General features: G+C 38.9%; 39 protein-coding genes (1 of these 39 running past the window's edge). 20 read left to right on the forward strand and 19 right to left on the reverse strand.

The window, feature by feature from the left end; genetic code table 11:
• The 7 genes from lpxK to IPZ59_RS10305 all read left to right on the forward strand — a co-directional run.
• Window positions 1–639, forward strand: the 3' portion of a protein-coding gene (gene lpxK, locus IPZ59_RS10275; protein ID WP_236135956.1) for a tetraacyldisaccharide 4'-kinase. It extends 429 nt beyond the left edge of the window; only the last 639 of its 1,068 coding nucleotides appear in the window; its start codon lies off the left edge, out of view; the stop codon is at window positions 637–639.
• Window positions 623–2,590 carry a putative porin gene (locus IPZ59_RS10280; protein WP_236135957.1) on the forward strand — a complete coding sequence of 656 codons (1,968 nt, stop codon included), beginning with the start codon at window positions 623–625 and terminating at the stop codon, window positions 2,588–2,590. Before lpxK ends, IPZ59_RS10280 begins: the two co-directional genes overlap by 17 nt.
• Before the next feature lie 33 nt (window positions 2,591–2,623).
• On the forward strand, window positions 2,624–3,205 hold the full coding sequence (gene miaE / locus IPZ59_RS10285; RefSeq protein ID WP_236135958.1) for a tRNA-(ms[2]io[6]A)-hydroxylase: 582 nt from the start codon (window positions 2,624–2,626) through the stop codon (window positions 3,203–3,205).
• Window positions 3,206–3,316: 111 nt separating this feature from the next.
• On the forward strand, window positions 3,317–4,561 hold the full coding sequence (locus IPZ59_RS10290) for an ABC transporter permease (protein WP_236135959.1): 1,245 nt from the start codon (window positions 3,317–3,319) through the stop codon (window positions 4,559–4,561).
• Window position 4,562: 1 nt separating this feature from the next.
• Entirely contained in the window at window positions 4,563–6,251 is a 1,689-nt protein-coding gene (locus tag IPZ59_RS10295) for a GMC oxidoreductase (protein ID WP_236135960.1), read from the forward strand.
• 104 nt (window positions 6,252–6,355) lie between these two features.
• The gene (locus IPZ59_RS10300) at window positions 6,356–8,404 is read left to right on the forward strand and encodes a DUF3857 and transglutaminase domain-containing protein (RefSeq protein WP_236135961.1); all 2,049 of its coding nucleotides are present in this window, start codon (window positions 6,356–6,358) and stop codon (window positions 8,402–8,404) included.
• Window positions 8,394–10,289 (forward strand): DUF3857 domain-containing protein, encoded by a 1,896-nt coding sequence (locus IPZ59_RS10305; protein ID WP_236135962.1) that lies wholly within the window; start codon window positions 8,394–8,396, stop codon window positions 10,287–10,289. The genes IPZ59_RS10300 and IPZ59_RS10305 overlap by 11 nt, the downstream gene beginning before the upstream one ends.
• A gap of 14 nt (window positions 10,290–10,303) precedes the next feature.
• Here IPZ59_RS10305 and mtaB read toward each other — a convergent pair whose 3' ends face one another.
• Window positions 10,304–11,626 (reverse strand): tRNA (N(6)-L-threonylcarbamoyladenosine(37)-C(2))-methylthiotransferase MtaB, encoded by a 1,323-nt coding sequence (gene mtaB / locus IPZ59_RS10310; RefSeq protein WP_236135963.1) that lies wholly within the window; start codon window positions 11,624–11,626, stop codon window positions 10,304–10,306.
• Between the two features lie 232 nt (window positions 11,627–11,858).
• Here mtaB and IPZ59_RS10315 point away from each other — a divergent pair, with 232 nt between their 5' ends.
• From IPZ59_RS10315 to IPZ59_RS10340, 6 genes are all read left to right on the forward strand, one after another.
• Window positions 11,859–14,021: a glutamine synthetase III family protein gene (locus IPZ59_RS10315; RefSeq protein ID WP_236135964.1), complete on the forward strand. Its 2,163-nt coding sequence runs from the start codon at window positions 11,859–11,861 to the stop codon at window positions 14,019–14,021.
• Between the two features lie 474 nt (window positions 14,022–14,495).
• Window positions 14,496–17,624, forward strand: a complete 3,129-nt coding sequence (locus IPZ59_RS10320) for a SusC/RagA family TonB-linked outer membrane protein (protein WP_236135965.1) — start codon at window positions 14,496–14,498, stop codon at window positions 17,622–17,624.
• 29 nt (window positions 17,625–17,653) lie between these two features.
• Window positions 17,654–19,228, forward strand: a complete 1,575-nt coding sequence (locus IPZ59_RS10325; protein ID WP_236135966.1) for a SusD/RagB family nutrient-binding outer membrane lipoprotein — start codon at window positions 17,654–17,656, stop codon at window positions 19,226–19,228.
• A 70-nt stretch (window positions 19,229–19,298) separates the two neighbouring features.
• Window positions 19,299–20,426: a glycoside hydrolase family 18 protein gene (locus IPZ59_RS10330; RefSeq protein WP_236135967.1), complete on the forward strand. Its 1,128-nt coding sequence runs from the start codon at window positions 19,299–19,301 to the stop codon at window positions 20,424–20,426.
• Window positions 20,426–21,313 carry an ROK family protein gene (locus tag IPZ59_RS10335; protein ID WP_236135968.1) on the forward strand — a complete coding sequence of 296 codons (888 nt, stop codon included), beginning with the start codon at window positions 20,426–20,428 and terminating at the stop codon, window positions 21,311–21,313. The genes IPZ59_RS10330 and IPZ59_RS10335 overlap by 1 nt, the downstream gene beginning before the upstream one ends.
• On the forward strand, window positions 21,306–23,162 hold the full coding sequence (locus IPZ59_RS10340) for an FAD-dependent oxidoreductase (RefSeq protein ID WP_236135969.1): 1,857 nt from the start codon (window positions 21,306–21,308) through the stop codon (window positions 23,160–23,162). Before IPZ59_RS10335 ends, IPZ59_RS10340 begins: the two co-directional genes overlap by 8 nt.
• Here the strand turns inward: IPZ59_RS10340 and IPZ59_RS10345 are convergent.
• The 3 genes from IPZ59_RS10345 to IPZ59_RS10355 are packed head-to-tail and all read right to left on the reverse strand — an operon-like array spanning window position 23,125 to window position 29,043.
• Window positions 23,125–24,507: a vanadium-dependent haloperoxidase gene (locus IPZ59_RS10345; RefSeq protein WP_236135970.1), complete on the reverse strand. Its 1,383-nt coding sequence runs from the start codon at window positions 24,505–24,507 to the stop codon at window positions 23,125–23,127. The two genes, IPZ59_RS10340 and IPZ59_RS10345, sit on opposite strands and share 38 nt — an antisense overlap.
• The gene (locus tag IPZ59_RS10350) at window positions 24,494–27,781 is read right to left on the reverse strand and encodes a VCBS repeat-containing protein (protein WP_236135971.1); all 3,288 of its coding nucleotides are present in this window, start codon (window positions 27,779–27,781) and stop codon (window positions 24,494–24,496) included. Before IPZ59_RS10350 ends, IPZ59_RS10345 begins: the two co-directional genes overlap by 14 nt.
• Window positions 27,782–27,804: 23 nt before the next feature.
• Window positions 27,805–29,043 (reverse strand): ROK family protein, encoded by a 1,239-nt coding sequence (locus IPZ59_RS10355; RefSeq protein WP_236135972.1) that lies wholly within the window; start codon window positions 29,041–29,043, stop codon window positions 27,805–27,807.
• A 279-nt stretch (window positions 29,044–29,322) separates the two neighbouring features.
• Here IPZ59_RS10355 and IPZ59_RS10360 point away from each other — a divergent pair, with 279 nt between their 5' ends.
• On the forward strand, window positions 29,323–29,847 hold the full coding sequence (locus IPZ59_RS10360) for a cupin domain-containing protein (protein ID WP_236135973.1): 525 nt from the start codon (window positions 29,323–29,325) through the stop codon (window positions 29,845–29,847).
• A gap of 55 nt (window positions 29,848–29,902) precedes the next feature.
• On the opposite strand, the gene IPZ59_RS10365 is transcribed toward IPZ59_RS10360, so the two are convergent.
• From IPZ59_RS10365 to IPZ59_RS10400, 8 genes are all read right to left on the reverse strand, one after another.
• Window positions 29,903–31,369 (reverse strand): DUF6600 domain-containing protein, encoded by a 1,467-nt coding sequence (locus tag IPZ59_RS10365; protein WP_236135974.1) that lies wholly within the window; start codon window positions 31,367–31,369, stop codon window positions 29,903–29,905.
• Window positions 31,370–31,657: 288 nt separating this feature from the next.
• The gene (locus IPZ59_RS10370) at window positions 31,658–31,825 is read right to left on the reverse strand and encodes a Lacal_2735 family protein (protein WP_236135975.1); all 168 of its coding nucleotides are present in this window, start codon (window positions 31,823–31,825) and stop codon (window positions 31,658–31,660) included.
• A 64-nt stretch (window positions 31,826–31,889) separates the two neighbouring features.
• Window positions 31,890–33,455 carry a toxin-antitoxin system YwqK family antitoxin gene (locus IPZ59_RS10375; protein ID WP_236135976.1) on the reverse strand — a complete coding sequence of 522 codons (1,566 nt, stop codon included), beginning with the start codon at window positions 33,453–33,455 and terminating at the stop codon, window positions 31,890–31,892.
• A gap of 88 nt (window positions 33,456–33,543) precedes the next feature.
• Entirely contained in the window at window positions 33,544–34,080 is a 537-nt protein-coding gene (locus IPZ59_RS10380; RefSeq protein ID WP_236135977.1) for a hypothetical protein, read from the reverse strand.
• Window position 34,081: 1 nt separating this feature from the next.
• Window positions 34,082–35,080, reverse strand: a complete 999-nt coding sequence (locus IPZ59_RS10385) for a 3-oxoacyl-ACP synthase III family protein (RefSeq protein WP_236135978.1) — start codon at window positions 35,078–35,080, stop codon at window positions 34,082–34,084.
• Window positions 35,081–35,191: 111 nt separating this feature from the next.
• On the reverse strand, window positions 35,192–36,091 hold the full coding sequence (locus IPZ59_RS10390; protein ID WP_236135979.1) for an MBL fold metallo-hydrolase: 900 nt from the start codon (window positions 36,089–36,091) through the stop codon (window positions 35,192–35,194).
• Entirely contained in the window at window positions 36,091–36,789 is a 699-nt protein-coding gene (locus tag IPZ59_RS10395; RefSeq protein ID WP_236135980.1) for an SOS response-associated peptidase, read from the reverse strand. The genes IPZ59_RS10390 and IPZ59_RS10395 overlap by 1 nt, the downstream gene beginning before the upstream one ends.
• A gap of 20 nt (window positions 36,790–36,809) precedes the next feature.
• A complete protein-coding gene (locus IPZ59_RS10400; RefSeq protein WP_236135981.1) occupies window positions 36,810–37,769 on the reverse strand; it encodes a YheT family hydrolase in 960 nt (319 codons plus the stop codon).
• A 123-nt stretch (window positions 37,770–37,892) separates the two neighbouring features.
• On the opposite strand from IPZ59_RS10400, the gene IPZ59_RS10405 reads away from it, so the two are divergent.
• Together IPZ59_RS10405 and hslV are read left to right on the forward strand one after the other, a co-directional pair.
• Window positions 37,893–39,545 (forward strand): pyruvate dehydrogenase complex dihydrolipoamide acetyltransferase, encoded by a 1,653-nt coding sequence (locus IPZ59_RS10405; RefSeq protein ID WP_236135982.1) that lies wholly within the window; start codon window positions 37,893–37,895, stop codon window positions 39,543–39,545.
• A 255-nt stretch (window positions 39,546–39,800) separates the two neighbouring features.
• Window positions 39,801–40,343 carry an ATP-dependent protease subunit HslV gene (gene hslV / locus IPZ59_RS10410; RefSeq protein ID WP_236135983.1) on the forward strand — a complete coding sequence of 181 codons (543 nt, stop codon included), beginning with the start codon at window positions 39,801–39,803 and terminating at the stop codon, window positions 40,341–40,343.
• 132 nt (window positions 40,344–40,475) lie between these two features.
• Here hslV and IPZ59_RS10415 read toward each other — a convergent pair whose 3' ends face one another.
• Together IPZ59_RS10415 and IPZ59_RS10420 are read right to left on the reverse strand one after the other, a co-directional pair.
• Window positions 40,476–41,216 (reverse strand): TlpA family protein disulfide reductase, encoded by a 741-nt coding sequence (locus IPZ59_RS10415; RefSeq protein ID WP_236135984.1) that lies wholly within the window; start codon window positions 41,214–41,216, stop codon window positions 40,476–40,478.
• A gap of 343 nt (window positions 41,217–41,559) precedes the next feature.
• A complete protein-coding gene (locus tag IPZ59_RS10420; RefSeq protein ID WP_236135985.1) occupies window positions 41,560–42,468 on the reverse strand; it encodes a hypothetical protein in 909 nt (302 codons plus the stop codon).
• 197 nt (window positions 42,469–42,665) lie between these two features.
• On the opposite strand from IPZ59_RS10420, the gene IPZ59_RS10425 reads away from it, so the two are divergent.
• Complete coding sequence (locus IPZ59_RS10425) at window positions 42,666–43,844, forward strand: DUF4221 family protein (protein ID WP_236135986.1); 1,179 nt, start codon at window positions 42,666–42,668, stop codon at window positions 43,842–43,844.
• Window positions 43,845–44,303: 459 nt separating this feature from the next.
• Here IPZ59_RS10425 and typA read toward each other — a convergent pair whose 3' ends face one another.
• Window positions 44,304–46,109 (reverse strand): translational GTPase TypA, encoded by a 1,806-nt coding sequence (gene typA / locus IPZ59_RS10430; RefSeq protein WP_236135987.1) that lies wholly within the window; start codon window positions 46,107–46,109, stop codon window positions 44,304–44,306.
• A 353-nt stretch (window positions 46,110–46,462) separates the two neighbouring features.
• Here typA and IPZ59_RS10435 point away from each other — a divergent pair, with 353 nt between their 5' ends.
• The 3 genes from IPZ59_RS10435 (at window position 46,463) to IPZ59_RS10445 (ending at window position 50,487) form a co-directional block, all read left to right on the forward strand.
• On the forward strand, window positions 46,463–46,600 hold the full coding sequence (locus tag IPZ59_RS10435) for a hypothetical protein (RefSeq protein ID WP_236135988.1): 138 nt from the start codon (window positions 46,463–46,465) through the stop codon (window positions 46,598–46,600).
• 65 nt (window positions 46,601–46,665) lie between these two features.
• Window positions 46,666–49,215: a TonB-dependent receptor plug domain-containing protein gene (locus IPZ59_RS10440; protein ID WP_236135989.1), complete on the forward strand. Its 2,550-nt coding sequence runs from the start codon at window positions 46,666–46,668 to the stop codon at window positions 49,213–49,215.
• A 78-nt stretch (window positions 49,216–49,293) separates the two neighbouring features.
• A complete protein-coding gene (locus tag IPZ59_RS10445) occupies window positions 49,294–50,487 on the forward strand; it encodes a 6-bladed beta-propeller (RefSeq protein WP_236135990.1) in 1,194 nt (397 codons plus the stop codon).
• A gap of 227 nt (window positions 50,488–50,714) precedes the next feature.
• On the opposite strand, the gene IPZ59_RS10450 is transcribed toward IPZ59_RS10445, so the two are convergent.
• The 4 genes from IPZ59_RS10450 to IPZ59_RS10465 all read right to left on the reverse strand — a co-directional run bounded on the left by IPZ59_RS10450 (window position 50,715) and on the right by IPZ59_RS10465 (window position 57,601).
• Entirely contained in the window at window positions 50,715–52,937 is a 2,223-nt protein-coding gene (locus IPZ59_RS10450) for a S41 family peptidase (RefSeq protein WP_236135991.1), read from the reverse strand.
• A 74-nt stretch (window positions 52,938–53,011) separates the two neighbouring features.
• Entirely contained in the window at window positions 53,012–53,839 is an 828-nt protein-coding gene (locus tag IPZ59_RS10455) for an OmpA family protein (RefSeq protein ID WP_236135992.1), read from the reverse strand.
• A gap of 163 nt (window positions 53,840–54,002) precedes the next feature.
• Window positions 54,003–54,230, reverse strand: coding sequence for a hypothetical protein (locus IPZ59_RS10460; protein ID WP_236135993.1), 228 nt, complete (start codon window positions 54,228–54,230; stop codon window positions 54,003–54,005).
• A gap of 158 nt (window positions 54,231–54,388) precedes the next feature.
• The gene (locus IPZ59_RS10465; RefSeq protein ID WP_236135994.1) at window positions 54,389–57,601 is read right to left on the reverse strand and encodes a S41 family peptidase; all 3,213 of its coding nucleotides are present in this window, start codon (window positions 57,599–57,601) and stop codon (window positions 54,389–54,391) included.
• Window positions 57,602–57,671 lie beyond the last annotated feature (70 nt).

Below are 57,671 nucleotides of genomic sequence, written 5' to 3' on the forward strand. Positions count from 1 at the left end.
CACCGATATGTCAAGGCTGATTTTTACATTTTGTTGACCACTTTTCAAAAACCGTTTTTTGAAGATCATGTGATACCTTTAGGTACTTTACGTGAAAATCGCTCAGGAGCAAAAAGAGCTGATTTGATCGTGGTGACTAAATGTCCCTTAACACTTAATTCTGATCAGAAAAATGCGTACAAAAAAAATATAGTAAGGTATACAGAAGGTAAACAAGTCCCCATAGTATTTAGTACCTTGAAGTATGGCAGTCCTTACCCAGTATCCAAGGCTGCTAGAGAATGGACTGGTCAGGTGTTATTGGTGTCAGGAATTGCAGATGATACAGTACTAAAAAAAGAAGTAGAGAAACGATATTCATTACAAGAAGTAATCACCTTCGGAGATCATCATCGATACACATCAAAAGATCTTCAGCTGATGCTAGAAAAGATTAAAAAAAATAAGGACTGGGTAGTTTTAACGACCGAAAAAGATATAACGAAACTTAATGTAGCCGCATTTAGTGGATTTTTGGAAGAAATTCCGATTTTTGCCTTGCCAATGATGATGACATTTGATGCAACCGACCAACAATTTGTAAAAGAATGTTTGCAAACAGTGGTTGAGGACAAATTAAGGAATGGAGAAGCGATTTAAGTACTTATTTTTCTTGCTATGCTGTATGCTGTTTGCGTTAGACATGCATGCACAACGACCGCTTCCCGGACAGACAGGTGGTCAGGGGTTTCCTCCTAATCAAGGGCAGCAGCGGGAATTGAAAGATCCTAACCAAGAACAAGGTGAACAAGGAGGTCGAAAAAAATTGATTGATGATTCGACTCAGATGGTCTATGGGCCTAAAACGACTCTTTATTTTTTGGAAAAAGATATCAAACGGAATAGAGTTCAGAAATTTGAAGTAGATACCTTGTTGAATAATTTCCACTACTACGAGCCAAATGCTAAAAGTGGATGGAAGTATCAGGATTTGGGAAATGTGGGCAGTGCTGCCAAACCTTTATTTTATCAAGCGCCTGAAATGATCGGGACGACAAGTGGTTTCCATGCCTATGATTTGTATTACAATTCGACAGATAGCATGAAGTATTACGACACCAAGTCTCCTTACACCTCGATGAATGCATTTTACGGAGGTGGTAATCGGAATTTACTTGATGTCGTATTTGCGAGGAATGTAAACCCACGTTGGAATGTGGGTTTTAATTTCAGTACTATAAGAGCAAGAAAGACATTGAATCCTAATCGGAGAGATGATAATTTGGCAGAACAAAATGCCTACTCTGTACATACTTCCTACAAATCAGAAAATGGGAAGTATTTATTGCTGGCTAATTTTTCACGGATGCTTCACAAAGTCAATGAACAAGGTGGGATTATCTCACCAAGTATTGATGAGAATTCCCTCCTGTTTGCTTATGAAGATGCCAAGGTTTGGTTGAGAAACTCAAAAGCCTCGGACCTAAGGCAAGACATTCACTTGTATCAGGAGTATGAAGTAATCAAAGGCTGGCAAGTATATCATGTGTTTGATCGAAGAAAGCAGGAGGTAACATTTCGGACGAATTTAAATTCTCCTGATTCAGCATTTTTCAATCGTTTCAATCCAGAGCGCTTCAATACCATCGATAGCACTTTCAATAACAATCATTTTTCCGAGTGGAGAAATGAATTTGGCTTTAAGGGAGATATTGGCCCTATTTATTATAATGCATTTTTGAAGTATCGGACAGGCCGCATGAAGAGCCCTTTCTTCGTCGCCAATAATGGATTTAATGAATTGTCTATCGGAGGAGCTTTACGTGGAGATATTTCTGAAAAGTGGAGATTTGAAGCAGAAGGAGAGTATTTGTTTCCGGACGCTTTCCGTATTAAAGGACTGTTTGTGTCGCCTTGGTTGGAAGCGTCCTACACCAAGGCATTATATCGCCCTACCTCCTTTCAAATGCTTGCCCGAGGGAATCATCACCGCTGGAGCAATCGATTTGCAAATACTGGTTTAGATCAGATTCAGGCGATGCTGAAAGTAGATGTGAATTCTTTTTCATTGAGGCCCAATTTGACATTGAATAGAGTCAATAATTATGTATTTTTTAATCAAGAGCAGCAGGCGACTCAATCAACAGCTGAAGCATTTATGATTATACCTGGTATTCGATCCAGTGTGAATCTCAGAAAAAAATTATTTTGGGAAAGTGAAGTATATTATACCTTGATAGAAGGAGAAGGTGCCTCTAACTTTAGAATCCCATCTTGGTTTATAAATTCTAGAATTTACTATGAGTCCCCTATGTTTGATGACAATCTATATATCCAAATAGGATTAGACGGTCGATTTAGAAGTGATTTTCTTGCAGAAGATTATAATCCTGCGATGCAGCAGTTTTTCTTGCAGGATGAGTTCAATGTGTTTGCCTACCCGGTTGTAGACTTTTTTATCAATGCAAGAATCAACCGAACCAGAATATTATTCCGGTTCAATCATTTGAATATCAATACACTTCAACAGCCTGGATATTTTGTCACTCCTTATTACACGGGGTTGCGTCGAGTATTTGATATTGGGATTAGTTGGCCTTTATTTGATTAGATGATGAGCTGGGAAGAGAATACCAAGCAAAAAATGTTGCATTTGAAACTGCCTACAGATCCCCGATGGGTGAATATAGCAGAGATGAATTTGGAAGATATTTTGGTGGACCATGCCTACTGTGAGCAAAAAGCAGCCTCCTCCTGTATTTCGTTGATTGTAAATTTTTCTGATTTTCCTGAATTGGTAGATCTACTTACCCCTGTTGTAGCAGAGGAGTGGGGGCATTTTGAGCGAGTCCTAGAACACCTCAAAAAGCGGGGCATGGAACTGGGTAAGCCACGAAAAGATGAGTATGTAGTGAAGTTATCGCAGTTTGTCAAAAAAGGAGGCAGCAGAGCGCAGCAATTGACGGAATATCTATTGATGAATGCTTTGATTGAAGCAAGGAGTTGTGAACGTTTTAAGCTCTTGTATCAGCATATCCAAGATGAGGAATTGAAAAAATTTTACTACGAACTGATGATTTCCGAAGCAGGCCATTTCGTTAATTTTATTGAGTTAGCGAGAGATATTTTTGATACTGAAAAAGTCAATATCCGTTGGAAGGAGTGGTTGGAATATGAGGCAGAAGTGATTCGTAATTTAGAAATCAGGGGAGATCGCATGCATTGAAGAGTTGGTTTTTTCTTTTTTAAAAAAATCTGCGCTGATTTTGGCTAATATTCCTTAATATTAAGTTCTATTTAGAAGAAATTTTTAATTCTGTTCAAATCCGAACATTCTATGAATTTGATTGAAAATATTAAAGAAGCCTTACGGTCAGTTAAATCAAACTTGCTACGAACCATCCTTACAGGGACAATTATTGCGATTGGTATCACCGCCTTGGTAGGAATGCTGACTGCTATTGATGGAATCAAAGCACAAATTGAAGATAGCTTTTCTGGCTTAGGGGCCAGTAATTTTGATGTTCGATCCAAAGGCTTCTCTGGTGGTTCTTCTGTGCAAGACGGGAAGGTTGAGAAATCTTTTCCTCTGGTAAAATACCGTGAGCTGAAAGCATTTCAAATAGATTTCAATAACACGGCTCCATCGACCATCTTTACTACTGTTTCTGGTGCTGCTGAAGTGAAAAGAGGATCTAAAAAGACCAATCCAAATGTTCGTGTGACAGCCGTAGATGATTTGTATTTTAAAATAAAGGCATTGAAAATAGAGATTGGAAGAAATTTCAGTGCTACAGAATTGCAGTATGGTACTAACGTTTGTGTGATTGGACAAGATGTTATAGAGACCTTATTTGACAAAAATGAGGATCCCATAAATCAGTATATTACGGTTTTCGGTAATCGATATACGATTGTGGGGATTTTGGAAAAGCAAGGAAATGTAGGTGGCGGACCAGGTGCTGATCGAGCAATTTTTATTCCCATTGAAAATGGAGCAAGATTAGATACAAGAGGAAGTTTACGCTACACCCTAACAGTCAATGGATCAGATCCATTGCAATTGGATTACGAAATGGGGCAAGCTACAGGATTGATGCGAAAAGTTCGACAAGATAGAGTTGGAGAAGAAGATTCCTTTGAAATTGCTAAAAGTAGATCTGTTGGTGAAAGCTTAGAAGAAGTCGCTGGATACTTAAGGATTGGAGGGTTTGGAATTGGTTTTATCACCTTGTTGGGTGCAGCCATAGGCTTGATGAATATTATGATGGTATCAGTAACAGAGCGTACAAGAGAAATCGGTATTCGTAAAGCTTTGGGCGCTACACCGCTCAGAATTCGTCAGCAGTTTTTGATTGAGGCAATTGTGATTTGTATCCTCGGAGGAATTTTGGGAGTATTTTTGGGGATTGGTATTGGCAATATTGTAGCCAATGCGATTGGTCCTGGTGGATTTCTGATTCCATGGACTTGGATTATTGTAGCTTTCTTAATTTGTATTTTTGTTGGGTTGGCATCAGGCTATTTTCCAGCACGCAAAGCAAGTCGATTGGATCCTATTGAATCTTTACGTTACGAATAGCATGAAGACAGAGATCTATGATGCAATTGTAGTAGGGTCAGGGATAAGCGGAGGATGGGCCGCTAAAGAGTTTTGCGAAAAAGGTTTCAAGACCCTAGTCTTGGAGAGAGGCAGGATGGTTGAGCATAAGACGGACTATCCTACAAGCCTTTCCAATCCATGGGAAATGCCGCATCGCAATAAAATTATTTTAGCAGAAAAAGAAGCCAATCCTGTGGTTAATCGCTGTTATGCCTATGCAGAAGATACGCAGCACTTTTTTGTCAAAGATCAAGAGCATCCTTATCAACAAGAGAAGCCATTTGATTGGATCAGAGGGTATCAGGTTGGAGGAAAATCACTGACGTGGGCCAGGCAGACGCAACGCTGGAGTAAGTATGACTTTGAAGGCCCTGCCCGTGATGGTTTTGCGGTAGATTGGCCAATTAGGTATGAGGATATAGCTCCTTGGTACAGTTATGTTGAGCGGTTTGTTGGAATTAGTGGAAATAGAGATGGAGTGGATACGCTTCCGGATGGGGAGTTTCTCCCGTCATGGACTATGAACTGTGTTGAAAAAGATATCCGCGACAGAATTGTAGAAAATTATTCCGATCGGAACGTTCTCATTGGAAGGTGTGCACACTTAACCAAACCTCAGGAACACCACTTGAACATGGGTAGGGGGCAGTGCATGGCACGAAATCAATGTTATCGGGGATGCCCTTATGGGGCATACTTCAGTTCCAATTCCGCAACCTTACCAGCGGCTATGGCAACCGGAAATTTAACTATTAGGCCTGATTCGGTTGCACATTCGCTGATTTATGACGATCGGTTGGAGAAAGTAACAGGAGTACGGGTGGTAGACGCTGAGTCTAAGGATTTAAAGGAGTATTATGCTAAGGTGATATTTTTAAATGCAGCCTGTTTGAATACGAATTTAATTTTACTCAACAGTACTTCCAATCGTTTTCCAGAAGGACTCGGGAATGACCATGGCTTATTGGGGAAATATATAGCCTTCCACAATTACAGAGGAAATATTCTTGCGGATGTGCAAGGATATGAGGATAAGTATTATTTCGGTAGAAGGCCAACTTCAGTTATGATGCCGAATTTTAGAAATGTACACCGACAAGAAATGGATTTCCTCCGAGGATATATGACTTTTTATACGGCAGGAAGAGGCGGTTGGGGAGGTGTTAGAGATGCGCCTTTTGGGGAGCAGTTTAAAGAACTCAATTCAGAACCAGGTCCTTGGCATGTGTATATGATGATGCAAGGAGAGACTATACCAAAAGCTGCCAATCATGTTCGGTTAAGTAAGGAATTGGTAGATCCTTGGGGAATACCTCAGTTGGTTGTTTCGGTAGATTACGATGACAATGACGAGAAGATTTTACAAGATTTTTTCTCCCAAGGTTCGGACATGCTTTCTGCAGCGGGCTGTTCCAATATCCGAACTATTGATACCAAGCAAGCTCCCGGGCTGGATATTCACGAAATGGGAGGGGTACGTATGGGAAGAGACCGTAAAACCTCCATGCTCAATGGCTACAATCAAATGCATGCGTGCAAAAATGTGTTTGTTACTGATGGAGCATGTATGACATCTACTGGTACACAAAACCCTTCGATTACGTATATGGCATTGACAGCAAGAGCTGTCGACTATGCTGTAAGCCAACTTAAAAAAGGGAACATCTGAAAATTAACTTTCAGAAAAATAGGTGAATCAAAAAAAAATAGAACGATATTCATTGTATTAGTTTTCAATTTTTTTTAAATTTATTGGAGTTAGTTCCAATATTTATGAAAAGTTCATTTTTGAAATCCTTTGGGGGATTTCTACTCATCAGTTGCCTCACTTTTAGTCAGGCGTTTGCACAAGCAGATTTGAAATTTGGTAAACTTCCAAATGATTTAATCACCAAAAAGTATCAAGAGTCTTACCCGGATGATCCTGCGGTGGTTTTGCATGCCAGTTCTCATGCTGAGATTCAATATCAGCAAAATAATGGTTTTGTGATTAAATATAGGGTATACAGGGTGATAAAAGTTCTGAATAAGGATGGATTAGCACATGCTGATTTAGAAATCCCGTATTATAAATTCACAGGTAGGATGGATGGTATTAATTCCTTGAAAGGATTCGTACATTATGAGGATAATGGGAAGCTGGTTAAACAAAAAATTGATAAAGAGAATATTTTTGATGAGGCAGTATCCAAAACCTATGCCATCAAAAAAGTCACACCTCCATCAGTCCGAGAAGGAGCAGTTGTAGAAATTTATTATGAACTGACCTCCGATTTATTCAATTATGTCAGAGAATGGTTCTTTCAGGAAGAGATTCCAACTGTATGGAGTGAATATAGCTTTGAGTACCCAGAATACTTTACTTATGCTCAAACTACCCAAGGTCACTTAAGATTTGCCAAAAATGAGCAGACAACCGGTTCAGGTGTGGCAAGTTGGATGGAAACTGAAAGAGTGAGTAATCGAGTTGCTACAGCCTCACAATCTTCTTCACAACGAGTAGATTATAGTACTCGGAAAATTGCATTGGCTGTCAAAAATGCACCTGGATTAAAGACCGAACCATATATAGATAATCCATTCAGTTATGCCTCTCGCGTAGATTTACAACTAAAGTCGGTACAATTCCCCAACAGTCAGCCTCAACAAATTACAGGTACCTGGCAGGAAGTTGCTGAGTCGTTATTAAAAGATGAAGATTTTGGTAAATATCTGTCCAAGGGCAAGTTTTCAAAAGAACTGGCTGCTCAGATTACAGATGGATTGGAAACTCCAGAGGAAAAAGTAGTGGCTGTATATAATCATATAACTTCTCATGTGGCATGGGATGGCGTCCGGGGTATTTATCCAAGAAAATCTTTGGATAAGGTGTATAAAGAAGGGAAAGGGTCTATTGCAGAAATCAATTTGCTTCAAACACTTCTATTGATTGAGTTGGGTTTTGACGCTTATGCTGTAGTCAGTACGAGTAGAGATAAAGGATTTTTAAATCCTGCTAATCCAGTGATGCATAAATTGAATTATGTTACTACTCTTGTTCAGATAGAAGATCAGCAATTGTTATTGGATGCTTCTGATGCCTCTTTACCATTTGGCTATCTTCCTACGAGGGCCATCAATAATTCTGGATTGATTGTGGTTTCTGGAGGTTCAAAGTGGGCTAATTTGAAAAACTCCAAAGTAAACTCGTATACCTCACTCATTAATGTGAGCTTCACAGAACAGGGACAAATACAAGAAGTTCAACGCAACTCATTTGGTTATCAGTCCTCTTTAATTCGTAAACGTATTCAAAGTGAAGGAAAAGATAAATATGTAGCAGACATTCATGCCCAAAGTAAATCTTGGACCATTCGTGATTATGCCATGGAGAATGAGTCGGAAAGGGATTTACCATTTGTTGAAAAGCTAACCTTGTTTTCTGTTGATGGATCTTCTAGTTTACCGCCTTTGATTTACATCGCACCTTTTGAAGAAGGTATTTTGGCGGATAATCCATTCAATCAAGAGAAAAGAGATTTTCCCATTGACTTTATTTATCCAACCAAAAGGCAATTAGTCTATGTGCTAGACATTCCTGAAGGGTATGTAGTTGATGAAATGCCTAAACCTCAATTATTGAATTTCCAGGATAAGAAAATTGTCTACAGTTACAGAATATCTCAAATTGCCGCTAATAAACTTCAGGTGATGGTCAGTTACCAGTTGAATGAGACCATGTACACACCTAAGGAATATCTAGAAGTTAAAACCTTCTTCCAAGAGGTGTCAAAAAAACAAAAGGAGGTGATTGTTCTAAAAAAGGCTTCGAATGCGATTTAGTATTTTCTTCTTACTTTACTACTGTCTGATCCTTCCTGTTATTGCACAGCAGATACAGTTGCCTGAAGATTGGAAAAATGCTCCAGCTGTCATCCATGAGAGTATAGAGGAAGTTACCGTCGATGCATCAGGGAAGTTTACTGTTCGAAAAAAGCTAAAAGCAACTATTCTAAAAACAGATGCTAATTCTCTTGCTGTTTTATCGGTGCCCTATTCTAAAAGCATCAAGGTGAAGAATATTACCGGTGAGGCTACCGATCTGCAGGGTAAAATCATATATAAATTTAAAAAGTCAGATATTCAAGACTATAGTAATTTCAGTTCTTTTTCTGTGTATGAGGATAACCGAGTGAAAGTATTAGATATTCAGCAACATCGATTGCCTTATACGGTAAGTTTCGATTACGAATTGGAGTATCCAAATTTGTATTACATTCCTTCATGGATACCTCAGCCTTACACCAAAATTCCAGTTCAGAAAGCTAGTATTCGGTACAGTATTCCTTCTGATAAAACAATTCGATTTTTCTCCAAAACGATTTCTGATGATTTTAAGTCTGAAAAAAAAGAGGGTGACAAAATTGTATATGCATGGGAAATGCAGGATTTAAATCCAGTGAAAGTAGAGCCTTTAGCATCTAGAGATAGTCAGTCTTACCATCATCTATTAGTATCTCCTGCTGAATTTGTTTATGATGGATTTGCAGGAACGCTCAATTCTTGGGAAGAAATGGGAGTTTGGTTTTATAAACTCAATCAAGGAAAAAGAGAGCTACCACAGAAAACTATGGATGATGTCAAGCAGATTATATCGGGGTTGGATAGCGATTTGGAGAAAATTCAAGCGCTCTACCAGTATATGCAAAATAAAACTCGCTATGTAAGTATTCAACTTGGTTTGGGTGGTTTGATGCCTTTCGATGCCATGAATGTAGAAAAAAATGGATTTGGAGACTGTAAAGCACTTTCCAATTATATGGGTGCTTTGTTAGATGTGGCCGGTATCGAAAATTACTATACTTTGATACATGGGGGAGGTGCTCCTCGAAAAGTTTATCCCGAATTTACAGCGGATTACTTTAATCATGTCATATTAGCAGTCCCTCAAAAAGATGGAGATTATCTGTTTTTAGAATGTACAGATCAAAATAATCCATTTGGATATTTATCAGACTTCACTTCTGATAGATATGCCTTATTGATTACCCCAGAAGGGGGAAAACTTGTACGTACACCCAAATATGGATATGCGCAAAATATACAAATTCATAAGTTTAACTTTAATCTTTCTGAATCAGGTGATGTGCAAGGTACTATACAGCTGGTAGCAAAGGCACTACAAGCAGAGAATAATCGCTTATTGGGTATGGGAAGAGCAGGCGAACAGGATAGAAAAAAATGGGTACAGAGCATGTATAAACTGCCATCAATGACTATTCTAACGTATTCATTCGATGTTTTTCCTGCCCCGATTCCAGAGGCAACATTTGAAGCATCGATACAGGCTAAATATTTTGGTAGTTTGACAGGTAATCGCTTGTTTTTTCAACCTAATCAATTTAATACCCTGAGAAGTTCGCTTACAAGTGCTGAAAATCGCATGACAGATTTTGAAATTGTCATGGGCTTTATAGATGAAGATGAATTTAATTTTTCCTTTCCTCAAGGATACAGTGTGGAGAATTTGCCTAAATCTATAAGCGTTGAAACTAGTTTTGGGTATTTTAAAAATGAGTATCAGCTACACGATACAGGTATGGTTCTACATCGAAAGGTTGAAATGAGGGATGGGGTATACGAGGGTGCGCTTTTTAAAGAGTATGTAGGTTTTCTTTCTCTTGTAGAGCAAGCAGATAAAGCAAAAATAGTATTAAAAAGGAACTAGCTGCTAGTTCCTTTTTAATCATGCTTTTCATAAACCATCTCTGGCTCTACCACTTCCACATTTCCACGCTCATTGATACTTGTCAAAGTGACCGTTTTGAGTTCATTGATCAACAAAGGGTCATATTTGGCAGCCACTCGGATGTAATTTTCAGTAAATCCATGCATCTGACCATTTTCCACATCTTCTTCAAAAAGCACGGTAAAGGTTTTGCCTAGATTATCCTCATAGAATTTTCTACGCTTTTTCTCAGAAAGGATCCTGAGCATTTTGGAACGTTCATTTCGCTTTTTCATTGGTACTACACCATCCATCTCAACTGCCCGTGTATTGGCTCGCTCAGAGTAGGTAAATACGTGAAGATAGGAAATGTCCAGTTCATTAAGGAAATTGTAAGTTTCTAGGAAAAGCTCATCCGTTTCGCCAGGAAAACCTACGATGACATCCACCCCAATGCAGCAGTGCGGCATCAAGCTTTTGATTTTTGTGACTCTATCTTCGTATAGTTCTCGAAGATATCTTCTACCCATTTTTCGAAGTATTGTGTTGCTTCCTGATTGAAGGGGTATGTGGAAGTGCGGAACAAAATGCATGGAAGTAGAGACAAACTCTATACACTCATTGGTCAAAAGGTTAGGTTCAATAGAAGATATCCGAAATCGGTTGATACCCTCTACTTCATCCAAAGCGCGAATTAAATCAATAAATCGTTCTTCTCTTTTACCTTCTTGGATCCCAAAGTCACCGATATTGACACCTGTCAATACAACCTCTTTGATGTCGGTTTGTGCAATTTCCCTTGCTGATTGAAGGATATTTGCGATGCTATCGCTTCTACTTTTCCCTCGAGCTAGGGGTATGGTACAAAAAGCACATCCATAATTACAGCCATCCTGAACTTTCAAAAAAGTACGGGTACGGTCATGTATAGAATAAGCATTATTAAATAACTTAGCTTCTTGTATCTCTGAAGCGAGTACTTTGGTCTCCTGCTCTTTGGCAAAGCCATCCAGGAGCTCGATTAGTCTAAACTTTTCAGCAGCACCCAAGACAGCATCTACACCATCGATTTCAGCAATTTCCTGAGGTTTCAATTGTGCATAGCATCCAATAATAGTCACGTAAGAATCCGGGGATATCTTTTTAGCCTCTTTAACAATTTTCTTACACTTCTTGTCCGCATTTTCAGTAACCGAACAAGTATTGATGATGAAAATATCTGGAGTTTGATCAAATTCAACCTTTTGATAGCCCTTCTGCTCAAACATCCTGCCTATGGTGGAGGTCTCTGAATAGTTTAACTTACAACCTAAGGTGTAGAATGCAACTTTTTTCACGTGACATGCTTATTTACAGCTTGCAAAGGTAGGAAATAACTGTAAGTTTTCAATTTTCTATTTTTTTACCCTAAAATGAATAATTTTTAGCTGATTTCGGCTCAAAAGGTGGTGATTTTTTAAAAAATGTGTAAAAATTTGATAAAACAGGTTAAAAAATCAGTCTTTTGATTTTAAATACATATATTTTTTTAAATTTGTGGGTATAAATTCAAACCACATATTGTAGAAAATGGCAACTTTAAGACAAAGAGCGTTACTAATTGCGCAAGGGAGACCGAAAATATCTGTGACTCCACCATCCACTAAGATTTCTGATTTTTATGGAAGTCATGTATTTGGGATTAAGCAAATGAAGGAGTCTTTAGCACCTTCTGTTTACAAAAAAGTAGCCGAAGCGATTGATAAAGGGGCCAAAATTGACCCAGCAACAGCAGAGGAAATTGCATCAGCGGTAAAAGTTTGGGCTTTATCCAAAGGTGTGACTCACTATACCCACTGGTTTCAACCCCTCACAGGATCTACTGCAGAAAAACATGATGCGTTTTTTGATGCGCATGCGGGAATAGAAAGATTCAAAGGTTCATCCTTGGTACAGCAGGAGCCTGATGCTTCCTCTTTCCCTAATGGAGGTATCCGTTCAACGTTTGAAGCTAGAGGATATACGGCATGGGATCCATCATCGCCAATTTTTATTTTTGACAAGACCTTGTGTGTCCCAACAATCTTCGTTTCCTATACTGGAGAGGCGTTGGATTACAAAACACCTTTGTTAAAATCTATGGAAGCAGTGAATGATGCTGCTGTGCAGATCTGTCAGTTATTTGATAGAAATGTACGAAAGGTAATTCCTTCGTTGGGTGTGGAGCAAGAATATTTTGTCATTGACAGAGCCTTGTTTGCTACGAGACCTGATCTAGTCATGGCTGGTAGAACGGTGTTTGGTCATAATCCTGCAAGGGGTCAGCAATTAGAGGATCACTACTTTGGTTCTATTCCTAACCGAGTAAAGGACTTCATGATGGATTTTGAAATTGAGGCTCATAAGTTGGGTATTCCAGTTTCTACCCGTCACAACGAAGTAGCTCCAGGGCAGTTTGAAGTTGCGCCTGTTTTTGAAGAAATTAATAAGGCCATCGATCACAATCAGCTATTGATGGATTTGATGGAGAAAGTGGCTGAAAAGCACAGCTTAAAAGTATTGTTTCATGAGAAGCCATTTGCAGGAGTCAATGGTTCAGGAAAGCATAATAACTGGTCTTTGATTACAGATACAGGTGTTAACTTATTCCAGCCAAGCAATTCTGCTCGAGAAAATTTACAGTTTTTGACTTTTGTAGTTGCTACTGTAAAGGCTGTCTACGATAATGCTGATTTGTTGAGAGCAAGTATCGCATCAGCTAGTAATGATTTCCGATTGGGGGCCAATGAAGCACCTCCGGCAATTATGTCTGTATTCCTTGGATCCACACTTACATCTGTCTTAGATGAATTGGAGAAAAACGGGAATGTGAAAATTGAAAAAGGGGATAACATGTATATGAAATTAGGCATTTCTAAAATACCTGAAATCATATTAGATAATACTGATAGAAACAGAACTTCTCCATTTGCTTTCACAGGAAATAAGTTTGAGTTCAGAGCAGTGGGGTCAAGTGCCAACTCTGCAGGTCCAATGACTGTATTGAATGTGATAGTTTCTGAGGTCCTCAAAGCTATGGCCAAAGATATTGAAAAAGAAATGGCAGCTGGAAAAGAGAAGAAGATTGCGATTGTTAATGTATTGAGGAAGTACATCAAGGATAGTAAGAAAATTCGCTTTGAAGGTGATGGTTACTCAGAGGAGTGGGCTCAAGAGGCTGAAAAAAGAGGGTTGTCCAACCTGAAGAGTACACCGTTTGCATTGGATGCATATCGCGATAAAAAGGTGATTGCTCTATTCGAAAAGCATGGTGTATTGAATGAACTGGAAGTGCATGCACGTCATGAAATCATGTTGGAAAACTACATCAAAAAGGTTCAAATTGAATCCCGAGTCATGGGAGATTTGGCTTTAAATCATGTGATTCCAACAGCTATTCAGTATCAGAATAAACTGATTGAAAATGCTACGGGTCTTAAAGCACTCGGTTTAGAGAATAAGGCTGCGATTGAGACAATTCAGCAGATTACTGGATATTTAGAATCCTTGAAGCAAAATGTCAATGAAATGATTGATGCCCGTCGTCGATTGAATAAAGAGGACGATATCGTATTGAGAGCAAAAGGCTATTGCGTCGATGTCAAAGAAGCCTATTTTGATAAAATCAGATATGCTGCTGATAAGTTGGAATTAATTGTCGACGATGAGTTTTGGCCATTGGTGAAATACAGGGAGATGCTGTTTATCAAATAAATCATTAATAGATCACTTGTTTAGCCCGACTTTAAAGTCGGGCTTTTTTTATGTCTAATTTTTTATTTTAGATTTTTAAATAATTGTGAAAAAGTAACAGCATGTTATTTTAAAAAATAAAAAAAAAGGGATTTAAGAGCCTCTTATACGTCAAATATTTTTTACAAGTGCGTGTTTTAATATTAAAATATAACATATCTATATAATACTTAAAAAAAAAATTAATAAAAGTTTTTCAAAATAATTTTTTTTGATACATTTACATATATTAAATTATGAGTATCTCTAATTCATGTCTGATTTCATAGATGTTTTAATGTTTTTGTAAAATTAGATTTTATAAAGTTCGCAAATATCATAATTACTATAGTTTGTAGTGTCCTTCTTTAATGTTGGAAGTGTCTTTGGTTTGGTATATATAAGATTGAAAAATAGTTCCTACCCAAAATAAATGAATAACCTTAATTTTATCTTATGAGCAGATTATTACTATTAGTGTTTACGCTGATCATAAGTCTTACCTTTAGTTTAGAGACTTATGCACAGACGAGAGTGCTTACTGGAACAGTTGTAGATTCTTCCGGTGAGCCTATTCCAGGAGTAAACATCTTGGAAAAACGATCAAATTCGGGTACTACCACTGATTTGGATGGTAAGTATTCGATTTCGGTGACCAACAATACAGTGTTGGTATTTTCCTTTATTGGTTTTTCCGTACAAGAAGTTTTGATTGGAAATCGCTCTACTTTAGACGTCACCTTGAGTGAGGATTTATCTGAATTATCGGAGGTAGTGGTAACTTCTTTTGGTATGGAAAAGGATAAAAAAGCATTAGGGTTTTCTGTCACTCAAATAGGAGGGGAGAAATTCACCGAATCAAGAGCCATCAACTTAGGGAATGCTTTGACAGGGAAAATTGCTGGTGTCAATGTGTCTCCACCAGCTTCTGGTGCAGCAGGTTCTACCCGTGTGGTTATCCGTGGGGGATCTTCCTTGACAGGAAATGATCAGCCACTTTATGTGGTTAACGGGATGCCAATCGAGACCGGTAATTTAGGTAGTGCAGGTATGTGGGGAGGAAATGATGGAGGTGATGGCTTGGCTTCTATCAATCCTGATGATATAGAAAGTATTTCTGTGTTGAAAGGGAATGCCGCAGCTGCTCTTTATGGTGCACGTGCTGCCAATGGCGTGGTACTAATTACAACCAAATCAGGAAAAGCTAGAAAAGGTATTGGTGTTTCATTAAACAGTAATATCACATTTGATAGAGCTTGGGATCTAACAGATTATCAGCGTGAATTTGGACCTGGTAGAGATGGTGTTAGGCCACTGACAGCTGATGAAGCCATTGAAATAGGACAAGGACATTGGGGTCCAAGGTATGATGGAGTCCCATCCTTACAGTTTGATGGAGTGTCGAGACCTTTTTCTCATACAGGGGAGGGAATCAATGATTTCTACAGAACAGGAATGACTATTAACAATTCTGTTGCTTTAAGTGGAGGAAATGAAAAAGCTACTTATCGATTTGCATATTCAGATTTGCATAATCAGGATGTTATGCCGAACTCGGGTTTTAAAAGAAGAGTTTTGAATGTGAATATCAACAGTAAGTTAGGGGAAAAATTGACCTTGGATTTTAGTGGTCAATATTCCAATCAGGATGCTCAAAATAGACCTCGATTGTCGGATTCTCCAGGAAACGCAAACTTCTCTGTTTTTAATAGACCTGGAAATGTTCCTTTTTCTGCTTTAAGAGGTCCTGGAGATAAATTAGGAGCTAATGAAGACTTACTTGAATTAAGATATCAGCAAAATGTATTCCAAACGAACCCGTATTGGGCGGCACATCAGTTTTCAAGATCTGATGTTACCGATAGGGTATTGGGTCAGGTAACGTTGAAGTATGACATTACTGACTGGTTGTATATCATGGGTAGAGCAGGTACAGATTACCAAGCAAGAACGGACAACGCTTACGAACCTTGGGGAACTGCTTATAGGCCAAGAGGTAGTTACAATTTAACAAAACTGACATTAAGAGAAGATAATTTGGATTTGTTTATTGGTGGGCAAAAGGATTTTGGAAACTTTTCTGTAGATGCTATGGTGGGAGCCAACAGAATGAGAAGATCTACCGAAGCGTTGAGTGGGGGTGGAAATGATCTAGTAGTTCCTTTTTTCCATAGTGTTCGAAATGTTGCAGAACCAGTCGTTGGGTATAATTTCTCAGAGTGGGGTATTAACTCTATTTTTGGATCAGCTAACTTTGGTTACAAAAACTTTTTGTTTTTGAATTTGACGGCTCGTCAGGATCAATTTTCGACTTTAGCTCCTGAAAACAGTAAGTTATTTTACCCATCAGTGGGGACTAGCTTTGTATTGAGCGATGTAATCGATATGCCTAAGGCGATTACTTTTACAAAGTTTCGAGCATCTTGGGGACAAACCGGTGGTGGAGCTCCGATGCCTTATGCCTTAAATCTAAATTATGGATTAGTAGGTGCTGGACATCTTGGGGGTAGTCTTGGACAAATCAATAATGGTTCCATTCCAAATAATGCCCTCCAACCTTATTTATCTACAGAATATGAAATAGGTGGAGATTTTAGATTTTTAGATAATAGAATTGGGTTGGATTTTGCTTTTTATAATAGAAATACTACCAATGATATATTGGCAACGGGTATTTCTGCAACCTCTGGATTTAATTCCACTATCGTCAACATTGGGGAGTTAAGAAATCGTGGTGTTGAATTATTATTGAACATTACAGCCATAAGAAATAAAGATTTCCAATGGGATTTCTCTCTCAACTATGCCAATAATCAGAGTATGGTCCTCAGCTTAGGGAATGATGCCGAAGGCGATCCAATAGAATTTATTAACCTAGATGAATCTAGACTAAGAAGAGAAAGAATTCGACACATAGTTGGGCAACCGCTTGGGATGATTGCTGGGTTTAAACATCAGACCATCAATGGACAAAAAGTATATGACGATGATGGATTACCTGTTTGGACAGATGGTTTAGAAACCATTGCAGAAGCACGTCATCCCGTTTCTGCGGGTTTGGCCAATAACTTCTCCTACAAAGGGTTTAGGCTGATGGTATTACTTGACATGCGATACGGGGGTAGTTTAGTTTCTGGAACTAACTTCTTTGCATATTCCAATGGATTGCATCAGGAGACACTAGTAGGACGTGACGGAGGCTTGACTGTCTCAGGTGTAGACAGAAATGGAGAAGCAAGAACGTGGGAAATACCTGCTGTAACAGGTGATCCTAATAATTATTGGTTGAATAATTATTATACCCGTTATGCACAAGTTACCGAAAATATTGTGTACGATGCTTCTTTTATTCAGTTGAGAGAATTGTCTTTTGGGTATACAATCCCAAGGAATCTACTTGCGAAAACCCCGTTTGAATCAGCTTCAATTTCGTTAGTTGGTAGGAATTTAGCCTTGCTTTGGTCTAATGTTCCTAATATACATCCAGAGTCGGCATATACGGTGTCAGGTAATGCACAAGGGTTAGAGTTTTTTGCAATGCCAGTGGCTAGAAACTTTGGGTTTAATATTAATGTGAATTTCTAAAGACACTGAAGACTAAAATTGAAAGAATTATGAAGACGATATATAAAATAACAGGCATATTATTGGCATTTACGCTCATATTTTCATCCTGCGATGAGCAAGAGCTGATTGATCTCAATGTGGATCCTAATGCCGTGACGGATATGGATATGCAGTTTTTGTTTTCTCTTGCTACGCTAAGGATAGCTGGCGAATACGAAAATACTAGAGCAAATGTATTATACGCTGCGCCCATGATACAGCATATAGCTTCTTTAGCAGGCTATTTTAGTGGGGATAAGTATTTCTATAACCCGCAGTATAGCGGAGCGTATATGGAACGACATTATACAGATGTAATACGATTATATTCTCATGTGATCAACAGAACTCAAGATGACCCAGCTGAAGCTAATGTCAACGCAGCAGCAACGGTTATGCGGGTTTTTGACCTCCACAGAATGACAGATATCTATGGAGATGTTCCTTACTTTCAAGCCGGAAGAGGTCTTGAAGGGGCTGAGAACTGGTTTCCTGTATATGACAGTCAGCAGGAAATTTATGAGGATATGATATCCTCCTTAAGAGAAGCAAGAGGGAAATTTTCTCCATCAGCTCGTGGACTGGGCAATCAGGATTTCATGTATAGGGGTGACTTAAATCAGTGGAGAAAGTTCACCAACTCCCTTTTGATGCGAATTGCTATGCGAATGAGTGAGGTTAACCCTACGCGGGCTAGAGAGGTATTTATAGAAGCAAATAGCAGTGGTGCTTTTGAATCTATAGCAGATAATGGGTACATTCACTTCACAACAGGCCCTATTGGTGTAAATAGAAATGGATTGAATGATGGCCTTTGGAATACATATAAGTATTCAAGAGATTGTAAAATTAGTAAAACATTCATGGATTGGATGATTGAAAATAATGACCCACGATTGATGATTGTATCAGGTGGTTTGGGAGACCCTGAAAGACCAGATACCTGGAATACAGACCCCGCAGCTCAAAGAGGAATGCCAAATGGCTTTAATTCTGCTACTCTTAGGACTGTCTTGTCTCCTCAAGATGTCGCATTATTTGATACTCCAGGTGTTGGGAATAGAATGTTTTCTATGCTAAATCTCAAATATTTAGATTGGGAAGATCCTTATTGGTTAATTTCTTATGCTGAGGTAGAGTTTATGAAGGCTGAAGCAGCAGTATTGGGCTGGATTTCCTCTGATGCATCAACGCATTTTGCTAATGGAATCACTGCTGCAATTAATTCTTGGGTTGATTTTGATGCCTCATTTGCTAGATCTTCAGCTGAGATTAGCGCTTACATTGCTGGAAGAGGTTTTGAAGCAGCCTCTACACAAGATAAGTTGCGCCTAATTGGAGAAGAATATTGGGCAGCTACTTGGTTGAATTCAATTGAATCATGGGCTAATTGGAGAAGGACAGGTTTTCCTGTTTTAGAACCTACGCAAGACCCCAATAGATTTGAAGTCAATGAAATCCCACGTCGCTTAAGATACTGGGAAGATGAAATTGGTAATAACCCTCAAAATTACCGTTCTGCTGTCAGTAGGATTGGAGGAGATTTCTTCATGACGAAAACTTGGTGGGATGGTGGAAATTAAAACCTCATAATTTGTTTTTAACTTCAAAAGGTGTCATGAGTTATGGCACCTTTTTTTACACCTAAATACTATGAAAAAACTACTGTTTTTAATCATTGGATTTGGTTTGTTACAGGTGATCTCATGTACTTCTAAACCAAATTCTTTTCAAGAGCCCCCCTATAAGCTCATTGGATATATCGCAGGCTGGAAAAATCTAGATGTTTCGAGTATAGATCCTTTTGCATTTACCCATATCAATTATGCCTTCGCAAATGTGGTCGACGGACTGGTGACGGAAGGTGAAGGTAGATTTGAACAGGATAGCACTAACCTAGTAGCATTAAATTCTTTAAAGGCTATCAATCCTGAATTGAAAATTCTGATTTCTATTGGTGGTTGGACTTGGTCCAAAGGCTTCTCAGATGCCGTTCTAACTCCCGAAGGGAGAAAGCGATTAACAGATTCTGCCATAGATTACTTACTTAAGCATCGGTTAGATGGCTTAGATTTTGATTGGGAATACCCTGGAATTCCCGGAGATGACAATCCTTACAGAGATGAAGACCGAGAAAATTTCGTGTGGATGCTTCAGTCGGTTAGGAAAGCGCTGGACAGTTTGGGGGCTCTTCACCATAGGCATTATCTACATACTATTGCATCAGGTGGATTCCAGGAATATGTGGATGCCAATAACTTGGGAGAAGCTCAAAAATACTTGGATTTTATCAATATCATGACCTATGACTTTACAGGGGTATGGGCTCCTAAGACAGGGCATCATACCAACCTTAGTGCTCCGAAACCAAATATGCGCTCCACTCGAGCAGCAGTTAGGCAGCACTTGGAAGCTGGTGTGCCAGCCGAGAAGTTGGTTGTTGGTGTTGCTTTTTACGGTAAGGCATGGAAGTCTGTTAACCCTGAAAATAATGGATTGAATCAAGAGGCAGTTGGATGGAAAAATTTCTCATTTAAGGATATGCAATCTTATATTGCAGACGAAAACTATCAAAAACTATGGGATGAGGCTAGTCAAGCTCCGTATTTGTGGAACCCCCTTGACTCGATTTTCTTCACTTACGAAAATGAACAATCCATCCAATCCAAAGTAGCATTTGTGAAAGAATTGGGATTGGGGGGCATGATGTTTTGGGAATATCATGAAGACTCTGAAGACCATACATTGTTAAAAGCTATGAATCGTTACCTTAGTCCCTAATGAATCAAAAAAAAATATCAGTTGTCTTAGGTGTAGATATTGGGGGGACTCATATGGCTGTAGGGATATTTTCTGCCAATTCAGTTGACTTTCAAATGATTGATATGTTTCATTCCCAAGTTGATGCAATTAAAAGCCGCCAAGAGATTTTGAATGCCTGGAGACAAATACTGGGTCAGGTGAAATCGAAATATTTCATCAAAGGAATGGGAATAGCTTTTCCCGCACCTTTTGACTATCCAAATGGTGTTAGTCTAATTTCACAACAAGAGAAGTTCCGATCAATTTTTGGACTTAATATCCGCAAGACTTTTGCTGAGTTTACAGGTTTAATGGAGTCAGATATTTACTTTTTAAATGATGCAGAAGCATATCTTAGAGGGGAAGCAGTTACAGCTAGGCAGTTTACCTTCGAAAAGGTCCTTCTACTTACTTTAGGGACAGGCTTAGGATCTGCTTGGAAAGTAGAGGGAAATGTTTTTGATGCTGATCTTTGGTCAAACCCATTTAAAGAAGGCATTGCTGAAGAGTATTTTTCAACTTCTTGGTTTGTAAACAAAGCTTTTGATTATTTTGGGGTAAGGGTATCAAATGTGAAGACATTGGTAGAGAATCCGGATTTCTTCTCAGTTACCACTTTCTTGTTTGATGAATTTGCAGCTAATCTTGCTGAATTTGTTCAGGTGCAACATCAGCATTATCCTTTTGAATTATTGCTTTTGGGAGGGAATATTGCCAAAGCCTATCCTTGGTTTCTACCTGCTTTAGAGAGGAATTTATTCAAACAAAAGTTGAAAATTTCAATAAAAATAAGTGAATTAGGAGAGCATGCTCCGATGGTTGGTGCAGCTTCATTGATCATATTAAATTCCAAAAACTATGGTTAAAAATGTTTTCAGTACAATTTTGATGCTCCTAGGGTCATTTTCCCTATGTATTGGTCAGGAACAAACACAATTATTGATCATTGGAGGTGGAGCTAGTGGAGTATCAGCAGCTATTCAGGCTTCTAGAATGGGGATTTCTACTGTAGTATTAGAAGAAACTCCTTGGCTGGGTGGAATGCTTACAGCAGCTGGAGTTTCCGCCATTGACGGGAATCACCGAATGCCATCAGGTATTTGGGGGGAGTTTCGGGAAAAACTTTACAATCATTATGGGGGGGCTGAAGCTGTTGGTACAGGATGGGTGTCGAATACCTTGTTTGAGCCGTCCATTGGGAATAAATTTTTTCAGGAATGGACCAAAGATCAAATCAATCTGAGGGTTATTCACCATGCTAAATGGAATAGTATTCAATTTGAAAACAATTCTTGGGTAGTAACCTATTCACAGGAAGGTCAGTTAAAGAGCATCATTGCCCAAATGCTGATTGATGCAACAGAACTTGGGGATGTGATGGCAGCTCAAGGATATGAATATTTTATAGGTATGGATAGTCAAGCTCGATTTGGGGAAATTTATGCACCGTTAGAAGCAAATGATATAGTTCAAGATCTAACTTATGTGGTTATATTAAAGGATTTTGGAGTAGGCAACGATAGGACTATTCCTAAACCTGAAGGTTATGATCCATCCATTTTTGACTGTGCTTGCGACCATGCCGATCCTACTTCATTTGACGACCCAACCAATGACTGTCAGAAAATGCTCAATTATGGAAAGCTACCAAATGGCAAATACATGATCAATTGGCCTAATTGTGGCAATGATTTTTATATGAATATCGTTGAAATGAGCCCAGAAGAGCGAATGGAAGCACTTAAAGAGGCAAAGCTTCATTCCTTACGATTCATTTATTATATACAGCAGGAATTAGGCTATAAGCATTTGGGAATTGCAGACGATGAGTTCCCAACAGTAGATCAATTGCCCTTTATTCCCTATCATAGAGAGTCCCGAAGAACTCTGACAGAAGCAATGTTTACATTGCCACATGTGCTGGAGCCTTTCAAGCAAGAAAATCCTCTGTTTAGAACAGGTATCGCAGTGGGTGATTACACCATTGATCATCATCATAAGATGAATCTGGAAGCACCGGAAATCGATTTTATTAAAATCAGGGTACCATCCTACAATGTTCCTTTAGGAAGCTTGATACCTAAAGGTTCTACTCATTTGATCGTAGCAGAAAAAAGTATTGGAGTTTCAAATATTGTGAATGGAGCCAGTCGATTACAACCGGTCGTACTTGGAATTGGACAGGCTGCTGGAGCTTTAGCAGCTGTGGCAATTTTGAATCATAAAAATCTTCAAGAGATCGAGGTTAGAGATGTCCAACAACAACTACTCGAAGCCAATGCTTACATTATGCCTTACATAGATATTCAATCCTCCCATGCACACTTTCAGGCTATCCAACGAATTGGAGCTACTGGTATTTTAAAAGGCTATGGAGTGCCGTATAAGTGGGCTAATCAAACATGGTTTTATCCAGAAAAAACGCTTTCCGAATATGATCTTGCTGAGGGTTTAAGACCACTTTATCCTGTTTTGTCTAATTATTGGAATGCATCTGGAGAAACGCTTACCATGGCTTTTTTTGTGGAACTGATGCAAGAACTTAATAGAAGGATGACTATAGAAGAGATCAGGAAAGGATGGGAAAAGAGGTCAATGGGTCAATTTCCACCTATGGAGCACCTCCTGACCCGTTTACAAGTAGCTGTCTTGCTTGATGAACTATTGAATCCTTTTGCTATTTCCATTGATTTGCAAGGGAATTTGGTGGATTGACAATTTCTAAAATTGTTAATCCAATCTTTCTCCCTTGTTTGACTCCTTCTTCAATGGCATCGCGGAAATGGATTCCTCCATATAGGCGAGAGATTGCAGCTTCCTCAGCAGCTTGATAGAAGGAGTCAAAAGCTCTTTCTGGTAATCCAAAGTAAATCTCAGAGGTATCAATAAAATTAAAATTGTCTCCAAAGTAAGCTGTTAAAATCTCAGCTGTAGCACTTGAAATGACACTATGCCCACTGGTGTACTCTGGAAAAGGAGGTGTTTGTAATAAAGGTCGCCATTCCTGGTCCAGGTGGCGTTGGATGACAGATTCTGGTCTTACACGGTCGGAATCATATTTTTCTTCCCAGCAACTGATAAATGCATCGTGTAAACCCATGGAGACTAGGGCATGTATATACAATGTTTCTTCCCAGTTTAGCTTAGCTTTTTCACTAGCAATTCCTGTAATACCCACCCAATGCCCTCCAGGGGAAATTTTTTTGATCCCGATTGCCATATGTCCTGAAAACTCTACCTTGAAAGGATTGCAATCCCAAAAATTGGCAATTAATTCTTGTTCTTCGGTTAGGGTTCTTGTGACTTCAAACACTTCGTCGAGCTGCACTTTAAATGGAGAACCCTCTGTCAGATCAAATGGTGCAGGAGGACTGGGCTTATACTGTTGGATGTTTGTTAGAAAAAATGGTTGAATTGTTCTCCATTCAGGCTCAACAGCAGCCATATAAGCCGGTGGTGTTGGAAACCAATACCCTTCCCCTTTTTTGGGGCTATAACGCGTGAGCGTACTCAACTGCCTGTACCCGTCTGTTCGAGCTAACCTCAAAACTTGATTGGCAATGGTGCTTGCAAATTGAATATTTTTTTCAATCTCCTTTTTACCTAACCATTTCCTTTTCAAGAATATACTGATTAGTTTATGCTGCTTTTCCAGTAATAAGTCACCCGATGGCATGATTTGTTGGCCAACAAGCAGCATCGCATAGGTAGATACAAACTCAGGCATAATTTCTGAATTATCCAAAATCATTGGTTCTAATTGGCGGTTGGTCAAGAGAAGAAGACTTTCGTCCAATGAACTTTTACTGGCTTGAGTGTATGCAAGGTGAGCAGCTAGGGTTGTGTAAGCATAAAACCTTGCGGCAGCTGGAGGTGAGGCTACGTCCGTTACCATTACCTCAGTAGTGTAGAATAAATTTTCAGTAAATAGGGCAGGGGGAACCGCTTGTTTTTGGGCATGCACTTCTTGTTTTAAACACCCGATGACCAAAATCAAGGCTAGAAGTAAATGTTTGATTCTGTTTTGAAATCGTTTGTAAGATTTTTTACTGTAACTCATAGCTACTGATTCCTTGATTATTCAAGCCAAAATAAAAAGTTTTAGGTTGAGATGGAAATGTAAGAATGGATTTAACATCGCCCTTCAACCAAAGTCCGGATTCTAGTTGTGGAATAAATGAAAAATTTCCTTTTCCATCGCCTTTGAAAAGTTGTCCAAAGCTAGCATCAATTACACCAATTCGGAGTCTTGTGTATGTTTGATTTCCCCCAAGCAAAATGTCCAGGTTTCCATCACCATCATAATCCAAGACCTGTATGGCATGTATTGGGGCAAATTGTGCTTCGATTGGTAGGGGATGCATTTCAAGTTTATTATTTTTTTGTAGTAAGACGACAGAACGCAATTCAGTAGCCCGTAGGCGTGAGGCACTTGCCAATTGCTCTTTGCTTAGCACTTGTTGGATTTCTGCTGAAGCATAGCTGGCATAGTCCGTAAACTTGCGTCGCATATCATATAGTTGATCCAATAGCTCGTCCCTGCTTGCAAATGGATACGCTTTTCCTTGGATATAGGAGGTAAGTATTGGGTCTAAGGAACCATTATCATCAAAATCCCCAAAATATAAGGTTAAGGGTTCTTTTGGACTTGGTTTGAAGGGACTGTTTAGACCAAAATTTCCAACGATTATATCCAATTTTCCATTATTATCCAGGTCTGCCAATGCGATACTTGACCACCAACCTTCACTAGGTTGATCAATATATTTATGGGATTCTAAAGTAAAAGAGGTGTCTTTGTTAATCAATATTTCAAGGGGCATATATTCCCCTGTGACGATCAGGTCAGGTTTCTCATCCGAATTTAAATCAAGCACTGCCGCCGCCTTGACCATTCCTAGCTTTCCTTGTTTGGGTAGCCATTCCTTACTTTGATCACTAAATTTCCCCTGGCCTTCATTGATCAATAAATAGCTTTGGGGTGTGTTAGGGTACTTACCAGGCATGACAGTACCTCCTACAAAAATATCTGGTTTCCCATCCCGATTGAAGTCTGCAACTGCAATTACTGAAGTACTGGTCTGGATTTTTGGTAAAGCCTCTTTGTTCCAAATGAGATTTCCTTTCCCATCATTTAAGTAGATACGATCCTGAAGAGACTGATCAGTGGAAAGGTAGTCGTGATATCCACCACTGCAAACATATAGATCCATCCATCCATCTCCATTAAAGTCATCAAAAACTGCACATGCATCTGTAAATTCTACAGAGGCCCTATATCCGTTATATGCTTTCCAGTTTCCATTGACCAACTGAAAGATGCTTCCTGCTTTACCCTTGCTTCCTCCAATGAAAATCTCTTCCTGTCCGTCACCAGTTATGTCTGCAGCTGCCATCACAGGTCCTACATAAGATGGCATTTCAATCAATAAGGGTTGTCTTTTAAAGTCATTGAATCCAGATTCCTGATGTAGATAAGGGACTGTTTGGGAAGATTTCTTAAAAATTGATGCTACGCGTGGAGGCGCTGTCCACGGTTGCGAATGCTCTTGCTCAATGGTTAGTAGCTGATTGGCTTCTGTAGGGCCTAATTTCTGGATTTTGCCTTCAGGCCATTTGATAGCAATGGAGTCTATTTTAGTAACGTTTCCTAGTCCAAAATGCAGGCGGTGAGATACACTCGATTGAAATCCGCGGGTAGGCATTTGTTCCTGGGTTTGTGTCTGTCCATCAGCATACACTGAAACCAACGCACCAATACCTGAGCTATTGAGGGTGTTTCCCTTAAGTTTGATTTGCAGAAAATTTTGTTTAGATCCTTGTTTTCCCCTTTGGTTTTGATAGATAGATGCTGCCTCATTAATATTATTGACAATTAGGTCAAGGTATCCATCGTTATTTAAGTCAGCATACGCGGCACCACTGCTAAATCCAGGGCTTGCAATTCCCCAGTTTTTTGATTGATCCTTGAATTGTAAATCACCTCCGTTTTCAAAAATATAGTTAGGAATGGGAGTAGAGCTCATGGATGTAACCAAGTGGAGGGTATCAGCTTTTTCTCGATTGACTGCTGCTTTAAAGTAATAATCACCTTTATACTTCAGAAAATCCCTATTGGTATAGTCACGATAGTAACCATTCGTTACAAATAGATCTTTAAAACCAGAATTATTGGCGTCAAAAAAAAGGGCCGCCCAACTCCAGTCTGTATTGGAAATCCCGGCTAGCTGTCCAATTTCGGAAAACTTACCCATGCCTTGATTGAGCTGTAGCATGTTTCGCATATTTTGATGGTAAAAACCACGATTAACCATCAATGCATACTGCTCGTAATTTTCAGGTCCATAGAGTAGTTTTTGACGTTTATTGTCCTCAGGAAGCATATCCAATGTGAAAATATCCATCAAACCATCATTATTGATGTCTGCAATGTCAAGCCCCATAGAGAAATGGGAAACATGTTGGAGCATATCTTCCATTTGATCACTAAAGGTACCATCTCCATTATTGATGTAGATATAGTCTTGCTCAATGTAATCATTGCTGACATATATATCCAACCACCCATCTCCGTTGAGATCACTTGCGATAACGCCAAGGCCAAAGCCCATAGCATTTCCTTTGATACCTGCCTCTTCTGAAATGTCTACAAAAACTCCATTATCGTTTCTAAATAATTTATCTCCTGCAAAGGGATGCCTTACTGAGCGTGCTTTGTCAAATTCTATTTCGTTGATCACTTCAATGTGATGATTCAATAAAAATAAATCCAAATCCCCGTCTTGATCAAAATCAAAGAAAAGTGCTTGTGTACTATTGGAGGGATCGTCCAATCCGTATTTGCTAGCTTCCTCTTTGAAAGTTAAGTCACCCTGATTGATAAATAACTGATTTCTTCTGCTATCAAGATCTCCATTACCTGAATAGCATACATAAACGTCCAATAAACCATCCCCATTGATATCCACCATAGTGACTCCTGTTGTCCAAGAGTTTCTTCCACTAACGCCCGCCGATTGGGTAATATCCTGAAATTTAAAATCTCCTTTATTGAGGTAGAGTTTATTTTCCACCATATTTCCAGTGAAAAAAATATCTTCCAATCCATCATTGTTGATGTCTCCGACTGCTACTCCAGCCCCATTGTAAAAATATTCGTAAGTTAGGATGTTGTTTTTCTTATTTTCAGTAAGCTTGTTGGAAAAAGTGATGCCTGACTTCTTTGGATTGAGCAACTCAAAAAGTGCTTGATTGGGTGGGTTTGAGGTATTACTACTTCCCAGCAAGATAATTAATAAAAGACTGGTGAAGCGTAGGTAACTTTGGGTATTCATAGGCTAATAAATCAATGAGGAATTCATTGGAAGAATTCCTCAAATATTTTTTCATTGACTACGGCGACTCCCCCTAGTAACCCAACTTCCTTTCCGAGTTTGTACAGCGTCAGCTCTGTGTTTTCTCTGGCTTTAGCCATGGAGTAAATGTTAAGTGCCTGCTGAATAGGGGTTACAAGGTATTGCTTGGCTTCTGCTACAGAACCGCCTATGATAATTAATTCAGGGTTCAATAATTGAATTAAAATAGAAATTCCTCTTCCTAAATCCAAGCCAGCTTCCGATAAAATAGTGATGGCTCTCTGATCTCCTGCTAATGCAGCATCTACTACTAAATATGGTTCAATTTCTCCATTATTTTCCCGAGTCATTCTTGCAAGAATAGAATCATGATCATATTCGATTGCTTCTTTGGCCATTCGGACGATGGCAGTACCTGATGCTACGGACTCCAAACATCCCTTTTTGCCACAAGCGCAGGTTACCTCTCTTGATTCAAAAATAGGTGAATGAGAAAATTCTCCTGCAAATCCCGAGGCCCCTTGATAAATTTTCCCGTCTATAATAATGCCTAGACCAATACCCCAACCGATGAAAATTCCCAGAACATTCTTATATTGGTCGTTTTGTCCAAATTTGAATTCAGCCAATGTCATAGCTCTGGCATCATTTTCCAAAAAAACTTTCATTTCTAATTTTCTTTCAAAATTTTCAACTAAGCTGTTCTGGTCAAATTTCAAATAGGTATGATTAATTCCATTGATGGCATCAATTAGGCCTGGCATTGAAATACCCGCTGCAATTATTTTTTCTAAAGGAATACCAGAACTTTTTAGATAGGTGATTAAAAAGTCACCAATTTTATCAAAAGTATCTTTATCGTTATTGAGTGTGATTTTTAGAATCTCAGGTTTAGAAACTTGAATATTATTGCTATTGTAAATCGCAGTTCGAACCCTAAATTTATTAATGTCTACCGAAATGATAAAAAATGAATTCTCAGCAAGTCTATAAAGATCAGGCTTTCTACCTCCTTGAGATTCAGCTCTTCCATGCTTTATGATTTCTCCAGAAGCAATCAGATCACCTAAGAGTGAATTGACAGTAGGTAAACTTATTCCAACCTCTGTACAAATTTCACCAGCTGTATTACTTCCTTTGATGTAGATGTTTTTGATAAGTTTTAGCTTATTTAGATAACTTTTAGTTTCTACTACACCATCGATTTTCTCTAATGTTTGATGAGGATGTTTTAAGTTCATATGTTATTGATTCTTGACAAATATGATAAAATTTATACATAAGATCACAGGCTTTTTTAAAAAAATTAGTTATTGATGCGCTTGATTGAATAAGTTTCTTGATGTCCAAACCAAGATATGTCTATTGGTTCAATTTTTTTTTATTAAATTATTGAAGGTATGGATCAGTTCTTTTCGATTGAAATCAAGTTATTTTTTTAAAATGTAGCTTATCCAAGAAATATTTTCAATTTGATTTTTTAGATTTGATCATAGATTTTTATTTAAACTAAAAAGCAAATGAAACTTAAGAAAATCTCAGATGAAAACGCCTTTAAGGGAATTGTTTTTGATGAAATTAGGAGCGAATTAATAAGTCATGGTCTAACGATTGTTTTCGAGGATCAATCCCGTCCCTGGGGTGGTTTCTTTGTGATCGAAGAAAGTCAAATCAAACTATTCAAGAGCTTATTTTTCGATGATTTAGAGATGTCAGAAAGTCAATTTTTACAAAAATTAAGTCCAAAGATTTTAGTGGTGGCACCTCAGAAGAGGTTATCTTGGCAGTATCATTTCCGAAGATCTGAGGTATGGAAATTGGTTGCGGGTAATGCAGCTATCAGCAGAAGTGCTACGGATGTAGAAGGTCCTGTGGATGCATTGCAAATCGGTCAGGTTATTTCACTGGCAACAGGTGAGCGTCATCGGTTGATAGGCACCAAAGGTTGGGGGGTAGTTGCTGAAATTTGGCAGCATGTGGACATGAATCATCCATCAGATGAAGATGATATTGTAAGAGTACAAGATGATTTCCAAAGAACATAAAAAAAGGCCTTAAGGCCTTTTTTGGTATATATAGGATAGTTAAATCAGTTGTGTTTTAATTGTTGCCTCTATTCCTAGAAGAGCTACTGCTTGATGATCTACTAGTAGCCTTGTTTCCAGATGAAGAACTACTGCTTCTGCTAGGAGCTACACTTGGTTTAGCAGCACTAGACGATCTACTGTTCTTGTTAGGAGCTACGTTTGGCTTGCTTGCACTCGAAGACCTGTTGTTGGTTGATCTAGGAGTGCTAACTTGGCCCGAACTTCTTTGGTTATTAGAAGGTGCTTTGACAGACTGACTTCGGCTAGAAGCTGGGGCACTAGCTCTTGGTGCAGTACTTTGACTTCTGTTAACAGTAGAAGACTGATTATTTCCGGAGGTTCTAGCTGGAGCATTTCTCACAGCTGGAGCAGAAGAGGAGCTTCTGTTTTGGCTATTATTCCTTACTGCTGGGGCAGTTGCAGCATTTCTGCTTGCTGGAGATGTAGCTCTCACTCCTTCATTTCTGTTTTGTCCTCCAGTATTTACAGTTGAGCCTCGGGAAGGATTGTTGTTTCCAGAAGAAGCCCTGTTTACTTCATTACCTCTAGAATTACCGGCAGGTACATTTGCTCTAGATGGGGTTTGAGCAGATCTGACTTGTCCATTTCTGGAATTTCCATTTGCTTCTGTACCACGGTTGGCAGGTGCTACTGCTCTTCCTTGACTAGGTGCTGCTGCTCTTGTAGCATTGCGGCTTCTGAATTCCTCCTGACTGTAAGCAGTCGCAGGTCTAACAACATCCCTGCTGTTTCTGTCAGACTGAATTTGAGGCCTGTAAATTTCAACAGCATTGCTTCTTACTACTGCTCTTCCAGGTCGATTGCTTTCCTGTACATTGTATACCTGTACTCTGCTATTGGTGACACGTTCGATTTCTCTGCGTGAAGGGCCAGTATAGAATGTGTTATTATTCACAATAGTGGTGTTGTTTATAATGGTCGTCTGATGAAATACATTGGTAACTCGATGATGAGATACGTAATACCGAGCAAAGTGTCTGTGTCTAAATCTTCTTTGTGGGATAAAGACCCAATGATTATTTGGAATACCGAATGATACATTGACGTGTAGTCCTGGGCCTAAAGGTGCCCATCCATAAAATCCACCACCGCTTCTCCAGCTAACCCAAGCCGGTCCCCATTCGTAGCCAGGAACCCAAGCCCAGCCGTAGAAGTTAGACCAAAACCATCTACCATAGTGGAAGGGCGCCCAACCCCAAGCGAAGTCTGATACCCAAGTGTTGCCAAAGGAAGTCATCACCCATCTCCCATGAGTGGCATAGGGATGAAAGTGTGCGTCTACATAAGGAACCCAAATATATCCATGAGTAGGGTCCATTACCCAGTCACCAAAAGGACTCAGCTCATTGTAGAAAACTTGAAAATTCACACCGAAAGGAGATGCGGATGTTTGCTGTGGGACAAGGTACCCTATTCCCATCATCAGCACGATTACGAATATTTTGATTGACCTTTTCATAACAGTATTGGTTTAGTGTACTTTTGATTGTATATACGGATCGTTTCAATCAAAAGTTTTGAAAAAAATGAAATTGAATTGGTTTAGTTTGGCTATATGGAATTAAAAAGAAATAATAATTCAAAAAAATAAAAATAAACAAATAAAATTTTGACACATGTCAGTGAGATCAAGATAGATAGTTTACAAATATTTTGCCATTTTAATTTTTAAATAAAAAAAAATCAAGGGTAATAGCGAAGTGATTGAAAATTAGGTAATTAAAAAAAGCCGATTGCTCGGCTTTGATTATTTTTTTAAGGCATCAATCTTTTTTGCAACTTCCTCGGCTTCTGCCATCAGTTTGTCGGCTTCTGTACGATTGGAGTGAGATACTTTGTGAGATTTCTCTAGCAAGCTTTTATATTGTTCCTGAAGCTTCTCCAGTTCTGTTTTCTTTTTGAATAATCCAAACATAGCTCTTTTTTAACTTAATAACAGGAAGGATAACTATTTGTTTTATGATCCCGAAAATATTGGGTTACATAGTATCAGACGGGTCTGCTAGTATCTCGTCATTCTTGAAATTAATAATCTGTTCCAATCGTCCAGCTACATTAAAGTATCTCCAAGGTCCTTCTTTTTTCCCATCTTTCATCTGCCCTTCCGAAGCTTTTCGGCCATTTTCATGGAAATAAACCCATGTTCCATCAGCCTTTCCATTGACATAAGTACCCTCCGATTCTTTGTCTCCCGATGTATAATAGGTCAATCTTGTTCCGTTTCCATTAGATAATGTTCCCTTATCATAGGTGGTACTACCATCGTAGGAAAAATATTCGCCTAGATTCATTAAGCGCCCATTGTCCCAGTATTCTTCTTGCGTGAGTTGCTTATTATCATAAAACAGACCCCATACGCCATTTTCAAACCCTAAAAAATAAGATCCAACAGATTTTAGTTGCCCTCCATCGTAATAATAAAACCACTGACCATTTTCAGAACCTAATGAATATTCTCCTTCGGCGATAAGTATTCCAATTTTATTGAAGTATTTCCAAAGACCAGTTTTTAAATCATTTCTATATTCTCCTGCAGAATAAACATTGCCTTCCGGGAAATAGCTGATCCATAGCCCATCTTTTGCTCCATTTTTATATTGACCTTTAACAGAAACTTTTCCATTAGAGTGGTTTTCGATATATTCACCTGTGGGTAATCCTAAGGCATATATCATTCGCTTCGAAAGCTTTCTGTTAGGGAAAAACTCTTCCCATGTACCTGTGGGCAAATCATTCTCATACCGTTCAATACGAGCCGTTCTCCCATTTTCATAAAAGAATTTCCATTCTCCAGTTTTGTTCCCTCGGTTATCAAAAAACTGCCTAGATTCTACTGATTTGGTGCCAGGGAAGTAACTTATCCACTCTCCGATCTTCTTTCCATTCTCATACGTGCCTTTTTCGGACACCATCCTTGTACCTGCATAGCGCGTGTAAGGACCATCAGGCTCTCCATTTTTATAGTCGACTTCGACCAAAATATCACCTTGAGGAAAAAATTCCCTGTAGGGTCCTGATCTTAATCCTGCTTTATAATTCTCCCTAGACAGTAATTCGCCAGTATCGTAAAATTTAACCCAAGTACCCTCTTTTTTTCCATTTTGATATTGTCCCTCTACTTTTACTTGCCGAGGATTCAACCAACTGAAATTCCCGTCTCTTCCGAAAAATTCCTTATAGGTCCCTACAGGAATTGAATCAGCAAAAGACATTTCCAAAACAAGCGCACCTGTGCTGTCAAATTCTCGGTAGCTACCATTTAATTGATTATTTCTATACTGCCGTTCTGACTTTTTCACATTTCCTGCCTGAAATGTTGTCAAGAGTCCTTCTCGGCTACCAGCCTCGAAATTGATGGTTTGTATTAGTTGTCTTGTCTTTGGGTTTTCAAATCTCCATAAACCTTCCATCAAGCCATTTCTTAAAATCCCAGTCCCTACCAATGTTGAATCACTGTTGAAAATGCTGACAACATTGGGGGTGTTTTGAGCAAGAGTAGCCGTTGCGATGCTGAGGATGAAGAAGGCAACAAAAATATATTTCATAAGAAGTTGGTCAGGATTCAATTATATACTTACGTAATCTACAATATGCGGTTGTAAATTAGTTCAATTTGAAGAAAAAAGGAAAGAATTACCACGGATATTCAAGAATTCTGTCAATTTCTTTTGACAGTACTACTTGCAATTGGGTTGCGGTATCGGGTAGTTCTATTTTTTTAAAGATTTGCAGGCTTTCATGTACCTTAGTATAATTTTTTTCCCTGACTGGGTGTAAGATTTTTTTATAATTCCACACGTCGAAATCCTGACTAATACTAAATGAGGATGTATGACTCAGATTAAATTCTATCAATCTCCCTCCAAAATCTCTACCACCAAGAACCAAAAGATAGAGCCCATGCCCCCACCAATTTAAAATCCGAATATTGAATCCTGAGTCTGGATCAAAATCCCGTATCAAATCCAACACTTGATAAGGATAGCCCTCCAATTGCAAACCTTTGGTGACTTTGCAGCCCTTGGCGAAGGGGAAGATGGATGTAAGTCTCTCTTGGTTGTATTGATTAGAGAGTTCTGTGAAAAGTGATAAAAAAAGCGTCGTTTGTTGGTTGATTTCTTCCCACAAGGATTTATTTTCCAACAAACGACGGTTAATTTCTTCCTTCATATTACCATCTAAGCAATGCAGATGCCCATGCAAAGCCACTGCCAAAAGCAGCTAAACAAATAAGATCACCTTCTTTAATTCTACCTTGTTCCCAAGCTTCGGACAATGCGATGGGGATGGTGCCTGCCGTAGTGTTTCCCAAATACATGATATTGTTAAACACCTTCTCATCTGGTAAGCCCATTTTTTGTTGAATATAATTGCTGATCCTCAAGTTAGCTTGGTGAGGTACCAAAAGATCAATTTCAGATTTGTCTATTCCATTGGCCTCAAGTGCTTCATTGATTACTTCAGAAAAGCGTACTACAGCATGCTTAAATACTGCATTTCCGTTCATTTTTAAAAAGAAGTCTCCACGTTCTATGAGTTCCTGAGAGATTCTAACAGGTTGGCTAGAACTCGGTGCGATGCAATACAATTCTTCTGCATGGTCACCATCGGCATGCAAGTGTGTAGACAAGATACCAGGCATGTTGGACTCTACAGCTGATAGCACCACAGCACCTGCACCATCTGCAAAGATGACGGCACTTGACCTGCCTTCATCGCTTTTATCCAAAGCGGAGGACTGGATTTCTGCGCCTACGACTAGGATGTTTTTATACATCCCTGTTTTGATAAATTGATCTGCTACCGAAAGGCCATAGATAAAGCCTGAACAAGCGTTTCTGATATCCAGTGCACCAATACCTTGCATACCTAATTCCCGCTGCAACAAAACACCATTTCCTGGTAAAAAGTAATCAGCAGTAATAGTTGCGAAAACAATGAAGTCTATATCTTTTGGGCTCAGGCCTGCCCGCTCCAAGGCCATTTTGGAAGCAGCAGCTGACATGCTTGTTACTGTGTCTTTTCCAGGCGTAAACCAACGTCTTTCATGAATACCTGTTCGCTCCACAATCCAATCGTTATTGGTGTTCATGATGGAAGAAAGATAATCGTTGGTGATGATATTCTCTGGTACATAATGACCGGCACCTGTTATTCTGGATTTTTTCATGAAGAATGATTTTGGTTAAACTTGGGCTTAGCGTTCTGTTGGCGAGGCAAATATCCAATTATTGGATGGGATTACCAAAACTAAGCAATCCGTAAGGGTAGGCCTGGTTTGCTAGATTCTTCCCTGGCTTTTCAATTTCCAATAGCGTAAAAGACCTGCTACAGACATCCAGCTTGGATTGGCATATTCATAAACCTGAATAAGCGCATCTGAGCAGTTTTTTACCTCCAACTGTTTTCTTGTATATCGCATGAACAGCTTAGTAACCTCATCACTGGGCGTTTGGTTTTCAAAATGTTCCTTCATCCACTGAGCCCAATCATCCAAGACTAGAGTCAATGCTTCCATGTGTTTAATAGGCTGATCTATCACCCCAAAGTGAGTTAAATAAAGCTGAGTTGGTCGATGCTCGAGGATTTTCCCGATGGAGTTTTTCCAATCTTCTATGTGAATGTCTGGTGGAGGGCATGGAGGAACCACTGGGCCATTGTCAATTTTCACTCCTGCTACATCTCCGGTGAATATGATGGAGTCAATTTTCCAAGCAATATGATGTACAGCATGTCCAGGGGTATGAAGACCCTCAAGAGTAAGGTTACCCACCACGAATGTTTGACCATCTCCAACCGAAACAAGATTTTCTTCAGGAATCGCTTGCATACTCCCCCAAAGTCGTTCCATTTCTTTCCCATAAATCATAGCAGCAGAATTCCATAATTTTTCAGGACTTGCAAGGTGAGGTAAACCCAATGGATGAACATGGATTTTTGCGCCGAGCGCTGCAAATTTCCAGGCTGCACCTGCATGATCGAAATGAATGTGTGATAAGAAAACATGGGCAATATCTGATACCTGGAATCCAAGCTGTTCTATGCCCTGTTGAAGCTGAGGAAAAGTACTTTCTGGTCCAGTTTCAATAAGAATTGGTCCTACCGATGTCTCTATTAAAAAACAAGCAATGGCTTCGGAGGTTTCAAGAAATTGAAGGTCGATTGTATGTATAGTAGGCATTATCCAAATAGGGTATAGTTTCCAAATTGATCCATAGGAGAGGTTTTTCGAATGATTCCAGGACTGTCATTGTGCACTGAATTAACCAACGGAGAGACAGTGTGAGAGGCCATTAATTCGGGCTGGTATGGATTTAAGAGGTTGAGTAAAGTTTCTTCTGAACTGTAAGGGTCTAACCACTTCCTTTCGTCTTCTTTGGTAAGTATCACGGGCATTCTGTCGTGAATTTCTCCTACCACAGAGTTGGGTTGGGTTGTCAGGATTAAAAAAGTATGGTTGTTATCTCCTTTTTCATTTTCAAATTCTTCCCAGATGCCGGCAAAAGCAAACAATTCGTCATTCTCCAGTGCGAATCGATAAGGAATTTTTGTTTTTTTACCTACTTTTTTCCATTCAAAAAAACAATCTGCGGGAATCAAACATCGCCGCTTTTGAAAGGCGGATTTGAAGGAGACTTTTTGGTGGACTGTTTCTGCACGTGCATTGATGAAATTGATAGAGACAGGTTTGTTTTTGGCAAAGTCTGGTGTGAGACCCCAGTAAAAGAAAGAAAACCCTTTTGGACTATCTGAAGTGATGACAGGGACCAATTGAGAGGGAGCAATGTTGTACCGAGGTTTGAAGTCTCCCAACATCTCTGCCTGAAATCGTTCTTCTAGTTCTATCTTGCTTTTGCTGAGCGAATATCTACCACACATAGCTGTATTTTTTTTGAAAATTAAGGTTCATATTTGATAAATTCAAATGCTCTTTTTTCGGACCAATAAATGTCCTCTTTTGCTCGGGGGGTAAATCCTACATGTCCACCTAACTTAGGGAACTCCATCCAAACAGCTTCCAAGGTTCTGCCCAATGAAATTGGAAAACATTTGTCAGTCAGAAAAGGGTCGTTTTGAGCATTCAATATAAGTGTAGGGACTTCAATGCTTTCTAAAAAATAGAGCGAAGAACATTGTTCGTAATAATCATGCGCGTCTTTAAATCCATGTAAAGGACCCGTGTAAAGATTATCAAAGTCTTTGAGTGTTTTGATTTTGCGTAGAGTACCTACGGGGATGTCGTGTGGAAATATTTTTGCTTTTTTAGCTACTTTTTCTTTAAGAGTTCTCAAGAAACGCTTGGCATACATGATATTTTCTCCAGTAGAAATCTTATCGGAGGAACTTTCCAAGTGCAATGGTACCGAAATGGCGACTCCCTTTTTGATTTTTGCAGCGGAGGTTCTTTTTTCTCCTAAATACTTTAAAGTCAGGTTTCCTCCAAGGCTAAAACCTATTAAATAAATGCTTTGGTAGTTTTTTTCTGCATGCCTGACTACCTCATCTAAGTCATACGTAGCCCCTGAATGGTAAAAAATGGGTTTCTGATTGAGTTCCTCCCCACATCCTCGAAAGTTCCAAGTCAGCACATCGTAGCCATTGGAGTAGAATTGTCGGGCCATGCCTGTCATGTAAGGACGTTGACTATTCCCCTCGAGGCCATGACTGATAATGACAAGTTCTTTGGAATCAGTTTTCAGCCAATCTAAGTCTAGAAAGTCCCCATCTAAAGTTGTAATGCGCTCTCTCTCAAAAGGAAGCAGGATTGAAGATCGAAATAAGGAAGGGATAATAGTTTGTAAATGACCGTTGAAGAGCCACTTGGGTGATTCGTATGTCGTGTTTTTACTTAAGGGCATTTCTGAACAATATTGGTGTTTTCATGCTTTACAATCCTGAAAATACTACTATAAATTTGAATAAAGACATTTTAAGAACTATTTTTGGACTCCTTAAATTTGGACTAGGAATCTATTAAACTTATGGCCGATATAATTAGAATGCCCAAAATGAGCGACACCATGGAAGAAGGGGTGATCGCAGCGTGGTTGAAAAAAGTTGGAGATACTGTTAAGCCTGGAGATATTCTAGCAGAAGTGGAAACCGATAAGGCGACCATGGAATTGGAATCGTACGAAGAGGGTGTGCTTTTACACATCGGAGTGCAAGAAAAAGATGCAGTACCAGTCAATGGAGTAATCGCAATTATTGGAGAAAAGGGTGAAAATATAGATGCTTTGCTGAAGGAGATCTCTTCTGGAGACGCTCCTGCCGAAAAAGTAGAAGAAAAGAAAGAAGATCCTGCTCCGAAAAAAGAAGCAGAAAAACCAACGAAAGTAGAAAAAATCGATACGTCGGGAATCAATGCTACACTCATTACTATGCCCAAAATGAGTGATACCATGACAGATGGTACCATTGCAAGTTGGTTGAAAAAAGTGGGTGACGTGGTAAAATCCGGCGATATCATTGCAGAAGTGGAAACCGATAAGGCAACCATGGAACTGGAATCATATGAAGATGGTACTCTGCTTTATATAGGTGTAGATGCAGGTGACTCAGTTCCTGTCGATGGCGTGATTGCTATTATCGGTGAGAAAGGTGCAGATTATGAAACTTTGTTAAAAGCACATGATTCTAAATCCTCTGAAGAACCTGAAGCTACTGCTGAGGAAGCTCCTGTGAAAGAAGAAAAAGTAGCGGATGAACCAAAGGCAGCTGCCACCACAGCTTCTGCTCCTGTAGTATCTACGTCCGATACAGGGGATCGAGTAAAAGCCTCTCCGTTAGCGAAACGTTTAGCTGAAGAGAAAGGAATTGATATCCGTCAAGTAAAAGGTTCTGGCGAAGGAGGTAGAATTATCAAGCGAGACGTTGAAACATTCACACCAGCTGCCGCTGAGGCAGCTCCAGCACCAGTGGGCACTAGCGCGTCTGCACCTGCTATGGGTCAAGAATCCTTCCGAGAAGAGAAAGTTTCTCAAATGCGTAAGGTCATAGCGAAGCGATTAGCTGAAAGTAAGTATACGGCCCCTCACTTCTACCTAACCATGGAAATCAACATGGATAAAGCTATAGAAGCGAGAAAGAGCATGAATGAAATATCTCCAGTGAAAATTTCTTTTAATGATATGGTGATCAAAGCAGCAGCAGCAGCTTTGCGTCAACATCCAAAAGTAAATTCTTCTTGGTTGGGTGATAAAATCCGCTATAATGACCATATCCATATCGGTATGGCAGTAGCAGTGGAAGAAGGTTTGTTGGTTCCAGTAATTAGATTTGCAGACTCCAAGTCTCTATCCCAAATCTCCAATGATGCGAAGTCTCTTGGAGGAAAGGCTAAAAATAAAGAATTGCAGCCGAAGGATTGGGAAGGAAATACCTTCACCATTTCTAACCTGGGAATGTTCGGTATCGATGAATTTACAGCCATCATCAATCCGCCGGATGCATGCATCCTAGCCGTAGGAGGTATCAAAGAAACAGTGGTTGTGAAGAATGGTCAAATGCAAATTGGTAACGTGATGAAAGTAACCCTTTCTTGCGACCATAGAGTAGTAGATGGTGCCGTAGGTTCTGCATTCTTGCAGACATTGAAAGGCTTGTTGGAAGATCCAGTAAGAATTCTGATCTAATTCAATAAAAAAACACCTGTCAAAAAGTCCTGATTTTTCGGGACTTTTTGGTTTGGTCAATGTTTTGATCATACTGGATTGTTGTATCAAGTACCAAGTACCATGTATCAAGTACTAGGTGCCAAGTAGAGATTCTGGTATCAAAAGACGTAATCATTATTCCCACCACAATCAAACTGTGGACAGTGGACCTACCCACCAAACAACTAATCACCAATCAAGTAACCAATCACTAATCACTAATCAACTCCCCACATGGAAAAAATAAAATCAACAACCGTCGTCGCGATCAAGCATAATGGAGAAGTGGTCATCGGAGCGGATGGTCAGGCTACGATGGGAAATACTGTAGCTAAGAGTTCTGTCAACAAAATACGAAAACTACAAGGAGGCAAAATCGTGACAGGCTTTGCTGGTTCGACAGCAGATGCATTTACCCTGTTGGAAAAGTTTGAAGAAAAGCTAAGTGCTTATGGTAACAATATGAAGCGTGCGGCCGTGGAATTGGCCAAGGAATGGAGAATGGACCGTATGTTGAGTCGATTGGAAGCGATGATGATTGTGGCAGATTCACAGGATATTCTGATCATATCAGGTACAGGTGATGTCATCGAACCGGATATGGAGATCGCCACGATTGGTTCAGGAAGCATGTTTGCTCAATCAGCAGCACGTGCGCTGAAAAAATTTGCTCCTCAACTCAGTGCAGAGGAAATGGTCCGCGAAAGTTTGGGGATAGCAGCAGATGTCTGTATTTATACCAATCACAATTTGGTAGTAGAGAAAGTGGTTAAGTAATTCAATACTGATTGAAGGGAATTAGCCTCTCAAGAGAATTCTTGGGAGGCTTTTATTTTTTAAAAATGGTGCAAAGTGAAAATAATTTACATTTTATGTTTGATGTACAGGGGGTTAGGTTAAAAAAACCGCTCAAAGCATCTTTTTAATAATTGATTCCATATAACCCATTTCTGAAATGGATGTGGGTTCAAACACTCCATGAACATCTACGATTATTCCTGTCTTGTCAATAAAAATATTTTCAGGATAAGGGAATGAACCGATCTCTTTGATGTAGGCTTCGGCATCAGTTACCTGTTGAAAGTTGAATGCATGTTTTGTTAGAAAGCGTTTGACTTGCTCTTCTGAATCGAAGGTCAGGGCTACAAAATTCACTCGTTCTCCAAATTTTTCCTGTAAAGTATTCAGTCCTGGCATCTCCTGCATGCATCCCTTGCAACCAATAAACCATAAGTTGACTACCGTTGGTTTTTCTTGAGGTCCTCCAATACGAATCTGTTCTCCAGTCAATGTGATGAAATCTTGGATGGGAGCTGGAGTGCCTATTTTCTCTGATTGATTGCCATTGACTAGGTATTCGCTGCCAATGCGAATGGAGTAGCTAAACGGTTGCAGGGTCATGCTGTCCGACTTTACCGCATATTTCATGTGAAAGGTTACCTGAACAGGCCTTTGGAGGCTATCTGACACTTTTAACTGTTCGGATAGAAGATAAATGCTATCTCTGAATGCTTGGTATTCGTTTTTGTCAAAAAGTCGAGCAGTTGGGGAATATTGAAAATGAGTCGCCTTTATTCTTGAAGGATGTGGATGAAAAATATAATCATAAGCGAGTAGCAGGGCAATTAATCCTACAGCAATGCAGAGCATCAAAAAAATAATTTTCCCCAATCTTTTCATGTTGTAGTCAGTATTGTATTCATACTAGCAAACTAAGGATAATTCATCAATTTAAAAAAAGCTTCCAGCGGGATAAGATATCAGCGCTACGCGCCTCTGTCTTTCACTAAAAAGAAAATTCTACGAAGACCACAGGGTTACACCTCTAAATATTCAATTAGTATATTCTTTTTTTTGTGAAAATATGTGCAGTTAGGGCTTACTTTTCAAGTTCTTTCAAAAGCTAAAGTCAATAAAAGACCCCTGAAATCTCTTTGATTTAGGGGCTTTATCCTTGTGCACTACTCTAATGATTGATGATAAAGATTTAATTTTATCGGTTGCTTCTTAATTCTTTGGTGGCTTTCATTTGAACCACTCTCGGCTCTTTTTCGCTGAGGAGGAAGTAATTGTATATAGTGTTTCTGTGCTGTTCCATTAAGGTAATGTGTTCTTCATTGGCAAATAGTACTTTCAAATCACCTGTTTTGGTTCGTAAATTTTGAATTTTAACATACAAGAATCCATCCTTTTCATAAACATCATCCAACCTGAACAGATTCACGTTGAATTTTTGGTCGTATAGTTCATGAAGCTTTGATTTTTTGTCAAAGTCATTTCTATTGAATTGATCAGTTTGAAATAGCACATATTCGTAGTTCTCCAAAAAGACCCGAACTTCATCTAAATTATAATTACTGGAATTTGTGGTATAGGCGGTGCCTGAAATACTTGTCATTGTAGCATTTCCAGGTACGTTTTCATTTCCGTATTGATTTCCTCGCTGAAAGGTGTTTCCTACGAGCACTACATTAGCCCCAAGCATTGCTGCCTCCATTTTAACCTTTCTGACAGCCCGATTATTGACATTATTGATGCTTGCTAAAGTAGTAACTCCTTTGGCTTTAGAAAATACTTGTCCCAAGGGTTTTAACCCATCCACATCCTGCGGCTGATAGGAGAGAAATACATTTTCATAATCATTTACCGAACTTACAGGTTTGAATGGCGATTCAAAAACTTCCTCTCTTCCAGATGCAAAAATTATTCTTTCAACTCTATGTTTACTTATGGTGTAAGAAGCGTTTTCATCAGGATATTTGTATTTGACATGGTTAGTTCCAACTTCCTCTACGATTACATTTTTGACTTCTCCATTGAGGATAATTTTATCTGATTGGGCTTGAGTGATAAAAGTAAATGACGCTAAGCATACAAATGTTAATAGTGTAACTTTCTTCATAGTAATTCATTTAATCCACTTATAACACGAATAACGTAAGAGTTGGTTGTGTTTTTCGTCAACTTTGGGAACTTTTACTTGCGATTCATGTGAGGGTTTTGATTTACTTAGTGAGGAATTCTTAAAAGGAAGATATTTTAAATTTGTAATTAATAGATTATATAGTTAATTTAATTTCTTTCAGACATCCTAATATTATGAACAAATATTTGTTGTTACCTATTTTCTTATGCGTTTGCATCTGGGCCTGTACAAAGAAAGAGACTTCTTTGGAAAAAGTGTCCTTTAACAATAGTTTTACTCATTTGGGACAATTGAAACTAGCAATTGACTCCGTTTCCAATTTTGACTTTACTGAATTTCAGATAATCCAAGAAGAAGGAGAGGAGTTACTTTTAGTGTTGAATAGGGTGAATTTCTCTTTAGATTTTTATGATCTGGAATCAGGAGAAATGATTAAAAGGACAGTAATTGAGAGAAATGAAAAGTTCCCCATACGTCCATTATATGGTTTCTTTTATCATAATGCTGATTCGGTTTTTTTGTTTAACCAGATGCTATTGAACGGTACTACCTTAGTGAATGGTCAAGGGGAAGTAATCACTCAGTATAGTCCGCAAAAAATGGATAGGAGTAATCCCCAGGAAATGATGAAAAGTTTGGTCAACCATTATTCAAGAGCTAATAATATGACCATCTATGAAGCTGGTAATTTATATTTTTCAGATATAAGTCTGAACGGATTTTTGAATTCCGATGAAGAAATGAAATCATTTCGTCCAGCCGTCCAAGTGGATTTACTTAAAAATGAAGTAACAAGAATTGACAAGATTACCGTTCCTGATTTTTATTTTGGAAAAAATTGGCCTTTAGAGTTAGGCATGTTTTCTAGAATCAGGCAAGGGAATTTTTGGATCTATTCTTGGAATGCTTTAGATTCATTGGTGGTTTTTGATACTAATTGGAATCACGTAAAATCAGTGCATGCTAAAAGTGAATTTGCTAAGCCACTGAAGTATTCTGCTGGTGCGGGTATTCCCAAAGACATAGAAATCAGAGAAAAAGTATCTCAGACAACCTATAGTTCTTTGATCTATGATGCTTATAGGGATGTCTACTACCGATTTGTAACTATCGGTCGAGAAATGGAAGATTCAGATCTGGATGAACAATTTCCTCAGATCAAAAATGATTTCAGCATCATTGTATTGGATAAAGACTTTAATTTTCTCACTGAAAAGAGATTCCCAGGAAAAATTCATAAGCCATACAAGTCTTTCATTGGTAAAAAAGGACTTTACCTTTCCCGAACGAATTCTTTTTATGAAGGAATTAGCGAGGATGAAGTTGTTTTGGATATTTATAAGTTTGAGTAATTAAGAGGTTCTTTTCCTTGTATCTTGAAATACCTTTGAGGTTCTTTGAAACCTCAAAGGTTCTTATAGTTTGCTTTCGGATTCAATACGCAATTTTACCTAAAAATCGCTTTCTGCTTGACAAGATATCAGCGCTACGCGCCTCAGTTTTCCTCCTGATATGAATTGCTACGAAGACCACAGGGCTATGCCCCTAAATGTTAGAGGGGATACCCAAAACCTTTAATTCGTGTAAATTTGTGCCATTAGTGGCTAAATCTTCAAGATTCTTTGAAACCTCAAAGGTCAAAAAAAGACCCCAAAAGTATTCCAACTTCTGGGGTCTTTTTTCTAATCTAAGTCAATTTTACGAGCAATAGAAATCTACTCCTTAAAACGAATCTATTTGTTTCACTGAACTTGAGTAGAACTTATCTTGCCTCTTGATTCTTGTTTCTATTTTCTAATCTCTCGCCTCTATCAAGAATCTTTCTTTGACATTCTACTTCTCTCATTCTCATCCAAATAGATTTTTCTCATTCGGATGGATTTAGGCGTGATTTCCAAGTATTCATCTTTTTGGATGTATTCCATGGCTTCTTCCAAAGAGAATTTTTTAGCAGGTTGTATACGTACGTTGTCATCAGAACCAGAGGCTCTCATGTTTGTAAGTTTTTTACCTTTTTGAACATTCACCACGATGTCGTTATCTCTGGAATGTTCGCCAATCACTTGTCCTGTGTATAATTCATCTCCTGGATCGACGAAGAAAATACCTCTATCTTGCAACTTGTCAATGGCATAAGCAGTACACTGACCACCTTCCATAGATATCAACGAACCATTGATCCGGCCTGCAATAGGTCCTTTGAATGGCTCGTATTCAGAAAATCGATGGTTCATGATCGCTTCCCCTTGGGTAGCAGTTAATACGTTGTTTCTCAAGCCAATCAATCCTCTAGAAGGGATTTTAAACTCTAAGTGTTGCAAGTCGCCTTTAGGCTCCATGATAAGCAATTCACCTTTTCTTTGTGTAGCTAATTCAATAACTTTTCCAGCGGTTGTTTCAGGAACATCCACAACCAATACCTCGATAGGTTCATGTTTGACTCCATCAATTTCTTTAAAAATAACCTGAGGCTGACCTACCTGTAATTCATAGCCTTCTCTTCTCATGGTTTCGATCAAGACTGACAAGTGGAGGATTCCACGTCCATAGACTAGGAATTTATCTTCAGAATCCGTTGATTCTACTCTCAAGGCAAGATTTTTTTCCATTTCCTTCATCAATCGATCTCTCAAGTGACGGGAAGTCACAAACTTACCTTCTTTACCGAAGAAGGGAGAGTTGTTGATGGTGAAGAGCATATTCATCGTAGGCTCATCAATAGCAATTCTTTGAAGTGGTTCTGGGTTTTCCAGCGCCGCGATGGTATCTCCGATCTCAAAATCTTCAATTCCTGTGACCGCGCATATATCGCCGGCATGTACCTCTCCTACTTTGACTTTACCCAAGCCTTCAAAGACATGCAATTCTTTAATTCTGACTTTTTTGAATACACCATCTGCTTTGCACAAGGTCAATTGTGCACCTTCTTTAATTGAACCTCTTTTGATCCTGCCAATGGCAATTCTTCCCACAAAGTTGGAATAATCCAACGAAGTAATCTGCATTTGCAGGGAACCTTCATCAATTTTTGGAGCAGGGATAAACTCTAATATCGCATCCAACAAGGGAAGAATAGAGTCAGTTGGGTTTTGCCAATCTGGACCCATCCAATTGTTTTTGGCAGAACCATAAAGCGTATGGAATTCTAATTGCTCTTCTGTAGCATCCAAGTTAAACATCAAGTCAAATACTGACTCATGGACCTCGTCTGGTCTACAGTTAGGCTTATCTACTTTGTTTACTACTACGATAGGCGTCAAACCTAGTGCAAGGGCTTTGCCTAATACGAATCTTGTCTGAGGCATTGGGCCTTCAAAGGCATCCACTAGTAGGATAACTCCATCGGCCATTTTCAATACACGTTCCACTTCACCACCAAAATCGGCGTGACCTGGGGTATCAATAATATTGATTTTATGGTCTTTATATCGTACGGATACGTTTTTGGAAAGGATGGTAATTCCTCTTTCCCTTTCCAAGTCGTTGTTATCCAGGATTAAATCGTCAAACTGTTGGTTTTCACGGAAGATTTTGGAGGCGTGGATAATTTTGTCTACCAAGGTGGTCTTACCGTGGTCAACGTGTGCGATAATCGCGATATTCCGAATATTAAGCATTGTAAAATTGAATTAGGGTGCAAAGGTAAGAAGAAAATTTGGTTTCAGCTTGCAGACAGAAGAAAGTACCTATGATTTAATGATTTATTCACAAAGTTTCCATTTCTAAATGCTTTAGAGCCTTCCCTGATGGAGAGTTTTAGGATCATTAATTCTTTCGTATGACTATTTTTTTGCTTTAGAATAGGTAATTTTATCCATCTGGATTAGAATAGTAAAGCTCTCACGTAGATTATGCTCCAATGCAACTTAAAATTAGAGATGAAAAAAATCATTTTTATTGTTTTTTCATCCTGTTTCTTAGCTATCTCTTGTAAAGAAAAAGACCAATCTGAAGAAAAGATTTCTATTTAGTGGATATCATTATTCCTTCTCAAACTTTTGAAGATAGAACTATGGAAATTACCTTGGATGGAGTTGGCATTGTAAAAGCTGAAGATAACCCAGTAATCATGATGATGAAGCTAAAAAAGGGCTTGTTGGTCAATTAGATAGGTAGATTTGTAGCTGTTTTTTCTTACCTTAACGTATTGTTAACTCTCAGATTTTGTTTTGAATGCGGTTTTTACTCTTCCTTTGTTTTGTCTTTGGTTTTAATTCGTCCCTGTATGCACAGACGAAGGATAGTATTCCTCCCCAACGTTTTCAGTTCAATGAGGGGTTACTATTCTCCCTCCCTCAGGCAATTCAGGGTCAAATCCCCGGGTTATTGATCAGTAGACCAGGCTCCAATCCTAATGGTTCATTTGATATGATCTATCGGGGCTTTCATACCTATCAAAACAGGATGAGGCCCTTGTTAGTCATGGATGGAATGCCTGGACTCACATGGGAGTTTATTGATCCATTTTTAATGGATACCATTAGTCTTGTAAACGGTGCACAGGCTGCTTCATGGGGGATGCAAGCAGGTGCGGGAGTGGTAACTATTGGCACTAAATCAGTAAGAAAGGAAGGCTGGACAGTAGGCTTGATGCAATCAGCAGCAGTGGAAAGCCATCAACGAAGCTATGATGTGTTTACTCCTCAGGAATACAGAGCTTTGAAGTTACCCGGCCATCCAGACGGGAATACAAATACGGATTGGGAGGATGTGCTCAGTAGAAATGCGTGGTCTATGCATACAGGCGTGCAAGGGAGCTACCGAAAGGATAATTTTTATTTGGATACCAAACTCAGCAACCGTTCCGTACAAGGGATACAGCCTCATACAGGTTTTGACCAACTAAGCTTATACGGAAATTTGGGTTATTCTATGTGGGATGATCGGATTTTACTAGACTTCAGTGGATTGAGGGTCAATCGTCAAGCAAGAATTGGGAATAGTGATTTTTTTGAAGGAATGATGATGAACCCTACTTGGCCTTTGGAAGAGCGTTTTGAGGCATTCACACGATTTCGAGGAAATCCTTGGATACGGATGCAAGAAGAGCGAAACACAGTAGAGACTACCATGCATTTCTTTCAAGCCAATCTAACTGCAAAATTGACTGATCGATGGAGCGTCAGTTCCCGATATGGACAAGTTGGGAAAGAAATGGCTCAAGAACGAACCTACAGTAATCGAGCTGGTATTTCTCAGACAATTTTCCCATTAATCTTTCGTGAACGTAGCCATAATCGAAGTCTTTTTGAGTTTACTACGGATTATCAAGCGGATGTTGGTAATTGGAAAATCACACCCGGTTTAAGATATGCAAGACAAGGATTAAGTTATATATGGAATGGCTACAATGAGCGCTTAATTGATTTGGACCAAACGGCAACTACCAGAGTAGATTTAGCAGAGGAGTTTGGGGAGTTTACACTGGAATCCTTTGGTGCTTCTTTGAATTTGCTTTTCCGAGAAAAACTAGGGATTGACTTCCGTTACCAACCTGAGCAGGCTTCTCATCTTGGGTCAAATACAGGATGGGGGAATTTTTGGGGAATGGATGTTACTTATGCAGTTGGAGATCGTTTGCGGCTTTTTGCAAAGCTTAGCTACACCGGATTGGCACCAGATCAGTCGGGATTGAGTCAGACGGTTTTTGATATAGGTGAACAAGTTATTCCCAGACATTTTGCCAATCCTGATTTACGATGGGAGAGATCAAACGCATGGGAATTGGGCGCTGATGCGGCTTTTGCCAAAGGAAAGGTGGTGGCACGAAATACCATCTTCCGAAATCAAGCATCAGATCTCATGGCTTTGCTGCCGGATGAGGCCATTTTTGATTCTCAAGGGCAATCCTTTGTATCTTTTTCTTACCAAAATTTTGCGTCCATAGAAAACTATGGTTTTGAATCCTACTGGCTTTTCAAATTAATAGACAGGAAAAGGTTCAAGTATCAATCGGGGTTGAATCTGACTTGGATGCACTCGGAATGGACAAATTTGGACGCTGATCTAGTCTCTTGGGAAGGAAGAGATGTAGGAGTTAGCCGCCAAGTTGGGGGTAATCCCTATTTCCAATTCAATACGCTCCGCACAGGGGAGGCCCTTGGAACAGTACGTGCGTTGGAGTTTCAACGAATTGATCGAAATACAGGGCAGTGGGTATTCAATCAAAACCCAAGTGGTACCAATTGGCAAGATGCTTACAGACCTATAGGAAGGGTAATTCCTCGTTGGTGGATGGGTTGGAATCATGGATTAAGCTTTGGAAAATGGTCTATGGAGGCTTTTTTCAGAGGGGTCTTTGGACATGTATTGGCCCATGAAACAAATTTTCGCTATGGAAATGTCAACTTTTTTGCTGTGAATAGGGTCAGAAGTTCTCAGGAGTTGGTAAATCTTGGTTTGACAGAACAGAATACCTTCAACTCCTACTTTGTAGAAAATTCCAGTTTTCTCAACCTTCAATTTTTATCTGTCTCACGAAATTTTGACCTCACTTTCGGACCTACTAAAATTAATAGCAGACTGTCTGTGATTGGAAACAATCTGTTTTATTTCACTCGATTTTCAGGTGCGGACCCGGAGCCTCGCCTACATGGCAGACCTGTTTGGAATGTTGACGACCATGTGGAGAAAATTCATGCATATTATGCTTCGGGTGTAGCTGATGCTAATACTTGGCTGCCCGCAAGATCGTTAATGGTCCAACTTCAGTTGAATTTTTAAGTTGGGTAGGGTGTTTTATTATTCGTTGTTTCTAGGGTGGGAATTGTCCCTTTTACTTCATCAGAATTGGGTGAAAATATGAAAACTACTAAATTTTGCTTTGGGAAAACATTTACTATGCTCTCCTTTATTTTTGTCTTAATTGGTTCATGCTCCAAACCAGATTATGATGAAGATTTGGTTGATGCAAAGGACTTTAGAAGATTACAGTTAACATCTACTGAAAAGAAATTTAAGGATATTGGAAAAAATTTAGATTACGTTGTTTTGGAATCAAACTCAAATGGTTTGATTGCTGAAATTACAAAAATTGAAACTAATGAGAATTTGATAGCTATTTTTAGTAGAATTCAAAAAGCCATTTTTTTGTTTGATTTTAGCGGGAAATTTATTTCAAAAATCGATGATTTTGGTGATGGTCCTGGGAAATATAATGGCATTTCAGATTTTTTTATTCAGGAGGACGAAATTCTGGTCTTAACTAATCCTTCATCATCTGTATTTACTTACGATTTAAATGGTAATTTAATAGGGGTTCTTGATACAAATAAGAATTATATCAATGAATTTGAATCATTAAATGGTAATTGGGTGGGGCATTTAAATGATGCTTATGATAAAACTAATCAATTTAATGTAGTGATTTGGGATAGTGTTTTTTTAGAAAGGAAATATCAATATCTATTTCAAGAGAAAGATCGAAGAAACAATTCCTACAGTTCTACTAACTATATGTCCAAAAATGACCAAGGTATTTTTTTGTATCAAAATTTTTCCAATGAAATATTTAAAGTAACTGATTCTTCATTTCTAAGGTCGTATGAGATACTGATTGACGGTGAATCAATTCCACAAAACTATTTAAAGAGGTTTAAAAGTGATCAGTTACAAGCCACAAATTATGCTATAGATAAAAATTTGTTTATAGGCTTTAGGAATATTTTTGCTACTAACGAGGTTTTATTTATACAAGGACAGAAGGGGGGACGGTTGTTTCATTGTTTTGTGTCCTTATTGTCAGAGGATTATATATCATTTGGTAACCTTTCTAGCGAGATTAATTTTGGCTTGGTAGGTGAAATAATTGGGGTTTCTGGAAACAGGTTTATTATGAGGGGACCAGATCCGGTATTAAACAATCTTAAAAAATTAGATTTGGAAGGTAAAATTACTGATCAAAACTTAACAAATGAAAAAGTTCGAAATGTCATCGATTCATATGAAATTGAAGGAAATCCTGTGCTTGTTTTTTTTGATGTCAATTTACACTAGTTGGTAAAAGGAGTCTTCTCATCATTGAAAAAAGAAGATATATTGGCTGTTTTTTTCTTATTTAAACGATCTTGTAAAAGAAGGACTAGTTTATGAAGTTAGAGCGAAAGTTTAATGAAGTTTTTAGCACTGTTATTGATAATAATTCTGTTCGAATCAGGAAGTATTAAAAGAAATCTTAGTTTATTTCAAGGTAACCTGTAAAGCAAGTTGAGTTCGTCACAGTTTTATTTTTTTAAGAGTTCAATCGCTTTTTCCAGTACTTCGTCTCTACCTTCCCTGACACCTTGGATGGTAGGTTTTACTTCCAAGTCTATTTTGATTCCTACTCTTTGGGTCTCTGTTCCATCAGGGTAATAGATTCCCACTCCTGAGAAAAAAGTTGAATAGCCGCCGGGGATTTTAATGGATGCAACATTGCCATCTGCTCCTGCCGTTTGACTACCTATAGTCATTACGTTTTCTCCAACTTGAAGCCCCATTGTATGGAATTCAGGAGCACTTTGAGTGTTTTCGTCTACTAGAAGAATTACCTTACCCAAGTAAAAGGCTGTTGGGTTCGGATTAATTTGTAGTATTTGTGTAAAATAGAATTTCCCTGGGGTATCATATTGAGGCAAGCTCCCTTTTACAAATTCCTTGGGAGTGTTGACAAGGAATGCTCCAAGATCATAGACCAAGGTATGTTCAGGATAAGTTCTTAAATCAATAATGAGCCCATTTGTTGATTGAATTTTCTCAAAAGCAGACGCCAACTCAGTAGGAGTTAATTTTTTGATATTCAAGTAAGCAATATTAGGAGTTAGCATTTTAAATGTCTCTGGATCTGGATTTTTATTCGCATAAATCGAATAGAATGAATTTGCATGGATAAAATCCATAATTGCTAATCCTTTTTGTTCAAAAGTGATAGTTGATGATTTCGTTTTGCTCCTAAGAATTTGCCAAGCCATATCTCTTTTTAATGCAGCTTCATTAGAGGCTGGAAAAAATGGTCTCATGCTGTCCACAATACTATGAATTTCTTTGCCATTGAAATGGCTGATCACCACACCACGTAGATGGGATAAGCTATCTACCAATGGCTTGGTTATAACTAAATTGTTTCCAAAAAAATCCACTTTGAATGGTGGGTAATAGTCTCCCCGAAGCTCTCGGTCAATCAATCTTGTATTCAAACTTGCATGGCTGTCATTAATCGTCGTGATTAACTGAAGTAAGGCTAATTCATATTCGAGTGCATTTCTGGCATTTAGAAAAACAGGGATAAAGGTTTTTAAGACAATATTCCAATCTTCATCGATAAGATGTTTATAAGGAAAGAAATATTCAATTACTCCCCAATATCTAAAAAGGGCAAGTAGTCTAAACCCGTCATCAGGGTATGTAAATTGTTTGTAATCCAACTCATTTGTAAAGACAGGGGCAGGACCATAATCTGCTGGCCCGACATAAAACTTTTCCTCGCTGATTCTATTTTGAAAAATCCATTTTAAAGCTGTTTTTACCTCATTTGAAATATTTTCCTGCTCAATCCAATCAAAATTTCCAAGAGATAAAGAGTCAGGAGATACTTCAACACAAGGGGCACATGTTGGTACAGTTCCTAAATTTTTGATCCATTTTAAAAAAGATTGGTCTCTCTGATTATCATTTTTTGCTTCAAGTATTTCAGGTAACACCCTAAATAGTTCATAGTCCCAATTAAACTTACCTGCATTTACCTCGGGATGATAGTACTTTAAGAAAGACCATATTTTGGCAGTGATTGCCAAGTTGTTTATTTGCTGGTCCGTGATCGGGCTCAAAAAAATTTTAGATCCTTTATCAAAAATAGTATCCAATTCAAAAATTTCTGGTCTCAAATTAGGTATTTCGAAGTTATTGATATCCTTGCCATCTATTTGAACCTTAAAGTCATCAAACCAAGCTGTTCCTTTTCCTTGAATAATACCGGCTATTGTTAAATTATCCTTTCCAAATCCAAGAGGTAAAGATATTTGGTAAGTACTCCAATCTTTAGTTCCACTCAGATTTAGGTCTTGAAGATTTTCAAAGTGTATGGTATTTCCATTTTCTTCAACTCTAAGGATTAAACCAACAAAACCTGCTGTAATATTTTCAAATCGGATTTTCGCCTCTAATCGAACACTGTCACCTATTATTCCTTTAATTGGGATTTTATAAACTATTCCACCAAAAGACTCTTCATCCGAAATTGATGAAATTTTACCCGAGTATTTTCCTTCATAAGAAAATGTAGAGTCGATTTCTACCTTTTTATCTCCCCAAGTACTCCAACCATCTGATAAATCCGATTTATTAGTCCAAACTTCAAACCCTAAATTATGTTGAGGTTGTGAGGCAGGACCTTTAGATGTGCAGTTTTGAAGCACGAACGGAGAAAATAAAAAATAGAAGCAAATTTTTACAAGTGAATTCTTATACATCAAACAGTTTTTGAAGCAATATTAAAATGGATTTCTCAATGAATATATGGGGTAAGCTAAGCTCAAATGTAAGATTATTTCAACACCATCTCCACTCTCCTGTTTTTGCTTTTACCTTCTTCTGAGGTGTTGGCTGAAACTGGAGAGAGAGAAGATACGCCATAACCTTTTAATCTATTTGCAGCAATTTGATAATTCTCAATTAAATAGTTAACCACTGCTTCAGCTCTTTTTTCGGATAATTGTTGATTGTGTTCGAAAGCCCCAGTGTTGTCGGTATGACCTACTATAAAGACATTGACTTGTGGGTTCGATTTCAAATAGTTAGCCATTTGTTCTAAAGTTTCCTTGGACTCAGGCTTGATTGCTGATTTGTCGGAATCGAAAAAGATCCCATAAAAAGTAGCCTTACCATTGGCCTTCATTTCTTTGGCGATATCTTCAGCAGATAGGACAATATATTGATTCATCGATTCTTCTTTGACAGTGCTAACCGAGAAAGTTCCGCTTTGGTCGCTTTGTACCTGTATCCACCAAGTATCACCGCCAGATTTTAGGGTAAGTAACACCACTGATTTTGATTCATTAATTACTGTGCCACCCTTGGATGCAACAGCTTGGATATAATTTTGAAAAATCATGGCGTTAGAAGGTCTTTTTTCCCAATCTCCATCGAAGCTGTAATAGGTTTTTAAAAAATATCCTGCTTTTTCATATTGTATCCAAGTCCCATCTTTATCAGTAAACTCCATCTTTATTTTATCATATTCTTTTTCCTCACAACCCGAAATACTGTGATTGGGAAGGATATTGAAAAGTGGATGAGGATCACAGGGCGTTTGAGAAAAGAATACTTGAAAAATAAGGCTCAAGAGCGTATTTATCATTATAAAAATAGCCATAATTCAGTTGTTTTTCATTAATTAATTTGATTTCATTTATCTCAAGCGAACCTATTTTTCCAATAACAAAAGATCTGTCCAAACAAGTTATTCACCTATCCGTGTCAATGAGTTTTTTTGAGTCCGTTCATTGAGGTAGGTTTTAAAATTATATCACCTTTTTTCACTTGAACTTCTCAATAATATCACTTTCATCATATAAATCTTCTTCATCTTTTAAAAAGGAAAATGTATCTGACTTTTCAGCCATAGATCGGATTCCCTCAATTATTGATTGGTCCTCAAATTTTTTTAAAATGTAATCTGCGAAGTCTGCTACTTCGGCCACTTTTTCTTTTGGTAGCTTTTTTAATACCTGAATGGTTTTTGAGGTAATACTTTCTTTTGTCATAATCTTTACACTTGCTTAAATATAACGTTTTAAAAAAAAACTCTTCCAAAATTCGACATTTTTCTTTTTACTAATTGCTCAGGTTATGTGCGTTGCTATAAAAAAGGAGCCAGGATAGTCTCCCGGCTCCTAGATTAAATAACTCCAATCTTTATTGATTAATTGTTCTTAAACGACTTATCCGGATACGCAGGAGGGCTTGGTACTGGCCTTGGGTCTTTTTTGATCAATTCTTTCAGATGCTCAATGGCTGCTTCCAACTGTGCATCTTTTCCCTCAAAAGTTGCTTTGGGTAAATTGATTACCTCAATGTCCGGAATAAACCCTTCTCCCTCAATCAGCCATTCTCCTTCTTCTCCATAGACCCCCATCATAGGTGCTCGGGCCACACCGTTATCCGAAAGGGTGTTGACCCCAGATAACCACACTTCTCCGCCCCAGGTGCGGGCTCCAATACTTTGACCAAGTTCGAGTCTGCGGAAACCTTCGGCAAAAGCTTCTCCATCTGAAGCAGTGAATTCATCCACTAGCAATACCAAATGTCCTCGGAAGGCGTATTGCATGTTCCAGTAAGGTTCACCTTCGCGGTTTTTCCAGTAAAAGAAGGCTTCTCGCATCAATCTTGAAAGGATAAAACTATCAATATTTCCTCCTCTGTTATGCCTAACATCGATCACCAAACCTTGCTTTTTGAATTGAGGATAGAAGTCCCTGAACCATTGATTGACATCGCTTTCACCCATGGCGCGCAGGTGAACATAGCCAAAGGCACCATCAGAAGCTTTTTCTACTTCCAATCGACGACTATATTCCCAATCGTTGTAGCGGAGATTGGATTCGGCTCGGGAATTCATGGGGATGAGGATTTTATCATCCAAAGTCGCTCCTGTACTGCTTTTTAACGAAAGACGAATTTGCTTGCCAGCTTTGTCTCTCAAGAAGTAATTCAGGTCATAAGCTTCTGCAACTGCCTGACCATCTACGTGTGTAATGATGCTGCCCACGGGAATGTCAATATCTGGATGGGAAAGCGGGGATTGTTCATCCGGATAATCAGGGTCCGTTTGATAGATGTAGTCGATTTGGAATCCTTTTAAGGCGTCATTTTTGGACAGCCTCGCACCGAGCAAACCCATGTTTACTTGGTCTTGTCCTCTTCTTAGGTCTCCACCGCCAACACTTGCATGCAATACACTTAACTCACCGATCAACTCTCCCATCACATCCGAAAGTTCTGCACGAGTAGTTACGCGTTTTGCTAGGGGTAAGTATTTATCATACATCTTATCCCAATTGACTCCATGCATATTTGGGTCATAGTAGTAGTCCCGCTCCATTCTCCAAGCATCGGTGTACAATTGAGTCCAGTCTTCTCTTGGGTCTATGGAAAAGCTCCATTTGCTCAAATCCAATTTGAATTCAGCCAAATTGGAAATAGGGGAGGACTTAAGTTCCACCACATGATGGTTGCTTCCCACAGTCACCAACATATACTGGTTATTGGCCGAAGTGACAAACCTTCTGACATTATCGATGAAAGTCTTTGGTTCTACCTTCGAACCGATGGTAACCATCGTGATGTTGTTTTTACCATCATCGTTGACATCGTTCAGATAATAAAGGGTCTTGTCAGTTACAACCAGATTACGATAATTTCCCGCCGGAATAGGCACCTCTCTCAAGCGCTGCATCAGACCATCTTCCTCAATAGTTACTTTGACTGGACCCTCTGCTTTTTTCTCCTCTTGTTTTAGCTCATGATTGAAATGGAAAGGTGAGATCAATCCCTTTTTCAGAGATACATGATAAATCTTCATTTGCTTATGCCAATATGGTTCTGGCTGTCGGGTACCCCAAGGCGAACCAACTTTAGTTTGGAAGTTTCTATCAGATAGGAAATACAACCAATTTCCATCAGGGCTCCACTGTGGACTGACACTATTGGCCCGATCAGAAGTCATGGCAATACGTATGCCTGTAGCAAATTCGTAAGCGAAAATCTGGTTAAAGGTATTGGAAGCTGACTGAGAAAATGCCAGCCATTGGCTATCAGGCGACCAAGCCATGGATCCGTTGATTCCCTCTCTGTTAGTGGAGGGTTTCACTTGTTTGCCTGTAGCAAGCTCCAAAATCCATAAGTCTCTGTTCAAGTCCGTAAATGCAATTTTCTTTCCATCTGGCGAAGGTGTCAGATTGAAGCGAAGGGTGACGCCATCTTTGGTCAACTGTTTGCCTTTGTCTAATCCTTTGCTATCGTATTGATGAATTTCAAATTCCCCGCTTTCGTCAGAAAACACATAGATATTTTTACCATCTGGGGAAAAAACGGCATCTCTCATGCGTACGCCATCATTTCTATCCAAGCGAACAATTCTACCATCTTTTGCTGGCAGGACAAAGCTTCTTCCCCTTGCTGTCAAGGCAACTTGCTGTCCATCATTGCTTACAGAAATACCGGTGATGTAAGGTTCAGGATTGTTGATCCATTTTTCCCGCATTTGCTCAAAGTCCGAACTAAGTTGTATGGCTAGTTGCTGATCGGTATTGGAGGTCAGATTCATCACATGAATATCTGCTCCTACACGGTAAGCAAGGGAATTACCATGCAGGGAAAATTCTCGAACATCATAGGTCTCCTGTTTGGTATGTTGGCGAAGATCTGCTCCATCCAAAGTCATGGACCAGATATTTTGGATCCCATCACGGGAGGAAATGAAATACACCCTCCCTTGATGATACGTAGGATGGTGGTCTTCTCCTTTGTAATCTTTGGTCAGCTTGACGGCTTCGGGCGTGTTTTCTGTGTATTTCCACACCTGTCGGGCTGTCCCACCTTCATAGCGTTTGGTGACGTTATTATGAAAAGTTGGCCGAACGAAAAAGTAGGTGTTTCCATCTTCTGTAAAACTTCCCTCGGCAGCCATTTCTAAGGGAAGAATGGAGCGCTGTCCAGTCTGAATGTTGACAGTGACGGTTTGCAGTCGGGGTAAAGTGGCGTATTGATTGGTGGTGTAGGCTACTACTTCTGCCGATTTCCAAGCGGTTGGGATGGAGGATGCAGTTTCATAGGTTAATCTTTTGGGTAAGCCGCCATCAATTGGAATGATGTATACTTCTGTCGGTCCTTCATAGGATGCTGCATAGGCTACCCATTTCCCATCAGGAGAGATTTTGGGAGAGGATTCTTCCCCATGATGGGTTGTGAGTCGGGTGGCTTTTCCTCCATTGGTAGATACTTTCCATAAGTCCCCTTCGGAAACAAACACGATGAGCTCTCCATGAATATCAGGATGCATGTAGTAGCCCACTTCTTGGGCTTGCATACTTCCCATCAAGAAGAAAGCAACGATAAACTTGAACACTAGTTTCATATAAGCTTGAGGTTAGAATTTCAAGCCAATAAGTTACTCTTTCAAGTCTTTGGAAGCAAAAGCAATGGGA

This window comes from Mongoliitalea daihaiensis (assembly GCF_021596945.1).
Taxonomy (GTDB): Bacteria; Bacteroidota; Bacteroidia; order Cytophagales; family Cyclobacteriaceae; genus Mongoliitalea; species Mongoliitalea daihaiensis.

Coding starts and splice junctions, on each gene's coding strand:
- IPZ59_RS10455 (WP_236135992.1), bottom strand. CDS start 53,839: ATGGCTATTTTTATAATGATAAATACGCTCTTGAGCCTTATTTTTCAA.
- IPZ59_RS10450 (WP_236135991.1), bottom strand. CDS start 52,937: ATGTATAAGAATTCACTTGTAAAAATTTGCTTCTATTTTTTATTTTCT.
- IPZ59_RS10315 (WP_236135964.1), top strand. CDS start 11,859: ATGGCAACTTTAAGACAAAGAGCGTTACTAATTGCGCAAGGGAGACCG.
- IPZ59_RS10440 (WP_236135989.1), top strand. CDS start 46,666: ATGCGGTTTTTACTCTTCCTTTGTTTTGTCTTTGGTTTTAATTCGTCC.
- IPZ59_RS10370 (WP_236135975.1), bottom strand. CDS start 31,825: ATGTTTGGATTATTCAAAAAGAAAACAGAACTGGAGAAGCTTCAGGAA.
- IPZ59_RS10345 (WP_236135970.1), bottom strand. CDS start 24,507: ATGAGTTACAGTAAAAAATCTTACAAACGATTTCAAAACAGAATCAAA.
- IPZ59_RS10350 (WP_236135971.1), bottom strand. CDS start 27,781: ATGAATACCCAAAGTTACCTACGCTTCACCAGTCTTTTATTAATTATC.
- IPZ59_RS10385 (WP_236135978.1), bottom strand. CDS start 35,080: ATGAAAAAATCCAGAATAACAGGTGCCGGTCATTATGTACCAGAGAAT.
- IPZ59_RS10365 (WP_236135974.1), bottom strand. CDS start 31,369: ATGAAAAGGTCAATCAAAATATTCGTAATCGTGCTGATGATGGGAATA.
- typA (WP_236135987.1), bottom strand. CDS start 46,109: ATGCTTAATATTCGGAATATCGCGATTATCGCACACGTTGACCACGGT.
- IPZ59_RS10400 (WP_236135981.1), bottom strand. CDS start 37,769: ATGCCCTTAAGTAAAAACACGACATACGAATCACCCAAGTGGCTCTTC.
- IPZ59_RS10320 (WP_236135965.1), top strand. CDS start 14,496: ATGAGCAGATTATTACTATTAGTGTTTACGCTGATCATAAGTCTTACC.
- IPZ59_RS10295 (WP_236135960.1), top strand. CDS start 4,563: ATGAAGACAGAGATCTATGATGCAATTGTAGTAGGGTCAGGGATAAGC.
- IPZ59_RS10290 (WP_236135959.1), top strand. CDS start 3,317: ATGAATTTGATTGAAAATATTAAAGAAGCCTTACGGTCAGTTAAATCA.
- IPZ59_RS10335 (WP_236135968.1), top strand. CDS start 20,426: ATGAATCAAAAAAAAATATCAGTTGTCTTAGGTGTAGATATTGGGGGG.
- IPZ59_RS10380 (WP_236135977.1), bottom strand. CDS start 34,080: ATGAAGGAAGAAATTAACCGTCGTTTGTTGGAAAATAAATCCTTGTGG.
- IPZ59_RS10425 (WP_236135986.1), top strand. CDS start 42,666: ATGAACAAATATTTGTTGTTACCTATTTTCTTATGCGTTTGCATCTGG.
- IPZ59_RS10395 (WP_236135980.1), bottom strand. CDS start 36,789: ATGTGTGGTAGATATTCGCTCAGCAAAAGCAAGATAGAACTAGAAGAA.
- IPZ59_RS10305 (WP_236135962.1), top strand. CDS start 8,394: ATGCGATTTAGTATTTTCTTCTTACTTTACTACTGTCTGATCCTTCCT.
- IPZ59_RS10375 (WP_236135976.1), bottom strand. CDS start 33,455: ATGAAATATATTTTTGTTGCCTTCTTCATCCTCAGCATCGCAACGGCT.
- IPZ59_RS10415 (WP_236135984.1), bottom strand. CDS start 41,216: ATGCTCTGCATTGCTGTAGGATTAATTGCCCTGCTACTCGCTTATGAT.
- IPZ59_RS10420 (WP_236135985.1), bottom strand. CDS start 42,468: ATGAAGAAAGTTACACTATTAACATTTGTATGCTTAGCGTCATTTACT.
- IPZ59_RS10325 (WP_236135966.1), top strand. CDS start 17,654: ATGAAGACGATATATAAAATAACAGGCATATTATTGGCATTTACGCTC.
- IPZ59_RS10405 (WP_236135982.1), top strand. CDS start 37,893: ATGGCCGATATAATTAGAATGCCCAAAATGAGCGACACCATGGAAGAA.
- IPZ59_RS10445 (WP_236135990.1), top strand. CDS start 49,294: ATGAAAACTACTAAATTTTGCTTTGGGAAAACATTTACTATGCTCTCC.
- IPZ59_RS10355 (WP_236135972.1), bottom strand. CDS start 29,043: ATGAACTTAAAACATCCTCATCAAACATTAGAGAAAATCGATGGTGTA.
- IPZ59_RS10360 (WP_236135973.1), top strand. CDS start 29,323: ATGAAACTTAAGAAAATCTCAGATGAAAACGCCTTTAAGGGAATTGTT.
- IPZ59_RS10300 (WP_236135961.1), top strand. CDS start 6,356: ATGAAAAGTTCATTTTTGAAATCCTTTGGGGGATTTCTACTCATCAGT.
- hslV (WP_236135983.1), top strand. CDS start 39,801: ATGGAAAAAATAAAATCAACAACCGTCGTCGCGATCAAGCATAATGGA.
- IPZ59_RS10390 (WP_236135979.1), bottom strand. CDS start 36,091: ATGCCTACTATACATACAATCGACCTTCAATTTCTTGAAACCTCCGAA.
- IPZ59_RS10460 (WP_236135993.1), bottom strand. CDS start 54,230: ATGACAAAAGAAAGTATTACCTCAAAAACCATTCAGGTATTAAAAAAG.
- IPZ59_RS10340 (WP_236135969.1), top strand. CDS start 21,306: ATGGTTAAAAATGTTTTCAGTACAATTTTGATGCTCCTAGGGTCATTT.
- IPZ59_RS10280 (WP_236135957.1), top strand. CDS start 623: ATGGAGAAGCGATTTAAGTACTTATTTTTCTTGCTATGCTGTATGCTG.
- miaE (WP_236135958.1), top strand. CDS start 2,624: ATGTTGCATTTGAAACTGCCTACAGATCCCCGATGGGTGAATATAGCA.
- IPZ59_RS10330 (WP_236135967.1), top strand. CDS start 19,299: ATGAAAAAACTACTGTTTTTAATCATTGGATTTGGTTTGTTACAGGTG.
- IPZ59_RS10465 (WP_236135994.1), bottom strand. CDS start 57,601: ATGAAACTAGTGTTCAAGTTTATCGTTGCTTTCTTCTTGATGGGAAGT.